This window comes from Niallia sp. FSL W8-1348, assembly GCF_038006745.1.
GTDB lineage: Bacteria > Bacillota > Bacilli > Bacillales > Cytobacillaceae > Niallia > Niallia alba.
This window is the reverse complement of sequence record NZ_JBBOVV010000002.1, coordinates 692,058-749,728: the sequence shown is the minus strand read 5'-3', so window position 1 is coordinate 749,728 and position 57,671 is coordinate 692,058. Positions and strand designations below refer to the sequence as shown.

Annotated in this window: 62 protein-coding genes, 2 pseudogenes and 1 riboswitch (2 of these 65 cut by a window edge); of the genes and pseudogenes, 42 read left to right on the top strand and 22 right to left on the bottom strand. The window is 34.9% G+C overall.

Going from position 1 to position 57,671, the window contains the following annotated elements:
• Positions 1–637, top strand: the final stretch of a protein-coding gene (gene pdxR / locus NST60_RS22165) for a MocR-like pyridoxine biosynthesis transcription factor PdxR (RefSeq protein ID WP_341100160.1). It extends 770 nt beyond the left edge of the window; the window shows 637 of its 1,407 coding nt (coding positions 771–1,407); its start codon lies off the left edge, out of view; the stop codon is at positions 635–637.
• Between the two features lie 593 nt (positions 638–1,230).
• Here pdxR and NST60_RS22160 read toward each other — a convergent pair.
• The 6 genes from NST60_RS22160 to mciZ all read right to left on the bottom strand — a co-directional run bounded on the left by NST60_RS22160 (position 1,231) and on the right by mciZ (position 6,795).
• Positions 1,231–1,809 (bottom strand): nucleotidyltransferase family protein, encoded by a 579-nt coding sequence (locus NST60_RS22160; protein WP_254415370.1) that lies wholly within the window; start codon positions 1,807–1,809, stop codon positions 1,231–1,233.
• A gap of 292 nt (positions 1,810–2,101) precedes the next feature.
• On the bottom strand, positions 2,102–2,659 hold the full coding sequence (locus NST60_RS22155) for a cysteine hydrolase family protein (protein WP_254415369.1): 558 nt from the start codon (positions 2,657–2,659) through the stop codon (positions 2,102–2,104).
• Between the two features lie 146 nt (positions 2,660–2,805).
• Positions 2,806–4,143 (bottom strand): ISLre2 family transposase, encoded by a 1,338-nt coding sequence (locus NST60_RS22150; protein ID WP_100525934.1) that lies wholly within the window; start codon positions 4,141–4,143, stop codon positions 2,806–2,808.
• Between the two features lie 320 nt (positions 4,144–4,463).
• Positions 4,464–4,700 (bottom strand): DUF3977 family protein, encoded by a 237-nt coding sequence (locus NST60_RS22145; RefSeq protein ID WP_016203195.1) that lies wholly within the window; start codon positions 4,698–4,700, stop codon positions 4,464–4,466.
• Between the two features lie 971 nt (positions 4,701–5,671).
• The gene (locus tag NST60_RS22140) at positions 5,672–6,583 is read right to left on the bottom strand and encodes an aldo/keto reductase (RefSeq protein ID WP_101730929.1); all 912 of its coding nucleotides are present in this window, start codon (positions 6,581–6,583) and stop codon (positions 5,672–5,674) included.
• 71 nt (positions 6,584–6,654) lie between these two features.
• Positions 6,655–6,795 carry a Z-ring formation inhibitor MciZ gene (mciZ, locus tag NST60_RS22135; RefSeq protein ID WP_016203194.1) on the bottom strand — a complete coding sequence of 47 codons (141 nt, stop codon included), beginning with the start codon at positions 6,793–6,795 and terminating at the stop codon, positions 6,655–6,657.
• Positions 6,796–6,882: 87 nt separating this feature from the next.
• On the opposite strand from mciZ, the gene NST60_RS22130 reads away from it, so the two are divergent.
• On the top strand, positions 6,883–7,431 hold the full coding sequence (locus NST60_RS22130) for an NUDIX domain-containing protein (RefSeq protein ID WP_016203193.1): 549 nt from the start codon (positions 6,883–6,885) through the stop codon (positions 7,429–7,431).
• A 2-nt stretch (positions 7,432–7,433) separates the two neighbouring features.
• A complete protein-coding gene (locus NST60_RS22125; RefSeq protein WP_016203192.1) occupies positions 7,434–8,600 on the top strand; it encodes an endonuclease Q family protein in 1,167 nt (388 codons plus the stop codon).
• A gap of 152 nt (positions 8,601–8,752) precedes the next feature.
• On the opposite strand, the gene NST60_RS22120 is transcribed toward NST60_RS22125, so the two are convergent.
• A complete protein-coding gene (locus NST60_RS22120; protein ID WP_016203191.1) occupies positions 8,753–9,310 on the bottom strand; it encodes a GNAT family N-acetyltransferase in 558 nt (185 codons plus the stop codon).
• Between the two features lie 153 nt (positions 9,311–9,463).
• Between NST60_RS22120 and spoIIM the strand changes: the two genes are divergently transcribed.
• The 7 genes from spoIIM (at position 9,464) to NST60_RS22085 (ending at position 16,953) form a co-directional block, all read left to right on the top strand.
• The gene (gene spoIIM, locus NST60_RS22115) at positions 9,464–10,132 is read left to right on the top strand and encodes a stage II sporulation protein M (protein ID WP_016203190.1); all 669 of its coding nucleotides are present in this window, start codon (positions 9,464–9,466) and stop codon (positions 10,130–10,132) included.
• A gap of 162 nt (positions 10,133–10,294) precedes the next feature.
• A complete protein-coding gene (fur, locus tag NST60_RS22110) occupies positions 10,295–10,759 on the top strand; it encodes a ferric iron uptake transcriptional regulator (protein ID WP_016203189.1) in 465 nt (154 codons plus the stop codon).
• 748 nt (positions 10,760–11,507) lie between these two features.
• Complete coding sequence (locus NST60_RS22105; RefSeq protein WP_016203188.1) at positions 11,508–11,741, top strand: YqzK family protein; 234 nt, start codon at positions 11,508–11,510, stop codon at positions 11,739–11,741.
• A 4-nt stretch (positions 11,742–11,745) separates the two neighbouring features.
• Entirely contained in the window at positions 11,746–12,639 is an 894-nt protein-coding gene (gene xerD, locus NST60_RS22100; protein ID WP_016203187.1) for a site-specific tyrosine recombinase XerD, read from the top strand.
• An 803-nt stretch (positions 12,640–13,442) separates the two neighbouring features.
• Positions 13,443–14,627 (top strand): phosphopentomutase, encoded by a 1,185-nt coding sequence (gene deoB / locus NST60_RS22095; protein WP_169188797.1) that lies wholly within the window; start codon positions 13,443–13,445, stop codon positions 14,625–14,627.
• An 11-nt stretch (positions 14,628–14,638) separates the two neighbouring features.
• Positions 14,639–15,460 carry a purine-nucleoside phosphorylase gene (locus NST60_RS22090; protein ID WP_224428508.1) on the top strand — a complete coding sequence of 274 codons (822 nt, stop codon included), beginning with the start codon at positions 14,639–14,641 and terminating at the stop codon, positions 15,458–15,460.
• Between the two features lie 182 nt (positions 15,461–15,642).
• The gene (locus NST60_RS22085; protein ID WP_169188795.1) at positions 15,643–16,953 is read left to right on the top strand and encodes a pyrimidine-nucleoside phosphorylase; all 1,311 of its coding nucleotides are present in this window, start codon (positions 15,643–15,645) and stop codon (positions 16,951–16,953) included.
• A gap of 77 nt (positions 16,954–17,030) precedes the next feature.
• Here the strand turns inward: NST60_RS22085 and NST60_RS22080 are convergent, their stop codons facing one another.
• The 3 genes from NST60_RS22080 to map all read right to left on the bottom strand — a co-directional run bounded on the left by NST60_RS22080 (position 17,031) and on the right by map (position 19,736).
• Complete coding sequence (locus NST60_RS22080; protein WP_016203183.1) at positions 17,031–18,326, bottom strand: DUF4179 domain-containing protein; 1,296 nt, start codon at positions 18,324–18,326, stop codon at positions 17,031–17,033.
• Positions 18,323–18,853 carry an RNA polymerase sigma factor gene (locus NST60_RS22075; RefSeq protein WP_341100144.1) on the bottom strand — a complete coding sequence of 177 codons (531 nt, stop codon included), beginning with the start codon at positions 18,851–18,853 and terminating at the stop codon, positions 18,323–18,325. Before NST60_RS22075 ends, NST60_RS22080 begins: the two co-directional genes overlap by 4 nt.
• 136 nt (positions 18,854–18,989) lie before the next feature.
• Complete coding sequence (gene map, locus NST60_RS22070) at positions 18,990–19,736, bottom strand: type I methionyl aminopeptidase (RefSeq protein WP_101730934.1); 747 nt, start codon at positions 19,734–19,736, stop codon at positions 18,990–18,992.
• Positions 19,737–20,018: 282 nt separating this feature from the next.
• On the opposite strand from map, the gene NST60_RS22065 reads away from it, so the two are divergent.
• The 9 genes from NST60_RS22065 (at position 20,019) to lysA (ending at position 27,770) form a co-directional block, all read left to right on the top strand.
• Entirely contained in the window at positions 20,019–21,182 is a 1,164-nt protein-coding gene (locus NST60_RS22065) for a D-alanyl-D-alanine carboxypeptidase family protein (RefSeq protein ID WP_101730935.1), read from the top strand.
• Positions 21,183–21,315: 133 nt separating this feature from the next.
• Entirely contained in the window at positions 21,316–21,666 is a 351-nt protein-coding gene (gene spoIIAA / locus NST60_RS22060; protein ID WP_016203181.1) for an anti-sigma F factor antagonist, read from the top strand.
• A 1-nt stretch (position 21,667) separates the two neighbouring features.
• Positions 21,668–22,108, top strand: a complete 441-nt coding sequence (gene spoIIAB / locus NST60_RS22055; RefSeq protein ID WP_016203180.1) for an anti-sigma F factor — start codon at positions 21,668–21,670, stop codon at positions 22,106–22,108.
• A 12-nt stretch (positions 22,109–22,120) separates the two neighbouring features.
• On the top strand, positions 22,121–22,879 hold the full coding sequence (gene sigF, locus NST60_RS22050) for an RNA polymerase sporulation sigma factor SigF (protein ID WP_016203179.1): 759 nt from the start codon (positions 22,121–22,123) through the stop codon (positions 22,877–22,879).
• Positions 22,880–23,052: 173 nt separating this feature from the next.
• Entirely contained in the window at positions 23,053–23,673 is a 621-nt protein-coding gene (locus NST60_RS22045; RefSeq protein WP_101730936.1) for a stage V sporulation protein AA, read from the top strand.
• The gene (locus NST60_RS22040; protein WP_016203177.1) at positions 23,663–24,082 is read left to right on the top strand and encodes a stage V sporulation protein AB; all 420 of its coding nucleotides are present in this window, start codon (positions 23,663–23,665) and stop codon (positions 24,080–24,082) included. The genes NST60_RS22045 and NST60_RS22040 overlap by 11 nt, the downstream gene beginning before the upstream one ends.
• Positions 24,083–24,118: 36 nt before the next feature.
• Positions 24,119–24,697, top strand: a complete 579-nt coding sequence (locus tag NST60_RS22035; protein WP_016203176.1) for a stage V sporulation protein AE — start codon at positions 24,119–24,121, stop codon at positions 24,695–24,697.
• Entirely contained in the window at positions 24,681–26,159 is a 1,479-nt protein-coding gene (locus tag NST60_RS22030; protein WP_169188793.1) for a spore germination protein, read from the top strand. Before NST60_RS22035 ends, NST60_RS22030 begins: the two co-directional genes overlap by 17 nt.
• A gap of 285 nt (positions 26,160–26,444) precedes the next feature.
• On the top strand, positions 26,445–27,770 hold the full coding sequence (gene lysA, locus NST60_RS22025) for a diaminopimelate decarboxylase (protein ID WP_016203174.1): 1,326 nt from the start codon (positions 26,445–26,447) through the stop codon (positions 27,768–27,770).
• 57 nt (positions 27,771–27,827) lie between these two features.
• Here lysA and NST60_RS22020 read toward each other — a convergent pair whose 3' ends face one another.
• Positions 27,828–28,694 carry a DUF1002 domain-containing protein gene (locus NST60_RS22020; RefSeq protein WP_169188791.1) on the bottom strand — a complete coding sequence of 289 codons (867 nt, stop codon included), beginning with the start codon at positions 28,692–28,694 and terminating at the stop codon, positions 27,828–27,830.
• Complete coding sequence (locus NST60_RS22015) at positions 28,695–28,868, bottom strand: hypothetical protein (protein WP_156827790.1); 174 nt, start codon at positions 28,866–28,868, stop codon at positions 28,695–28,697.
• Between the two features lie 554 nt (positions 28,869–29,422).
• Here NST60_RS22015 and NST60_RS22010 point away from each other — a divergent pair.
• Entirely contained in the window at positions 29,423–29,788 is a 366-nt protein-coding gene (locus tag NST60_RS22010) for a GNAT family N-acetyltransferase (protein WP_016203172.1), read from the top strand.
• A gap of 91 nt (positions 29,789–29,879) precedes the next feature.
• On the opposite strand, the gene NST60_RS22005 is transcribed toward NST60_RS22010, so the two are convergent.
• A complete protein-coding gene (locus NST60_RS22005) occupies positions 29,880–30,398 on the bottom strand; it encodes a DUF309 domain-containing protein (RefSeq protein WP_169189697.1) in 519 nt (172 codons plus the stop codon).
• Between the two features lie 203 nt (positions 30,399–30,601).
• Here NST60_RS22005 and NST60_RS22000 point away from each other — a divergent pair, with 203 nt between their 5' ends.
• The 13 genes from NST60_RS22000 (at position 30,602) to NST60_RS21940 (ending at position 44,176) form a co-directional block, all read left to right on the top strand.
• Positions 30,602–31,354 (top strand): segregation/condensation protein A, encoded by a 753-nt coding sequence (locus NST60_RS22000; RefSeq protein WP_169189696.1) that lies wholly within the window; start codon positions 30,602–30,604, stop codon positions 31,352–31,354.
• 4 nt (positions 31,355–31,358) lie between these two features.
• Positions 31,359–31,940 (top strand): SMC-Scp complex subunit ScpB, encoded by a 582-nt coding sequence (gene scpB, locus NST60_RS21995; protein ID WP_101730939.1) that lies wholly within the window; start codon positions 31,359–31,361, stop codon positions 31,938–31,940.
• A gap of 167 nt (positions 31,941–32,107) precedes the next feature.
• Positions 32,108–33,001, top strand: coding sequence for a superoxide dismutase (locus NST60_RS21990; RefSeq protein WP_016203169.1), 894 nt, complete (start codon positions 32,108–32,110; stop codon positions 32,999–33,001).
• 289 nt (positions 33,002–33,290) lie between these two features.
• The gene (locus NST60_RS21985; RefSeq protein ID WP_016203168.1) at positions 33,291–34,442 is read left to right on the top strand and encodes a D-alanyl-D-alanine carboxypeptidase family protein; all 1,152 of its coding nucleotides are present in this window, start codon (positions 33,291–33,293) and stop codon (positions 34,440–34,442) included.
• On the top strand, positions 34,435–35,022 hold the full coding sequence (locus NST60_RS21980) for a nucleoside recognition domain-containing protein (RefSeq protein ID WP_016203167.1): 588 nt from the start codon (positions 34,435–34,437) through the stop codon (positions 35,020–35,022). Before NST60_RS21985 ends, NST60_RS21980 begins: the two co-directional genes overlap by 8 nt.
• A gap of 6 nt (positions 35,023–35,028) precedes the next feature.
• Entirely contained in the window at positions 35,029–35,562 is a 534-nt protein-coding gene (locus NST60_RS21975; RefSeq protein ID WP_016203166.1) for a spore maturation protein, read from the top strand.
• A gap of 468 nt (positions 35,563–36,030) precedes the next feature.
• On the top strand, positions 36,031–36,759 hold the full coding sequence (gene rluB / locus NST60_RS21970; RefSeq protein WP_016203165.1) for a 23S rRNA pseudouridine(2605) synthase RluB: 729 nt from the start codon (positions 36,031–36,033) through the stop codon (positions 36,757–36,759).
• A gap of 294 nt (positions 36,760–37,053) precedes the next feature.
• Positions 37,054–37,770: a response regulator transcription factor gene (locus NST60_RS21965; protein WP_016203164.1), complete on the top strand. Its 717-nt coding sequence runs from the start codon at positions 37,054–37,056 to the stop codon at positions 37,768–37,770.
• Positions 37,767–39,539 carry an ATP-binding protein gene (locus tag NST60_RS21960; RefSeq protein ID WP_101730941.1) on the top strand — a complete coding sequence of 591 codons (1,773 nt, stop codon included), beginning with the start codon at positions 37,767–37,769 and terminating at the stop codon, positions 39,537–39,539. The genes NST60_RS21965 and NST60_RS21960 overlap by 4 nt, the downstream gene beginning before the upstream one ends.
• Before the next feature lie 253 nt (positions 39,540–39,792).
• On the top strand, positions 39,793–40,356 hold the full coding sequence (sigX, locus tag NST60_RS21955) for an RNA polymerase sigma factor SigX (protein ID WP_145999713.1): 564 nt from the start codon (positions 39,793–39,795) through the stop codon (positions 40,354–40,356).
• Entirely contained in the window at positions 40,334–41,512 is a 1,179-nt protein-coding gene (locus NST60_RS21950) for a GerMN domain-containing protein (protein WP_328019982.1), read from the top strand. Before sigX ends, NST60_RS21950 begins: the two co-directional genes overlap by 23 nt.
• A 537-nt stretch (positions 41,513–42,049) precedes the next feature.
• Positions 42,050–42,829: a M23 family metallopeptidase gene (locus tag NST60_RS21945; RefSeq protein ID WP_169188789.1), complete on the top strand. Its 780-nt coding sequence runs from the start codon at positions 42,050–42,052 to the stop codon at positions 42,827–42,829.
• A gap of 460 nt (positions 42,830–43,289) precedes the next feature.
• Positions 43,290–43,425: riboswitch (FMN riboswitch) on the top strand.
• Positions 43,426–43,594: 169 nt separating this feature from the next.
• Entirely contained in the window at positions 43,595–44,176 is a 582-nt protein-coding gene (locus NST60_RS21940; protein WP_101730944.1) for an ECF transporter S component, read from the top strand.
• Between the two features lie 121 nt (positions 44,177–44,297).
• On the opposite strand, the gene NST60_RS21935 is transcribed toward NST60_RS21940, so the two are convergent.
• Complete coding sequence (locus NST60_RS21935) at positions 44,298–44,546, bottom strand: ferredoxin (protein ID WP_016203156.1); 249 nt, start codon at positions 44,544–44,546, stop codon at positions 44,298–44,300.
• Positions 44,547–44,842: 296 nt separating this feature from the next.
• On the opposite strand from NST60_RS21935, the gene NST60_RS21930 reads away from it, so the two are divergent.
• From NST60_RS21930 to NST60_RS21910, 5 genes are all read left to right on the top strand, one after another.
• Positions 44,843–45,892 carry a helix-turn-helix domain-containing protein gene (locus NST60_RS21930; protein ID WP_341100139.1) on the top strand — a complete coding sequence of 350 codons (1,050 nt, stop codon included), beginning with the start codon at positions 44,843–44,845 and terminating at the stop codon, positions 45,890–45,892.
• Complete coding sequence (locus NST60_RS21925) at positions 45,889–47,382, top strand: RecQ family ATP-dependent DNA helicase (protein ID WP_016203154.1); 1,494 nt, start codon at positions 45,889–45,891, stop codon at positions 47,380–47,382. Before NST60_RS21930 ends, NST60_RS21925 begins: the two co-directional genes overlap by 4 nt.
• Before the next feature lie 9 nt (positions 47,383–47,391).
• Complete coding sequence (locus tag NST60_RS21920; RefSeq protein ID WP_016203153.1) at positions 47,392–47,976, top strand: CPBP family intramembrane glutamic endopeptidase; 585 nt, start codon at positions 47,392–47,394, stop codon at positions 47,974–47,976.
• 228 nt (positions 47,977–48,204) lie between these two features.
• Positions 48,205–48,930, top strand: coding sequence for a LysM peptidoglycan-binding domain-containing protein (locus tag NST60_RS21915; RefSeq protein WP_169188788.1), 726 nt, complete (start codon positions 48,205–48,207; stop codon positions 48,928–48,930).
• 105 nt (positions 48,931–49,035) lie between these two features.
• Positions 49,036–49,494, top strand: a complete 459-nt coding sequence (locus NST60_RS21910; protein ID WP_016203151.1) for a DUF2663 family protein — start codon at positions 49,036–49,038, stop codon at positions 49,492–49,494.
• 124 nt (positions 49,495–49,618) lie between these two features.
• Here the strand turns inward: NST60_RS21910 and NST60_RS21905 are convergent.
• Positions 49,619–49,966, bottom strand: a pseudogene (locus NST60_RS21905) (manganese catalase family protein); the annotation flags it as partial.
• Between the two features lie 76 nt (positions 49,967–50,042).
• Between NST60_RS21905 and NST60_RS21900 the strand changes: the two are divergent.
• The gene (locus tag NST60_RS21900; RefSeq protein ID WP_341100137.1) at positions 50,043–51,605 is read left to right on the top strand and encodes a recombinase family protein; all 1,563 of its coding nucleotides are present in this window, start codon (positions 50,043–50,045) and stop codon (positions 51,603–51,605) included.
• Between the two features lie 1,269 nt (positions 51,606–52,874).
• Here NST60_RS21900 and NST60_RS21895 read toward each other — a convergent pair.
• Positions 52,875–53,471: a recombinase family protein gene (locus tag NST60_RS21895; RefSeq protein WP_341100136.1), complete on the bottom strand. Its 597-nt coding sequence runs from the start codon at positions 53,469–53,471 to the stop codon at positions 52,875–52,877.
• Positions 53,472–54,447: 976 nt separating this feature from the next.
• Here NST60_RS21895 and NST60_RS21890 point away from each other — a divergent pair.
• The 3 genes from NST60_RS21890 to NST60_RS21880 are packed head-to-tail and all read left to right on the top strand — an operon-like array spanning position 54,448 to position 55,021.
• Positions 54,448–54,705: a hypothetical protein gene (locus tag NST60_RS21890; RefSeq protein WP_341100135.1), complete on the top strand. Its 258-nt coding sequence runs from the start codon at positions 54,448–54,450 to the stop codon at positions 54,703–54,705.
• Positions 54,695–54,871, top strand: coding sequence for a hypothetical protein (locus tag NST60_RS21885; RefSeq protein ID WP_341100133.1), 177 nt, complete (start codon positions 54,695–54,697; stop codon positions 54,869–54,871). Before NST60_RS21890 ends, NST60_RS21885 begins: the two co-directional genes overlap by 11 nt.
• Entirely contained in the window at positions 54,872–55,021 is a 150-nt protein-coding gene (locus NST60_RS21880; RefSeq protein WP_341100131.1) for a hypothetical protein, read from the top strand.
• Between the two features lie 27 nt (positions 55,022–55,048).
• Here the strand turns inward: NST60_RS21880 and NST60_RS21875 are convergent, their stop codons facing one another.
• The 6 genes and pseudogenes from NST60_RS21875 to cotJC all read right to left on the bottom strand — a co-directional run.
• Positions 55,049–55,588: a helix-turn-helix domain-containing protein gene (locus tag NST60_RS21875; protein WP_341100129.1), complete on the bottom strand. Its 540-nt coding sequence runs from the start codon at positions 55,586–55,588 to the stop codon at positions 55,049–55,051.
• A 126-nt stretch (positions 55,589–55,714) separates the two neighbouring features.
• Positions 55,715–56,059, bottom strand: coding sequence for a hypothetical protein (locus NST60_RS21870; protein ID WP_341100128.1), 345 nt, complete (start codon positions 56,057–56,059; stop codon positions 55,715–55,717).
• A gap of 70 nt (positions 56,060–56,129) precedes the next feature.
• Positions 56,130–56,486 carry a hypothetical protein gene (locus tag NST60_RS21865; protein WP_341100127.1) on the bottom strand — a complete coding sequence of 119 codons (357 nt, stop codon included), beginning with the start codon at positions 56,484–56,486 and terminating at the stop codon, positions 56,130–56,132.
• A gap of 2 nt (positions 56,487–56,488) precedes the next feature.
• Positions 56,489–56,668: a hypothetical protein gene (locus NST60_RS21860; protein WP_341100126.1), complete on the bottom strand. Its 180-nt coding sequence runs from the start codon at positions 56,666–56,668 to the stop codon at positions 56,489–56,491.
• A 13-nt stretch (positions 56,669–56,681) separates the two neighbouring features.
• Positions 56,682–56,915 (bottom strand): helix-turn-helix domain-containing protein, encoded by a 234-nt coding sequence (locus tag NST60_RS21855; RefSeq protein WP_341100125.1) that lies wholly within the window; start codon positions 56,913–56,915, stop codon positions 56,682–56,684.
• A gap of 540 nt (positions 56,916–57,455) precedes the next feature.
• Positions 57,456–57,671, bottom strand: a pseudogene (cotJC, locus tag NST60_RS21850) (spore coat protein CotJC); its annotated part runs 24 nt beyond the window's last position; the annotation flags it as partial.

The following is a 57,671-nucleotide window of genomic DNA, read 5'->3' as shown; positions in this document are numbered from 1 at the left end:
TACACGCAGATTTGAATTATTAAATTGGGCAGAAAAAAATAATGGCTTTATTATAGAAGATGATTATGACGGAGAATATCGCTATAAAGGAAAGCCAATTCCAGCACTTCAAGGTCTGGATGGAAACAATCGGATTATTTATTTAGGAACCTTCTCAAAATCATTAATGCCTTCCTTGAGAATCAGCTATGCTGTTTTGCCAGAGCCCTTATCTAGTGTATATCAGAATCATTTCACGGTTTATAAGCAAACTGTTTCTCGTATGCATCAAGATACATTGTACCGGTTTATTAAAGAAGGCTATTGGAATAGCCATTTAAACAAAATGAGAACATTATATCGAAAAAAGCGGCAAGTATTACTCCAGGCTATTCATCGATATTTAGATAGAAATGTAGAAGTGATTGGAGAAAATGCTGGACTTCATATTGTTTTAGAAGTGAAGACTGATTGGAGTGAAGCTAGATTAATTGAAAAAGCATTGGATTTTGGAGTGAAAGTATATCCTATGTCTCCGTATTATTTTCAAAATAACTATCCCGGCAATCCTAAAGTAATTATAGGATATGGCGGATTGACAGAATTGGAAATAGAAGCAGGGGTAGAATTGTTAATGAAGGCTTGGGAGTTAGTCTAGAATAAGGAGCAATCTGTGTCTCCCCTAATCAAAGAAGGCTGGGACATAAGTATTTCAGCCCAAGTTAAAACCAAACAATTACACGAAATTTCGTACGATTGTTTGGTTTTTTAATTAACTTGTAAAAGCTGTTTCAGTTGTTATCACCCGCAGCCTGAATACACTCCGCTTTCCGTGGGGCTCGCGCTGAGCCGCTTCGGCCTTTTTTGGCCTGCAGGGTCTCAGGCTTTCTCGCTATTCCTACAGGAGTCTCCGTGTATTCAGGCTGCTCCATATTTCCTACTAATTCATTTTTTTCTTGAAAAAACAATATTTTTTTAGGAAATAGGCTTTAAAAACGGAGTGAAATGGAGCGGAAGACACTCGACTCCTGCGGGAAATAGAGGAAAGGCTGAGCCCCCGCAGCGCAGCGAGGAGGCTCAGCTTCCTCCCCGCGGAAAGCGAGTGACTGCAGCGCAATGGAACGAATTATTTTTTAAAACTTGATTATATTTAAAATCATAAATAACTAGTATCAAAACTTAGCCTTTATTTAAGAGCTACATTAGAGATTGTTCGTCTTTATAGAGTGGCTATTTAGTTTTGTCCCAGCCTTAATTACTATTTTTAATAGGATGAACTTTAAGCTTATTCCAAATAGATTGCCAATTCTTATTTCCTATTCGTGCCTCATAAATAGCAACCCGTTCGTTCGCTTCTGTAAAATAAGGAGTAGGTTTTAACACTAAGTTAATTACATCATCAATTCCACAAGGAGCAGTAAGTACTAAATTGTTATCATTATCTAGCATTACTCCAAGAGCGGTTGCCGTTTCTGGGAATTTGGAAATGGCATCTTCAGAGGATCGATAAGGTGGTAAATTATTAACGATATGCATTCTAGCTTGATTTTTGACAGACCAAGGGATTGCAGGCATTAAATAAAATAGCTTCTTCTCTAATTCCTTTTCGTACTTCTCATCTATTCTAGTAGGATCAAAATAAATCACATCTACATCAGGTATACTAGTCCGTTCATTAAAACCATGTAAGAAATCCCATATTTTTGATCGGACAAAACCAGCACATATCCACCAGTCAGGTAAATTTAAAGTACTAGTAGCTTTTATAATCTCCATCATTATTTTATCCTTTTTAATGATATGAAGGATCGATTCTTCACTCTGTAACATGCTAATTCCTCCTCTATTTATTTGCGAACGTATATTCTTATTTTGACATCCGTTTTTGAGAGGAGTTTTACTTTATCCCACACTTAATGGACAGTAAGACTCCCCCCTCAAGCTTATGAGAATACGAGGAAGATAGGTGGAAATCAACTGTCCGTAAAGGTCTTGGGTATGAAAGAAAACCTCCACTGATGGAAGTTTCATTTATGTTGTTTTTATCAAAGATTTTCCTTCTAGATTATTCTCATCATCCCATTCCGATTGTATGTTATAAAGGAGTATGAGTTAACTCTTTCTATCGATAACTATCATGAATAGGCGCAAACAAATCCTCAGCAGCTTCACGAACGATGGAAAAATGATCGACATTATAATGACCGTGTAATATCTTATTATGATGTTCAATGATTTTTTCTGCAGGAAGAATGGTAGAGTCAGTTGTGGAATGTCCGTTACCAACTAATGTTACATCCATCTTGTTTACTGTTGCTGTCCGGACAGCAGTATCAATACAATAAGGTGTTTCACAGCCCATAATAACAAGATGATTTATACTTTTTGATTGCAAATACTCTAATAATCCTGTCCCATAAAAGGCATTAGTAGCATATTTATCAAAGATTTTTGCTTCAACAGGGACATTCAAATCGGAATGAATTTGAAATCCAGGACCTTCCCCTCCAGCAACATCTTTATCTCTTACGAAAATAACTTCTACTTTTGTTTTATTTGCCTTTTCAATAACTAGATTAATTGTCTCTAATAATCCAGTTTTATTATAAATCTCATTTGTTTGCTCATTGCCATCAACAAGCTCTTGTTGCACATCAATAATTAATAATACTTGATTCAATCGAAAAACCCCTTTTTATATAAAATAAGATTGAGTCAAGTTTTTGTGGGAGTTTTTTTAGCTCCCTTTTTTATAAAGTAAAACCTCTAAGTTTGTATCCGCTTTCCAATTGGTTTTGTTCTTCCAACTGTTGATTCTCTCATTTTTTAAAAACCTTTTAATCCCTGTAAGGCAAAGTGAACGGGTTTTCCAATCGCTTGATTTAAGTATGGCATGTTCTGACGCACGGTTTCTGTTACTAATTTTGTGGGTATTTTTCTTTTCGGTCGATGCTCTTTCTTTGATTTTTCCGTGGCTTTTTCCCATTTTCCATATATCGTTTGGATAGATAGATCATCCTTCAACCCAATCCACAAACGTGCCATGCTCATGACGCCTTTTTTGCTCCATGCTCTTCCATTTTTTAATCGTTTGGCTAATTGATTCATCATTGCTTCTGCACTTCCCATTGGACGATACGCTGTCGTGTCCACGCCTTTCTCCTGTAACCAACTACGGTAATCTTTTATGGTTTCCTGATGATGCGTTAAAAAGCCGAGGAAATGTGCTAGTTTTTCTTCTTCTTCTGGTGTATCCATTGTTCCTACTGCGCTATTCAACTCTAGAAGTAATGTTTCTACCTGGTAGTTTTTTAACGCTCTTTTCATGTAGCGGTATCGAGGATGGCTCTTCATTAGTTGCTTCATCGAACGAGCGACATGAAAACGGTCCATGGTGAAAAAGGCGCGTTCCCGAAAATACTCCCGACATGCCGTTATCCAGCCTGCTCCATCGCCATTAATAATAAGCAAGGTTTGGGTTGGATCATACGCATAATGATTCTGTAAGAATGTTTCAAAAGCTTCCCAAAAGGGTTCTTTTTCTTCATAGAGAAAATGCCTTTTATTTCGGAGCCTGACTCGCTTTCCGTTTTCTTTCCATCCCTCATGTACAGCGGCGAATTTCAACTCCCATCCACGCTTTTTCTTTTCTTGACTCTTCACATATAATCCATCTACTTCGACAAACAACACCTTTTGAAAAGGACGTTTTTCCTTAGCGGGAAGTACGCTTGTATGAAGAAGATGTTGCCGTAATGCTTCGTGGCTCATCGCCGAATAGCCTAAAAATTGTTCGAACGTTTCCACCGCCTTTCGATAGGAGGAACCATTTGTCGCTAATTCTAGCCCCCATTCTTCTAATAGTGGACTAAACCCTTTATTCCCTTGAAACTGTAAATAATGATCTAACAGACAAATATATTTTTTGGTTACACGATCGAAATAATAATTACGCTTCAGCTCCACTGCTCCAAACGCTGTATCTACTCGTATTTCTCGTTTATCTCGTAAAGCAAATCTTCTTTTGTCTCGTTGCTGAGCAATCTCTAGATCCCAATTTTCTAATGTTTGAACAAGGATTTCTTGAAAGGTCATTTGTAGTGTTCGAAATAAAGTTTTTTCCAATTCTTTTAATGATGGCATTTTTGTGTTACATTGATTCATGAGAGCCTCTCCTTTTCGTAGTATTCTAGTCAAACTCTACTTTACAAAAGGAAGCTCTCTTTTTTAATACTTAATTTTTTCCAGCTACCGCGCTTTCGCTTGGTGGCCTTTTTGTCTAGTTGGGGGACTCGTCCCCCAACTAGACAAAAAGGATATTTATTCTCCCACAAACATTTTACTCATACTAAAATAATGGTAGATAATTTGAACCGCAGTTTCATTCTTAGATGTAGTATTCGTTATTGATGAGGGATTTTCCTTTTTTGGAATAGTAGAGATAGAAGAGTGAACGGCGAAATGGTTTTATAACTTCTTAAAGGTTACAAGCTCTTTATTCCTAATATTAATTTAATCGCATTTCGTTCTTTTTTCCCTTTTTTAAACCCTTCTTTTGAATCGATAATAATCACTGTTTTTCCAATCCAAATTCTAGTATAGAGAGAGTGAAGTTTAATAGGTCTCTTAATTCCTTTTTCTTCAAACTCTAATCCATTCTTTAATTCAGTTTCAGTGCGAATAAGCCATTTGTTGCCAATACCAAATTCGATGTATTTCAAAGAAATTCCTCGTTTCTATTATTCTCGTAAAATAAAGGAGCTTGTATAGACATGATTACTATTTTTCTAAAAGGCTAGGTGGAAATCGTTGTTCATAAGCAGAATAGAATGCCACTTTTTCGAAAGAAGAGGGCAAAACCAGTGTTCATAAACAAGATGAACGCCACTTTTCCGATAGAAGAGGGCAAAACCATCGTTCATGATCAAGATGAACGCCACTTTTTCAAAAGAAGAGGGCAAAACCATCGTTCATAAACAAGATGAACGCCACTTTTCCAAAAGAAGAGGGCAAAACTAGCGTTCATAAACAAGATGAACGCCACTTTTCCAAAAGAAGAGGGCAAAACTGGCGTTCATAAACAAGATGAACACCACTTTTTCAAGAGAAGAGAGTAAAACTAGCGTTCATAAACAAGATGAACACCACTTTTTCAAGAGAAGAGAGTAAAACTAGCGTTCATAAACAAGATGAACGCCACTTTTTCAAGAGAAGAGAGCAAAAGTAGCGTTCATAAATAAATAAATAAAAAACAATATAATTTACTCATCTCGATCTTTATACTAATTATACCAATTATAAGAGACATAACTAAATAGATACTTTGTAAAGACAAACAATCTCTCATTTAGCTAGTAAATAGCGGCTGCTTGCGCATACTTTTTACAATAGGAAATATAATTAGTTCGGAAAACGGAGCAGCCGGAATATACGAAGACTCCTGTGGGATTAGCGAGACAGTCTGAGACCTCGGAGGCTCAGCGCGAACCCCGCGGAAAGCGAAGTGTATTCCGGCTGTGGGGAATTGCACCAAACTTCATGGAAACAACCTTTTAAAAATAATTAAAAAAACCAAACAATTATACGGAACTTTCATTAGTATGTTCGTATAATTGTTTGGTTTTATCTTTGGCTGGAATACTTTTGTCCCAGTCTCTTCAAGCAACTTGTTTAGAAATAAACATATATTTTATTAACGATGTGCCTCATAAACCGATGCTTTCGAAACCTTTTGAATAAACGCTAATTCTTCCGCTGTTAATGGGGCACTATTCACGGCATTTGCATTGGCGTGAAGCTGTTCTACAGAGCTTGCACCTGCAATGATACTAGCAACAGCGGGCTGAGCTAAGTTGTATTGAATTGCTGCTTCTGTAAGTGTCCGCTTATCTAAGAATTTTTGTTCTAGTGTTTGCAAAACTTCTTTCAGTTCTTCACCAGAATAATTTAGATAGCCTTTTTCTGTTAGCTTATCACGGTACTTAGGGCTTAAAAGACCTTTTGCAACAGGTCCGCGCGTAACGACACTAATATTGTTTTCAGCGAGTAATGGGAGTACTTCTTCTTCTGGGCGCCTGTCTAAAATGCTAGATTGCATCATAACAGAAACAATAGAAGAACGTTTGACATATTCGCGAATGACATTGGGACGAATCGAAGAAATTCCGTAATAAAGAATAACTCCTTCGTCTTTTAATTCCTCAAATGCTTCAATTGTTTCCTCAATTGGATCTTCCATCATACCGCCGTGTAACTGATATAAATCAATGTAATCTGTGCCTAGTCGTTTTAGGCTTGTTTTAACTTGTTCTTTAATATAGGCTTTGCTTGCATCCCATGACCAGCCATCTTTTCCTTCTTCCCGCTTATTTCCTACCTTTGTTGCAATTATAATATCTTCTCGGTTGTTCTTGAAAAAACGACCTAGTAATTGCTCATTTTTTCCTTGATCATATAAATCGGCTGTGTCAAAATAATTAATTCCTTCTTCAAGTGCTGCTTCTAAAATCGGAAAAGCGGTTTTTTCATCGGTACCAAGACTCATACATCCCAGACCTAGTTTAGAAACAAATAAGTTAGAACTGCCTAATTGTGACTTTTGCAAAATGGAACACCTCTCCACTTAAGATATCTCTTATTGTACGAAAGATGAAGTTTATTCACAAAGAAAATGGCTTATTTTTTCGAACTGTTCGAATTTGCGTTTATCCAATCTTTTACATAGGTAAATTCAGTTTGGTATTTTTTAAGAATATAGCGGATTTCCCAAGGCTTCCCTGTTAAAACAATTCCCTTTTCGCGAATATATACTTTCAAGCTTCCCCAATCCTTTCCATTGAACAGAAATGAAGTATAATAATCTATATGTGAGAGCTTTTGCTTAATAGAACAGGAGTGGGTTAAATGAGTACATTAGAAGAAAAAACGTTAAAAACAGAGCATATTTTTAGTGGGAGAATTATTCAAGTGCAAGTGGATGAGGTAGAATTGCCAAATGGAAAAACATCCACACGAGAATTAGTGAAGCATCCTGGAGCAGTTGCGGTAATAGCCATAACAGAAGATAACAAACTTGTAATGGTAGAACAATATCGCAAGCCCCTAGAAAAAGTAATTGTCGAAATCCCGGCTGGAAAATTAGAAAAAGGAGAAGAACCAGCTCTTTGTGCAAGAAGAGAATTAGAAGAAGAAACGGGATATGATTGCAAATCTTTAGAATTGGTAAGTTCCTTCTATACTTCACCAGGTTTTGCTGATGAAATCATTCATGTATATGTAGCAAAAGGTTTAACGAAAAAAGAAGATGCAGCTGGACTGGATGAAGATGAGTTTGTGAATGTATTGGAAATCACATTGGATGAAGCATTGGAACTAATCAAGGAGCAACGAATTTTTGATGCAAAAACGATTTTTGGGGTACAATATTTACAAATTGCCCAATTAAAGGAGTAAGAATGAAGTCTTTTTACACTGATTTACATATCCATATTGGTAGAACAAAGAGTGGTAAGCCGGTAAAAATTACAGCATCACGTAATCTTACCTTAACCTCTATCATTGAGTATGCAAGCAAACAAAAGGGGCTTGATATGATTGGCATTATTGACTGTCATTCCCCTGAAGTTATTTTGGAAATGGAAGAGTTAATAGAGCATGGGAAGATGATGGAATTGCCTAACGGTGGGGTTAGGATGGAAGAAATTACGATTATTCTTGGGTCAGAGCTCGAAATATACGATTCTTCTTGCAAGGGGCCAATCCATGTATTATGCTATCTCCCGACTTTAGCTAAAATGAAGGAATTCTCGAATTGGATCGCGCGCCATATGAAAAATGTAACATTAAGTTCTCAACGCCTTTATATCAGCGGAAAAGAACTACAGTCTAAAGTAAAAGAACTAAATGGGCTTTTCATCCCAGCGCATGTATTTACGCCATTTAAAAGTTTATATGGAAGCGGTGTTTATCGATCCTTAAAGGAAGTGTTGGATGAGCAAATGATTGATGGGATCGAGCTTGGTTTGAGCTCCGATACGGAGATGGCTGATCAAATTACAGAATTACACGCTTTTTCTTTTATAACAAATTCAGATGCCCATTCCTTAGAAAAAATTGCACGAGAATATCAAGTAATGGAGATGGAGGAAGCTTCTTTTTCGGAATTCGCAAAAGTCCTTCATCAAGTAGAAGGAAGACGAATCGTTGCGAATTTTGGGCTAGATCCGAAATTGGGTAAGTATCATGAAACAGTTTGTATGAAATGTTACGCTCCTTTTTCAGAAACGAAAGGCATATGTAGTGAATGTGGGAGTCATAAATGGGTGAAGGGGGTAGCTGCAAGGATTACTGATTTAAAAGACGCTACTTCTACACCTAATAGACCACCCTATATTCATCAAATACCGTTAGAATATATACCTGGCTTAGGAAAAAAAACGCTACAAAAATTACTGGATTACTTTTCTACAGAAATGCAAATAATCCATGAAGCCCCATATGATAAGTTAGTGGAAATCATCCCAAAGAAAGTAGCAGATTATGTTGTTGCAGCAAGAACGGGAAGGTTAAACTTGCAAGTGGGCGGTGGCGGAAAATACGGCAAAATAAGGGTAGATAAATAGGGCAGATTTATTTTTCAATTAAGTCGTTTTCGTGAATTTAGGCTGCTCCGTATTTCTATATATTAAGTTTGCCTATTGAAAATATAATGTTCTTTTTGAAAACAGCTCTAAATTAAAAATCCCACAATCAAATATTCGTGGGATTTTTGGCATTATGTCAAAGAATATAGACAAATATCTCTTAATTCCTGCGTATCGGCACTAAGTGTTTCATTTTTCAATAGACCATCCAATGAAAAGCCGAGTTTTTCCGGAATAGCTCGGCTTTTTATGTTTGTAGAATCAACGCGAATCTCTATTCGATTAGCCTGAAGTGTTTCTTTTGCAAGCTTAATTAACGCTTTAGTACTTTCTGTAATATAACCATTTCCTGTATGGGCTGAATCGCACCAATAGCCAATTTCAAAAACGCGGACTTTCCAATCAATAGAATGCAGCCCAGTTGAACCGATAAACTCATTGGTTTCCTTTAAATAAATATGTAATCGTAAATCCTCTCTTAAAATATATTTAGCATACGATTCTCGTACACCTGCTTCGACTTCCTCTAATGATTGCTCCTTGTTAGCAAAAACCATCCAAGGTTTAAAGGCATCCTTTGACCGCTGAATACTTTCATAGACGTCCTTGCCATCTCCAGGCATACATGGCCGTAACACTAATCTTTCTGTTTCGATTGTTTCTGGTAAATCTATTAAAATCGGTTTCATTCCTCTCACCTCAGATGTTAATCTATCATATCTTCGTTATAAAAAACATAATAATCGGATAATTTTTTCATTTCTATTAATAATAGATTTGTAGTCATATGCCTACCTTTCGTGCATAAACATAAACTAACAGACTTGGCGGGAGGAAAGGCAATGAAAAAGAAAAAATATCAGAATATCCTAGTGACTCATATCCGTGATCATTCCTCAATTTATTTATTTATCATTGTATTGTTTTTAATGGGGGTTATTTTTGGAGCAATTGTAGTGAATAGTTTGTCTCTCTCCCAAAAGGAAGACCTCTACTATTATTTGACACAGTTTTTTGGACAGGTATCAAATGGACAAGTAGCGGACAGCAAAAATTTATTTTTTCAAAGCTTTTCGCATAATAGTAAATATATTGGCTTTATTTGGCTTTTAGGGATATCTATCATCGGGCTGCCCATTATTTTAATCCTCCTATTTATTAAAGGGATGGTAGTTGGTTTCACCGTTGGCTTTTTGGTCAATCAGATGGGATGGCATGGCTTTTTACTGTCGTTTGTGTCTGTTTTGCCACAAAATCTAATTGTTATTCCAATTTTTATAATTTCTGCTACACTATCAGTAGCGTTCTCTTTTAAAATGATTCGCCAACAATTCATGAAGAAAAAGGGAGAACCAATGTTGCCACTGTTTGCTAGATATACATTTCTCCTTATGATTGCATTTGTGGTAATTGGAATAGCAGCCGCAGTCGAGGCGTATATTTCACCACTTTTAATGAAAGCAGTCATTAATATGGTACAATCGAGTATTATCGTGGTGCCTTTTTTATAGAGAAGCTTGTTCACTCGTTCATTTAGAATGGTTAAAAAAACCGACGAGAGTTATTATAAGTTAATAATTATTATTAATTGTTATTTATAATAATTTTTATTAGGATTCTTTTCCTACTTCTGTTATAATGAGATGGACAGTGGCTAGGGAGGGACTTTCGGAATGGAAAGTAGATTAGATAGAATAAAAAAGCTGTTGCATTCTTCGAGCTATAAATTAACTCCCCAAAGGGAAGCAACAGTTAGAGTGTTATTAGAAAATGAAGAAGACCATCTTAGTGCAGAAGATGTTTACTTACTCGTTAAAGAGAAATCTCCTGAGATTGGATTGGCAACCGTATATCGCACACTAGAACTACTAACGGAATTGAAAATTGTTGATAAAATAAATTTTGGTGACGGCGTTTCTAGATATGACTTGAGACAAGAAGGTGCTGCTCACTTTCATCACCATTTAGTATGTATTGAATGTGGAGCAGTGGATGAAATTCAAGAAGATTTACTAGGAGATGTAGAAAAATTAGTAGAGCGTGACTGGAATTTTAAAATTAAAGATCATCGTTTAACATTTCATGGTATTTGCCATCGTTGTACGGAAAAAAGTGAGGATGTTTCATCCGCAGAATAAACCTTTTCAAATGAGAAGGTTTTTTATTTTGCTCGTATATTCTAATTAATGATTTATCTATTTATGATTCTAAATCATTGGTTCAAAGAACGATGTCTCTTGTAACAGTTCTAAGTGTATTTACAGTAGTAATTACTATTCTAGTATTAATTTTTATCAATAGACGAGTATCTCAAATTTAAGAAAAGTAATCAAAGTGAGCAATTCTGTTGCAAAAGGTAGATTGACTGAGGAGTCCTTGGAAGAAATTCTCAAGCTGAAATTGGGTTGTTATCAAAGTCTATCAATAAAAATAGAAGAAACCGTTATTAAAGACCAATTCATAAAAAAAGAAGAGTTAAAATAAATAATGAACGGAAAGAAAGATTTGTACTAGAGTTAGGAGTAGAATTAGAATTAACTCTGTAAAAAGAGCCACTAAAAAAACCGAACTGCTCCGGTCATGGAGACTGTGAAATAAGATATGGTCTAAGCGATTTTCCCTATATTGTATAGGAAAAGGACGTTTAGACCATTTTGCTTTTTTTGTTCTTAAAATATTTCTATTGGTCATAATCCTTAAGTTAAATTACATCTGATTCAGGATAGCTACCGTTTTACGAGGATAGTGAAAGATTAGCTGGAGATTCAGGACATAACGCTTTAAATTATATTTAATTCCATTATAATAAGAATAATAGGTCCATTAGGTATATTAATTGTCCAACCTGGCATAGCTTGTATTAGAGAAGCTATGGAGGGATTTTGGATGAGACGATGGACAAGAGCAATGCTAAATACATTAAAAGTGTTTCTCCTGTTTACAGGATGTACGATTCTTTTTTATTATGCGATTGTTTGGTTTAATCAAGAATATCAACAGCTGCATCGCTATGATGAGCCATCTGGTTCGGCTGTCAAGGTGAATGCTGATAATAGTCTAGAAACAGAAAAATATTCATGGAGGGATCGAATATTCCTGTTTTACTTAAATGGGGAGTAATCCTATGGAAGATCAATTAAAAGATTTTATGCATTATTTATTAGTTGAAAAGGGTTTGGCGAGCAATACACTTGTATCATATGAAAGAGACCTAAAAAGTTATATGAAGTATATGAAAAATGTGGAACGATGTGGTATACAAGAAATACAACGCTCTCACATCATTCGTTTTTTGGGATTTTTAAAAGACCAAGGGAAATCATCAAAAACGATTGCACGTCATATTGCCTCTATTCGTGCGTTCCATCAATTTCTTTTTCGCGATCGTGTGCTTGATGAGGATCCAACTGTACATATTGAGACACCGCAGGCAGAAAGGACATTGCCCAAAATTTTATCCATGGAGGAAGTGGAAGCACTTCTTGATTTTCCACATAAAAATGACCACTATGGACTAAGAGATAAAGCAATGCTTGAGCTTCTCTATGCAACCGGAATCCGCGTAAGTGAGTTAATAAATTTGAATATGGATGATGTCCATCTCACAATGGGATTTATCCGCTGTATCGGCAAAGGGAATAAAGAAAGAATTATCCCAATTGGAGGAGCAGCGACAAGAGCATTAGATGCATATTTAACTGGGGCGAGACCGGCGTTCTTGCAACAGAAAAAGTCAACGGAAAATTCCTTGTTCTTAAATCATCATGGCAATCGATTAACAAGACAAGGATTTTGGAAAATCCTAAAACGATTAGGTAAGGAAGCACATATTGAAAAAGAAATAACGCCACATACATTAAGACATTCTTTTGCAACCCACTTATTGGAGAATGGTGCAGATTTAAGGGCAGTTCAGGAAATGCTCGGACATGCAGATATATCGACAACCCAAATATATACTCATGTAACAAAAACTAGATTGAAGGATGTATATAGTCAATTTCATCCTCGCGCATAGGAAGTAATAGGCAATCTTGTAGTTGGATGAGATAGAACTTGATAGAGGCTGGGACAAAACTAAATAGCCAATCTGTAAAGACGAACAATCTCTAAATTATCTCTTAAATAAAGGTTTCTTTTATACAATGGTTATTTATGTTTTTAAATATAGTCAAGTGTAAAAACTAATTCGTTCCATTGCGCTACAGAAACTCGCTTTCCGCGGGGAGCAACCTAAGCCTCCTCGGCTAAAGCCTGTGGGGTCTTAGGTTTTGCTCTACTTCCCGCAGGAGTCGAGTGTCTTCCGCTCCATTCCACTCTGTTTTTAAAGGCAATTCCCTAAAAAATATTGTTTTTTTAGAAAAAATGAATTAGTAGGAAATATGGAGCAGCCTGAATACACGTAGACTCCTATGGGAGCTGCGAGAAAGTCCGAGACCCTGCAGGCCAGAGGCCGAAGCGGCTCGGCGCTCGCCCCATGGAAAGCGAAGTGTATTCAGGCTGCGGATATTAACACTAACTGTACTGAAACAACCTTTTATAAAACTAATAAAACCCGAACAACCATTTAGGATTCTTTGATAGTTGTTCGGGTTTATCTATGGCTGGAATACTTATGTCCCAGCCTTTTATTTTTGAATTTAAAAAAGGTATAATAAAGAAGTGAAATAGAAAACGATTTAAATATTTCTTAAATTAATGAAAATCCTTATTGAAAATGATGTCAGACTTCTGACGATTATGCTATAATTTTTTAAGGCTAATAAGAATATATACTGTAGGGTAAAATAGGGTGATTGAAACGGTAAAAGGAGGATATAAATGTCTACATATAAATACAATCGTGTTTTCTTAATTGTAATGGATTCAGTTGGAATTGGCGAAGCGCCAGATGCAAAAAAATTCGATGATGAAGGAGCGCATACATTAGGGCATATTGCAGAACAAATGAACGGCTTGCATATGCCGAATATGGCGAAACTAGGACTAAGTAATATTGATAAAATTAAAGGTGTAGAGCCTAGCACACAGCCACTTGCCTATTATACAAAAATGCAGGAAGCATCAAATGGAAAAGATACAATGACTGGTCATTGGGAGATAATGGGGTTGAACATAGAAACACCATTTCGTGTTTTCCCTAAAGGATTTCCAGATGAACTATTAAATGAAATCGAAGAAAAATCAGGCCGTAAAATTATCGGAAATAAACCAGCGAGTGGGACAGAAATTCTTGATGAACTAGGCGAAGAGCATATGAAAACTGGTGCACTAATTGTTTATACATCTGCAGATTCTGTGCTGCAAATTGCTGCACATGAAGAAATTGTTCCATTAGATGAACTGTATCGCATTTGTGAATTAGCGAGAGAATTAACATTGGACGAGAAATACATGGTTGGACGTATTATTGCAAGACCGTTTGTTGGCGAGCCAGGAAACTTTAAACGTACAGCAAACCGCCATGACTATGCACTAAAACCATTTGATCGTACGGTAATGAATGAGTTGAAAGATAATCAAATAGAAAGTATCGCTATTGGAAAAATCTCTGACATTTATGATGGTGAAGGAGTTACAAAATCATTAAGAACGGTCTCCAATATGGATGGCATGGACAAGCTAGTAGATACATTGAAAATGGATTTTACTGGTTTAAGCTTTTTGAATTTAGTAGATTTTGATGCTTTATATGGACATAGAAGAGATCCAATTGGATACGGAAAAGCTTTAGAAGAGTATGATGCAAGACTGCCAGAAGTGTTTGAATTACTTAAGGAAGATGATTTATTAATCATTACTGCAGACCACGGAAATGATCCAATCCATCATGGAACAGATCATACGAGAGAGTATGTACCATTGTTAGTGTATAGCAAAGCACTAAAAGAACCGAAGGAATTGCCACTTCGCAAAACCTTTGCTGATATTGGTGCAACGGTTGCAGAAAATTTTGCCGTAAAGCTACCGAAGCATGGAACAAGCTTCTTAAATGACTTAAAATAAGGGGAATAAAAATGAATTATAATGTGATAAAGCAATCAGCAGATTTTTTAAAGCAAAAATATGAAAATACACCGAAAATAGGTCTAATTCTTGGATCTGGATTAGGGGTTCTTGCAGAAGAAATTGAAAATCCAGTAAAAATACCATATGAAGATATACCAGAATTCCCTGTATCAACAGTGGAAGGACATGCAGGTCAATTAGTGTTCGGTTCAATTAATGGAATGGAAGTAGTAGCAATGCAAGGTCGTTTTCATTTCTATGAAGGTTATGCTTTTGATAAAGTAACTTTCCCAGTGCGCGTAATGAAGGAGCTAGGAGTAGAAAAATTAATCGTAACAAATGCAGCAGGCGGGGTGAACGAAACCTTTGCACCTGGTGATTTAATGCTAATTTCTGATCATATTAATAATATGGGAACAAATCCGTTAATCGGACCAAATGACAGCAACTTAGGCGTAAGATTCCCTGATATGTCAGAAGCATACTGCAAAAACCTTCGTGAAAAAGCACGTACAGTAGCAAGCAAAATTGGGCTAAAAGTTCAAGAGGGTGTCTATGTTGGCAACACAGGTCCATCTTATGAAACGCCTGCAGAAGTAAGAATGCTTCGTGTATTAGGAGGCGATGCTGTAGGGATGTCAACTGTACCAGAAGTAATCGTTGCTCGTCATGCAGGACTTAAAGTATTAGGAATTTCTTGTATTTCCAATATGGCCGCAGGTATTCTAGATCAACCACTTAATCATGAAGAAGTAATGGAAACAACAGAAAAAGTAAAAGTAAACTTTCTTCAATACGTTAAAGAATTAATTAAAGAAATAGGCGCATAATTAGCTTGACTATAATAGAGAGTTACCATTTGAACCTTACCGTTTTTATTTGGTAACTCTTTAGAATATATATTTTATACATCGCTTACATAAATCAAAGCCCTTGAAAAAGCAGTAATGTGACTTCTATTTTTGCAATTTAAAGAAAAAGATTTCCAATACAAAACGAAGGAGATTCTATTATGGCATTAAGAATGGTTGATTTAATTGAGAAAAAAAGGGACGGATTAGAATTAACGAAAGAAGAAATTTCTTTTATCATTCAAGGTTATACAGATGGCAGTATTCCTGATTATCAAATGAGTGCTTTTGCTATGGCTGTATTTTTTCGAGATATGACAGAATCAGAGCGTGCCGAGCTTACAATGGCAATGGTTCATTCAGGTGATGTCATTGATTTATCTGCAATTGAAGGAATTAAAGTTGATAAACATTCTACTGGAGGAGTTGGCGATACAACTACGTTAGTGTTAGGACCCCTTGTTGCTGCAGTAGGTGTTCCGGTGGCCAAAATGAGTGGAAGAGGGCTTGGACATACTGGTGGAACGATTGATAAATTGGAATCTGTAAAAGGATTTCATGTAGAGATAGAAAAAGAGGAGTTTATTAACTTAGTAAATAAAAATAAAGTAGCGGTAATTGGTCAAAGTGGTAATCTAACCCCTGCGGATAAGAAATTATATGGTTTAAGAGATGTAACAGCTACCGTTAACAGTATTCCTTTAATTGCTAGCAGTATCATGAGTAAAAAAATTGCAGCAGGTGCAGATGCTATTTGTTTAGACGTTAAAACTGGTGCTGGAGCATTTATGAAGACATTAGATGCCTCAAGAGAGCTTGCAGAAGCAATGGTACAAATAGGAAATAATGTTGGCAGGAAAACGATGGCTGTTATTTCTGATATGAGTCAGCCTTTAGGCTACGCAATTGGTAATGCATTAGAAGTAAAAGAGGCAATTGATACTTTAAATGGTAATGGACCAGAGGATTTAACAGAATTATGTTTAACATTAGGCAGCCATATGGTTTACTTAGCTGGTAAAGCGGAATCTACAAATGTAGCGAGAGAAATGCTGCAAGAGGTAATAGATAATGGTAAAGCGCTTGAAACATTTAAACTTTTCTTAAGTTCCCAAGGCGGCGATGTAACGGTTGTTGACAATCCGGATTTATTGCCAACTGCTAAATTTGTAATCGAATTGCCAGCAAAAGAATCTGGCTATGTCGCAGAAATAATTGCTGACAGCATTGGTACTGCTGCCATGCTGTTAGGTGCTGGTCGAGCAACGAAAGAGTCAGAAATTGATCTAGCAGTAGGCTTAGTTTTACGCAAGAAAATTGGCGACAAAGTGGAAGCGGGAGAATCACTTGTTACGATCTACAGCAATACAGAAGATATTGACGATGTGACAAAAAAATTGTATGAAAATATTAAACTTTCCCCAAATGAAGTAAAAGCTCCTACTTTAATTTATGAAGTAATTACAGAATAATAAAAAAGACCCACAAGGTAGGGAAGATAGCTATTTTTAGTTTAATAGCTGATACTTTGTGGGTCTTTTTGTTTTCTTTATTTAATGGGGATATCTATTTTTTTATGATACTCTTTTACATAATGCAATCCACCAATATGAAGTTCTAGCGGTTTGGTTTTGGAATCAAATACCAATGTTCGTTCATTTATTATTGTTTCATCATTGCTTGTTGTTAAGTGGTGATTCGTTGTCGTTTTTAAAGGAATCTTTTTTTTCTCCTCATTTATAATACTTACTTTATCCAATAAAATGGAATCATTTGTTGAGATGCTTATATTTACTGCATTATTTAATTGTATGTTATTTATCATTAAATTTGCATCCTCTAATGTTATCACTTTATTTTTCTCTATTCCTGTAAGAGAAATGGATTTATTTACTTCCTTATATCCTATAAAGTCTTTTATTTGGATTTCGAGTGAATCCACATCTTCTGGTAGGCCACCATATTCGATGGAAAAAGTATTATTTTTTCTAAAGGTTGAAGAACTACCATATCCTTCTAATGGGAGGGGCTGGCCATTTGCGATTAGCTTCACTCCGTCAAATCCGTGACTGAGACGGTCATAATTCTCCACATTAAACACGCCTTCTATTACCGTTTGGGTAGGGGTAGCCGTAATACTTTTGAAAGAAATTGTACCTTTATCTACTTTTATTTTTTTATTAATGGATTGCTTCATTTTTGTTTGTAATGCTTCCTTATGATTATAGGGAAAGATGATATCAGTTGAACCCTCGATTACTTCATAATCATTTTTCCAGTAAACATAGTGTAGCTGAAGTTTTTTGGAAAAAGCATTAATGGGATCAAAATTTAAAATTCCCGTCATTTTTGTTTCATCGTCGCTTATTTCAAAAACAGAGCTATTTATTCTGGCATTCGTAAAAAAACCAGTAATGCTCCGAGGAGTAAAAATACGATCTAAATCATCTGGCAAGCCTTTGTCATTTGCTAATGTAAAATAAACAACCAATCTATTTTCATCGGACATAAGTCCATTGATGGTTAATTCAGTCCCATTTTCTAATAAATAAGATTGCTCTATATTTTGTCCGAATCCTTTTTCGTTTAAATCTTTTAAGGATTGGGTCATAATCGTATCAAATCCTAATAGTTTTTTACCATAATAAGCAAATGTACTTGATTGATAAGTAATAAAAATCAATAAAATAATAGCAGCGGATAATGGGAACCATCGCTTAAAAGGAAAAGGTTTAGTGCGTTTAGTATAAAGTGCTTTCGTTAGTCTTTGTTCTATCTCGGAAGGCGCGGTTATTTCTGCTAACTTCTTTTTTTCTTCAAATAGTTTTTGTTCAATAGGATTCATTCTTCTTTCCTCCCATACACCCTCTTTATTAGGTTTAATCCATTGTGAATTCTTGATTTTACTGTTCCAACAGAGACATTTGTGATTTTAGCAATGGTTGCATAATCTAAATCATGTAAGTACTTTAATTTAATTGCTTCCGCTTGATGCGGATTTAACAATTTTAGCAATTGCTCTATGTCGATCGACTCAGCTGTGTATTTATAGGGATTGGTTGTTTGATTTGTATTGGAGTGGAACTCCATATCATCGACTAGTAACTCTTTTTGCTGTTTTTTCAATTTACCTTTGCAAATATTTACTAAAATTGTCTTGCTCCAGCTATAGAAAGATTCGAGATTTTTTAATTGACCAATTTTCTCATATAAGATGATTATCATTTCTTCCATTACATCCATTGAATCATGTGAATTCTTCATATAGGAATAGGCTAAACGATAGTAATCATCTTTTTGTTGCATTACTAACTGAAGTAAAGCTTTTTTATTTTGTCTTTTCGCCTTTTGTCCGAGTTTTTTCTCATTCATGCGTTCACCTCTTGTTTATAAGAGTATTATAGCGTTTAAAAAGTTCATTTTTTTCTAGAAAAATTAAAAGGGAGGGGCACGTTTGTCTAAAAAGAGACCCAATGGCAAAATGGAAGCCATTGGGTGTGTGTTTAGTTTATTGTTTTGTTAAAATAATTGGTCCATTTTTAGTAATGGCCAAAGTATGCTCGTATTGTGCAGACAGACTTCCATCAACAGTACGTGCTGTCCATCCATCTAAGTCTACTTTTGCATGATACATACCGATATTCAACATCGGTTCAATGGTGATAACCATGCCTTCTTTAAGTTGAGTACCTACGTGAGGAGGGCCGTAGTGAGGAATCTGCGGCAACTCGTGCATTTCTCTCCCAATTGCATGACCTACAAAATCACGGACGACCCCATAGCCTTTTGCTTCCGCATATGTTTGAATAGCATGCGAGATATCCCCAACTCGGTTTCCGATTACTGCTTGTTCTATGCCTATGTATAATGCTTCTTCTGTCGTTTTTAATAGGTTTTTCGCATCTTCTGAGACATTGCCTACTGAGTATGACCAAGCAGAATCAGCGAGCCATCCATCTAAGTTAACTACCATATCTATTGTAACAATATCGCCATCTTTTAAAGGCGTTTTGGAAGGGAAACCGTGACAGATGACATCATTAACAGATGCGCAAGTAGCAAAAGGGTATCCATGATAACCTTTCTGTTCAGGTGTAGCCCCTCTCTGTAACATGAAGTTTTCCACAAATATATCGATTTCTTCAGTAGTAATGCCAGGTTTAATTAATTTTCTAATTTCCTTATGACAATCTGCAAGGATTTCTCCTGCTTTTTTCATTTTTTCAATTTGCTCTGGTGTTTTTAAATGAATCAAAATATAACCTCCTTTTACCTTTATCCCACCCTTACTGTCCGTAAAGGTCCGATTGGTTCAACTAACCATCAGTGGGGGATGAAGGAAAACCCCCACTGATGGAAGTTTCACTTTATTCATTATAACCTACCCGTAAATACAAGCCTAACTATTCATACAGGATATGTTTCTTTTCTTACTCGTATAGAGCTATTCAAATTATTTTATGAATATTCCACATTGGCTGTATAAACTTGTCTTTTTTGGAAAAAATGGAGGCTATATAGAATGGAGGGTCAATAGATGAAACGCATCATATCAATGTTAATCATTACCTGTTTTATAACATCAATTTTGGCGCCAAGCACATTAGCTGCTGAGAAAAAACAAGAATTAGTTGATAATGTAAAATCAGCCATTTTAATTGATCGAGATACAGGAACTATTATGTATGAAAAAAATAGTGAGGAACAGCTTCCACCAGCAAGTATGACAAAAATTATGACTATGCTTCTTATTATGGAAGCTATTGATCAAGGCAAATTAAAGTTAGATGAAAAAATACGTACAAGTGAGCATGCAGCTTCTATGGGAGGCTCACAAATTTTCCTAGAACCTGGAGAGGAAATGACGACAGAGGAAATGTTAAAAGGAATTGCTATCGGTTCAGGAAATGATGCAGCTGTCGCGGTTGCAGAAAGATTAGCAGGTTCTGAAGAAGAATTTGTGAATTTAATGAATAAAAAAGCACAAGAATTAGGTTTGAAAAGTACTAAATTTCAAAATGTAACAGGATTACCAGTAGTCGATCATTACAGTTCAGCAAAAGATATGGCTTTAATGGCAAAGGAACTATTGAAGTATGAAGATATAACGAAATTTACTGGTACGTATGAAGATTATTTAAGAGAAGATACGGATAAAAAGTTTTGGCTTGTAAATACAAACCGTCTAGTTAAGTTTTATCCAGGAGTAGATGGATTAAAAACTGGATTTACAGCAGAAGCGAAATACTGTTTGACAGCAACTGCTATGAAAAATGGAATGAGGGTGATTGCAGTTGTTTTCGGTGCGCCAACATCGAAAGAAAGAAATGCTCAGGTAACGAAATTACTTGATTATGCATTTAGTCAATATGAAACACATCCATTGCATAAGCGAGAAGAAGCAATTGGCAAAGTAAAGGTAAGTAAAGGTTCAGAAAAAGAAGTGACTGCAGTCACAAGCGAACCAATTTCTATCCTCACAAAAAAAGGGGAGCAAATTGATAAATTAGAAAAAGAAATCACCATGAATAAAAATTTAAAAGCTCCAATTGAAAAAGGTCAGGAAATTGGAGAAATTACGTATAAGCAAGATGGAAAAACGCTTGTTACAAGTCCATTAGTTGCACAAAAAGAAGTGAAATCAGCTAAATGGTGGACATTATTTAAACGTTCTGCAGGTATGTTCACAAAAACCGAATAGTATTTTTTCATTTTGTCGAATCCGTTAATATTCCTTCTGTTTTTAGCGAATGAACACTAGTTTTGTCTGTGGAGAAGGAAATGTCATCAAAATCTAGAATAGTTTCTTTAAACCAAATAAGGAGGCTATTCTAGTGAGTCTTAATATTGAGTTGGAAGTAAAAAACAATGTACTTTGTATACGCTTATCTGGGGAACTGGATCATCACTATGCAGAAGAGTTGCGTACAAAAGCAACCACTGCCATAGAGAGCTATAATATTCGTCATATCGTGTTAAATCTTGAACATTTATCCTTTATGGATAGTTCTGGCTTAGGAGTTATTTTGGGAAGATATAAACAAATAAAACAGCTTGGAGGAGAAATGGTTATTTGTGCTATTTCCCCTAGTGTACAGCGTTTATTTGATATGTCTGGCATGTTTAAAATTATGAAGCTGGAAACAAATGAAGAATTTGCCCTACAACGATTGGGGGTAGCTTAAGATGAGAAACGAAATGCATATTCAATTTAGCGCACTTAGCCAGAATGAATCATTTGCACGTGTAACGGTAGCAGCTTTTATTGCACAGCTTGATCCAACAATGGATGAATTAACAGAAATTAAAACAGTAGTATCAGAAGCAGTAACAAATTGTATCATACACGGTTATGAAAATGATCCGAGTGGAATTGTTTATATTTCTGTTATATTAGAAGATTCATTTATTGATTTAACCATCAGGGATGAAGGGAAAGGAATTTTCGATGTAGAAGAAGCAAGACAGCCATTATTTACGACAAAGCCAGAACTTGAACGATCTGGTATGGGATTTACCATCATGGAAAACTTTATGGATGAAATCGAAATTCAGTCAAGTCCAGATAGCGGAACAGAGATTCGTCTGCGTAAGCATTTAATGAATAGCAAAATGCTAAGCAATTAAGGAGAATCGTCTATGGATGTGGAGGTAAAGAAAGACAAGAAGGAAACGTATCTAAAAGACCATGAAGTCAAGGACTTAATAAAACGAAGCCAAGATGGAGATCAATCAGCAAGAGATACTATCGTTCAGAAAAATATGCGTCTTGTTTGGTCAGTAGTGCAAAGATTTCTAAATAGAGGATATGATCCAGATGATTTATTTCAAATTGGATGTATCGGTCTATTAAAATCAGTTGATAAATTTGATTTAAGCTATGATGTGAAATTTTCTACCTATGCTGTTCCTATGATCATTGGAGAGATCCAACGATTTATTCGTGATGACGGAACAGTAAAGGTTAGTAGATCGTTAAAAGAATTAAGTAACAAAATTCGTAAGGCGAAGGACGAGTTATCTAAGCAATTTGGCAGAACACCAACAGTCGGGGAACTTTCCGAGTTTTTAGAGATACCTCCAGAAGATATCGTTCTCGCACAAGAAGCTGCAAGAACACCATCCTCAATTCATGAGACTGTTTATGAAAATGACGGTGATCCGATTACTTTATTGGATCAAATTGATGATGGTAATGAAGGCAAATGGTTTGATAAAATTGCCTTGCAAGAAGCCATTCGCGAATTGGATGAAAGAGAACGTCTGATTGTATATTTACGATACTATAAAGATCAGACTCAATCAGAAGTGGCAACAAGGCTTGGTATATCTCAGGTTCAAGTTTCGAGGCTTGAGAAAAAAATATTATTACAGATGAAAGAACAGATGGATCTTTAAATGAAAAGAGCTGCTAATCCTTTTTAAAAGGATTAGCAGCTCTTTTTTTGATAGCTAATTATTCATTTATTTTTTGGAGAAAAAATTACCATTTAGCAGACTTTCATATTTTTATAAAGATAATCGAATACTACAGTCATGAGGAAAACAACGTGTGTTAGGACGTGAAACTTTTGGCAGAGACTATATATCTTCGCATGAGACATCGCATTCAAAAAAAGTCAAATGATCGGATTTTCCTAAAAGATCTTGCACAAATTATTGCAACAGATGAATTGCTGTCAACACTAAAAAATGTATGTCTATACCATATTTCAGCACAAGATAAAAACATTATCATAATTGATAGTACACAAGTTATTCGTGAGATAAAAAGATTAGATAAGGAAGTAGATATCCAATTAATTGGACCACCCCAAACAATTATTGAGGTTGTTTTTGAGAAGAGAAAAGTGACACTCCCATTTTTTATATTAGTTTGGCTCCTGCTGTTTATTGGTTCAGGATTAACAATAATGAACTTTCATGAAGATGTAAGCATGCAAACAGTTCATCAACGAGTTTATAAAATGATAACAGGGAAAGAAGTAGAAAAACCGTTAATCTTTCAGATTCCATATTCCATTGGATTAGGTCTTGGTATGGTCATATTTTTTAACCATGTGTTTAAAAAACGGCTTAATGAAGAGCCAAGTCCATTGGAAGTGGAAGTATTTAATTATCAGCAGTCCTTGGATCAATATATGATTATGCATGAAAATAAAGAAAGTATAAAAAAATTAGATGATCATTAATATATTATTTGTCATCTTTGTAGGGTTAGCATGGGGGATTACCGTTGGTGCTGGTTATGTTGCTTTTCTAACAGTGTTTGGTATTATTCCAAGGCTAACACAACTAACAAAAACTTTTAGTAAAATTTATGCATATGAATGGGCTGCTGTGTTAGGAGCTGTATTAGGAACACTTGCTTTTTTGAGAGAACCGAGTTTTTCCTTACCTGCTTTTCTGCTTATCCTAATGGGATTAGCAGATGGTATTTATGTTGGAATGATTGCAGCAGCATTAACGGAGGTGCTAGATGTCTTCCCTCTTTTAGCAAAGAGAATTGGAATTGATGACCGACTATTAATATTAATGATGGCTCTTGTTTTTGGTAAGATCTTTGGCTCCTTGTTTCATTGGATATATTTTATTCCGTGATGACAATGTAATGGAAGAAGAAAGGAAGTATGGAAAATGGAAAATAGGAGAAGGGTAATTCTTATAACAGATGGAGATGAGTATGCCAAAAGAGCCGTTGAGATAGTAGCAAAAGAAATAGGAGGGAGATGTATTTCTACTTCCTTTGGCAACCCTAGCCACCATAGTGGAGAAGAAATTCTTTCCCTTATAAAACGAGCAAAAAATGACCCAGTATTAGTTATGTTTGACGACAGTGGTTTTGTCGGAGAAGGTATTGGTGAAAAAGCGCTTAAATACATAGCTACACATCCTGATTTAGAAGTTTTAGGGGTTATTGCTGTGGCAAGCAGAACGAGAAGGGAGGAATGGACGAAAATTGATGTTGCAATAGATCAAGATGGAGAATTAACGCCTTATGGTGTTGATAAATACGGAATTCCAGAAATGGAGTTAGGAAGAGTAAATGGAGATACAGTGTACATCTTAGACGAGCTAAATCTCCCTCTTGTTGTTGGCATCGGAGACATTGGAAAGATGGGAAAAAAGGACTCTTATGAAAAAGGTGCCCCGATTACTCGGAAAGCCGTAGAATATATTTTAGAAAGAAGTGGTTTTTATGAGCAGCAAGACTGAAAAGAAGATCCAAATATACGAGGATTTAGATAAAATAGAAAAGTATATGAAGGATCGGGTTGGACTCGGAACTAGCTTTGATCTAGGTGTTCGTAAAATAAAAGTAATGCGAAAAGAAGTCAATTTATATTATGTGAATGGGCTATGTGATAGTGTATTGATTGCTGAATTATTGGAGCAGCTCTTATTTTTAAATGACATTGATCGAAAATCACAAGCAAACAATATATTTGATATCGTTCAAAATCAATTAGTGCATCAAAGTGTCCAAAAGATTGAAAAAATGGACGAATTGGTTGACCAAGTTCTTTCAGGGTTGATTGCCGTTGTAATTGAAGGGTATGACCATGGTCTTATTGTTGATGTAAGAAGCTATCCAGGAAGAATGCCAGAAGAGCCAGATACAGAAAAGGTAGTCCGGGGTTCACGGGATGGCTTTGTGGAAAATATAATTGTAAACACGGCAATTACTAGAAGAAGAATTAGAGATGAACGCTTGCGCTTTGAAATTATGAGAATAGGAGAGCGTTCGAAAACAGATATTGCCGTTGGATATATTGATGGAGTAGCAGATCCAGATTTAATTAATATAGTCAAAAAGGAAATAAAAAACATAAAAACAGATGGAATGACAATGGCAGACAAAACAATAGAAGAGTATTTATTAAAGCAAGGCTATAATCCATACCCACTCGTAAGATATACAGAACGAGCAGATGTAGCTGCGACTCATTTATTAGAAGGTCATGTTATTATATATGTAGATACATCCCCGAGTGTAATTATTACACCAGCAACCTTTTTTCATCATCTGCAGCATGCAGAAGAATATAGACAAGCTCCAATGGTCGGAACTTTTATAAGATGGGTAAGATTTTTAGGTGTTATCGCTTCGATACTTTTCCTGCCATTGTGGTTTTTAGTGGTATTAGAACCATCTCTATTGCCTGAGAGGATTGCGTTTATCGGCCCAAATGAAACGACCAATATTCCAATTGTGGTCCAAATCTTTATTGCAGACTTAGGACTTGAATTTTTACGGATTGCGGCGATTCATACTCCGACACCATTATCAACTGCAATGGGATTAATAGCAGCTGTACTCATTGGACAAATTGCAATAGATGTTGGTTTATTTGTTCCAGAAGTAATCCTTTATGTGTCAGTTGCTGCCATCGGTAACTTTGCTACCCCAAGTTATGAATTGGGGATTGCCAACAAAATTGTTCGACTGATTTTGTTGATCCTTGTAGCATTCTTCCATACACCTGGATTTGTGATTGGCATGACGCTGTATCTTTTATTCCTAATCCGGACTAGAACACTAAATGTTCCTTATTTATGGCCATTTATTCCGTTTCATCCACTCGCTTTAGGACAAATTCTTGTTCGTCGTGCAGTTCCAGGCAACAAAGTAAGACCAAGCCATTTGCATCCGGGAGATCGTTATAAGCAGCCATAAGCGCTTTAAGACGACCAAGACACGATTACTATTTGACAGGCAGATTACTTTTCTTTTAGGAGAGGAGATAATTCTGCCTTTCTCCCGTATATTAGGTGATCAGCTATTGAGAATTGTCTCCATTTATGATACATTTGGATAATTAAAGTGGAACTTTAACGATTTGAAGAGAACTACAATTATTAATTTGTGGGATAAATAGGTAACGAAAACAGACAAGTTCTTCCACAATAGACTGTCTGTTTTTAATAGGGGACATATTTTATAGAGAATAGAGGGGAATTAATGCACTATTACGGAACTTCAAAAGTGAATGATGCAGGTCATCTTGAAATCGGTGGTGTAGATACGCTGCAATTAGTCGAAAAATTTGGAACACCAGTATATGTATATGATGTGGAATTGATTAGGGAAAGAGCTAGGGGATTTAAGCACACCTTTGATCAACTTGGAGTAAAGGCACAAGTTGCTTATGCAAGTAAAGCTTTTTCAACTATTGCAATGGTTCAATTAGCAGAAGAAGAAGGCTTGTCATTAGATGTTGTTTCTGGTGGTGAGTTATATACAGCAATAGCTGCTGATTTTCCTGTAGATAGAATTCATTTTCATGGGAATAACAAAAGTAAAGAAGAACTGTTGATGGCGATTAACTATCAGATTGGCTGTATTGTTGTCGATAATTTTTATGAACTAGAGATGCTTCAGCAATTATGTGAAGAAAAAAAGACAAAAATGTCTATTCTTTTAAGGGTAACGCCAGGTATTGAAGCTCATACGCATGATTATATTTTAACAGGACAAGAAGATTCAAAGTTTGGATTCGACTTGCAAAATGGTCAAGCAGAGAAAGCTTTGTTAAAGGCTACTAAGTCTCCTTTTGTGGAAGTTTTAGGACTGCATTGCCATATTGGCTCACAAATCTTTGACACAACAGGATTTGTCCTAGCTGCTCAAAAAATAATGGCGCATTTAATAGAATGGAAAGTGAAACATGCATTTGAATCAAAGGTATTAAATTTAGGTGGGGGCTTTGGCATTCGGTACACGTCGGAAGACCATCCAATTCAGCCAGCTGAATATGTGGAAGTGATTATAAAGGAAGTAAAAGAACAAGTAAGCAATCTCGAAATGACGATGCCTGAAATATGGATTGAGCCAGGGAGATCACTCGTAGGAGATGCAGGAACGACTTTATATAAAATTGGATCACGAAAAGAAGTACCTAACGTGCGGAATTATTTAGCTATAGATGGAGGTATGAGTGATAATATTCGTCCAGCTCTATATCAAGCTAAATATGAAGCGGTTCTTGCGAATAAACCTTTACAAGCTCCAGATGAAACAGTTTCGATTGCAGGAAAATGCTGTGAATCAGGAGATATGCTTATTTGGGATTTGCCTTTACCAAAAGCGGGAGAAAACGATGTACTTGCCGTATTCTGTACAGGTGCTTACGGTTATTCTATGGCAAATAATTATAATCGTATCCCAAGGCCACCAGTTGTGTTCGTGGAAAATGGCGAAACAAAATTAGTGGTGAAAAGAGAATCGTTTGAAGATTTATTACGATTAGATTTACCTTTTAAAGAAGCAGCTTCATTAAAAAAATAAGTATTAAAAAAGGGAGTCAATGAGACTCCCTTTTTTAATAGTGGATAGTTAAGCAAATTAAGAAAAGAAAGATTTGATTGCATCCACAATGCTTGCAAACACTTCTTTAATCTTTGCTAAAAATCCTTGTCCTTCTTCGCTATCCAAGTAGCCAGTTAACTTATCTTTCGCTTCGTTTAATTGATTACCCACTTGATTCCAATCGATGTTAAGTTCTTTCAGCTTATTAAAGAAAGAAATAAGACTCTGTAATTGTTCTTCGGTTAGTGTGATATTTAGTTCCTTTGCTGAATCTTGAACAATTGTTTGAACCTCTTCTACTGTTTTTGGTTTTTGCTCTGCTATTTGCTCTTTAATTTTAGCCATTAAAGCAGTGGCTTCTTCTTGTCCAATATCTTCTCCTAAATTTGCTGTTTCTACCATCTCTTCATTAGCAGCTTGCTTTACGTCTTCTGGGATAACTGTATCAGTTGACACTTCATATGCTTTGATAATTCCTGTCAGTGCTGCAGTACCTGAAACTTCAATAGGTGCTGTGATATAAATTTTTGCATCTTTTACCCCTGCAGTAATGAGGGCATTAATATACATCTCATCGGTAACCCAGTTTATATTTTTGGTTGTTACTTGAATACCGGTACCTTTGTCCCCTATTGTAATGGCAGAGGAAGAGATTGCTCTAGTACCAATTAACGATTTTGAAATATAGTTTCCTAAGTATTGATGCTCTTCTTGATTGGAAACAGTAATAATTTCTGCATTTTCTGGAGCTTTCATTTCAGTTAATAAAAGCTGCTTTTGTTCCTCTGTTAGGTTTTCTCCAAGGGTAATAATCATATCTCCAGCGGCGACATCCGCATAAGCTGGAATCGGTATTAATAGTAAGAATGCAAGTACCATAAGTAAAAGTTTATTTTTTTTCATTCAATTCCCTCCTGTTTTTCCAACTGCTGTATTAGTGTAAAAGTAGCGCTTATACATCTTTTTAAAATAGGACAATATTACGTCATGTAAAGTAACTACATCTAATAGACGTATCTTAACGGTAATAGGTTTCCTATTTATCATAATGTTTTCTTTCCCTTTATTATTCACCATAACTCCTAAAAAAATAAAGATTTGTGTAGCTTTTTGTGTTTATATGCATATTTTATATAGTAGTAAATAGATTTTATTTTGAAAAGTATTGATTGGAGCTTGTTTTAGGTAGAATAATATAAGATTCTCTTTGTAAAAATATACTTGCATGAATAATGGCGAGGAGGAACGAACAGAAATCGAAGATAGGTCCTTTAAAACGAATTATTCCCTCCATTTATCCCAAATTAGAGTGATAGGATGCAAAATATTGACCTTTATTATTTGTACCTTTTAGGGTATTTTGACCTAGGAAGCGATGAATCCTAAAGCTGATAAGATTTTCATTGAAGAATATCGCTAATTTATGTATGATAGAACCAATAACATATCTCCTATTTTTTCGGGGCGGTCCTAATAATTCTTACAAAAAAGGGAAGAGGATGATAAAAAATTCGTTTCAGTTTCGTTGCAGATGAATATTTTTTTATTTAACATCAAGAAAGATTGATTGAATCTTATTTTGAATGGGAAAACTGTTAGTGAATATGTTTTAAAAATGATGAGGGATATTAATGATTATTCGATATAAAAAGGCATTTGAAAAGATTGCAATGGGTTTACTATCTTTTATGCCTGCAGAAAAGGATTTAAAAGTATTACAACAAACAATTAAACAATATGAGTCGGAAGAAAATTGGCAGTTATTTTTATGGAAAGATGAAGAAGATATTATTGGTTTAATCGGTGTTATTTTTGAAGATGAATCTTCTATCACCATTCAGCATATATCTGTCAATCCCTCTCATAGGCATCAAGGGGTTGGGAAGGCTATGGTACAGGCGGTAAAAGGGCTTTATCCTAATCGAACGATGAAATCAAATGAGTTAATTGTAAATTTTTTATCTAAGTGTAATGACGGAGTTCAAGTAGATAAATAGAAATAAGAGGCTTTTTCTAGGTGGATTAAACCAATTGCATTGGTTTCCCCAAGGAAAAGCCTCTTTTTACTGTAGAACCAATGAATAAATCTTACCATTGTCTTTTCTTTTTCTCGAGTGCTTGTTCGCGCTCTTTTATAACGATACTTCTATCACGCATAACATGTCGGTGAACGATTTCCAAAGGAATTGGCTCACTTTTTTTCCATTTCATCCCCATGGAATGTGCTAATTGAGCACATTTTCTTTCTAACTGTGGGTCAGAAATAGGTAAATGATATGGAAAGAAGACCTGCTTATTTTTAATACAATCCTCTTGATTCTTTAATAAAAGGATTATTCTTGTATCATCAAGACCTAATTCTCTTATTGCCTCTTTTTTCTTTTCCAATAGTTTTCTGCTCTTTTGTATCGTTTTTTCGGCGCCCATAAAATTTTCTCTGCGGTGATGGTAGCAAGAGACTGCTATAAGAATAAATCCTACCCAAATAGACTCTTTGTTACGACTATCAACCTTTTTCCAAAAATCTTCTAAGATCTCATGACATTCGAAAAAGTCTTGATCACCATGAAAATGAACAAGAAATTGCATATATTCCGTTGGATACATATTCTTCTCCTTTTTCTTTTCCAATAGTTTTTATTAACAACCGATTATATGTTTGTTATTATAGCGATAAATGCTAAAAAAAGTAATGATAACACTTAAATAGTGAATTGGTTGATTTTTCTGTTTGATAACTATTGTTTTTCTTTAATATTAATACTATCATTATTAAGTTAAGGGTATTCTAATAGGATTTGGTGAGAATGATGCATTATAATGTGAAAATTGATAGTTTTGAAGGACCACTAGATTTGCTTCTTCATTTAATCAATAAATTGGAAATTGATATTTATGATATTAACGTGGCAGAAATTACAGAACAATATTTAGATTATGTTCATGCTATGCAAGTGTTACAATTGGATGTAGCAAGTGAATTTTTGGTGATGGCAGCGACTCTTTTAGCCATTAAGAGTAAAATGCTCCTACCAAAGCATGAAGAAGATTTACTTGATGACGATTTAATGTATGAGCCAGAAGAAGATTCACGGGAAGAACTAATTGAAAGATTAGTAGAATATCGTAAATTTAAAGAGGCGGCAGACGATTTAAAAGAGATGGAATTAGAAAGAGGTCTTATTTTTACAAAACCTCCAAGTGATTTATCGGATTTCAGCTTAAATAAGGAAGAAAATGCAAAACAAGAGTTAGATGTTTCTTTATATGACATGTTAGCAGCTTTTCAAAAATTACTGAAACGAAAAAAATTACAGGTGCCATTAGCGACAAAAATCACAAGACAAGAAATACCAATAGAAAATCGCATGGAAGAAATTGTTGGGTTCTTAAGAAATAAAAAAGGGAGAATATCCTTTGATGAACTTTTTCCAATTGCGACAAAATCACATATCGTAGTGACATTTTTGGCAATTTTAGAACTTTTAAAGCGCCGGCAAGTATTTGTGGAACAGGAAGGAAACTTCGCAGATATTTTTGTAATGGGAAAGGAAGTTGAATAAAAGGTTGAAAGTGAATGACTGGAAAGCAATCGTTGAAAGTCTCTTATTTGCTGCAGGAGATGAAGGATTAACAATTAAGCAATTGATGCATGTGTTAGAAATGGAACAATTAGAGGTAGAACAATTAATAGATGAGCTAATTAAAAGTTATCGTAAAGATAAAACAAGAGGAATTTCTATTATTGAAATTGCTGGTACGTATCAATTTGCAACGAAGAAAGAGCATTCTGATTATCTGAAAAAATTAGTGGAATCTCCGCATGCTTCGACTTTATCACAAGCTGCTTTAGAAACGTTGGCAATCATTGCATATAAGCAGCCAATTACACGTGCTGAAATCGAAGAAATTAGAGGCGTTAAAACAGAAAGACCGCTTCATACCCTATCAGCAAAGGCACTAATTAAAGAAGTTGGTAGAGCAGAAGGAGCAGGCAGAGCAATACTTTATGGAACAACAAAAGAGTTTTTGGACCATTTCGGTTTAAAGAATTTAGGGGAACTGCCTCCGTTAGCAGAAAAAGAGGAAGAATTTAATCAAGAAGAGGCTGATTTATTTTTTGAATCTTTTCAGCAAATAGAAGAGTAAGAAGGAGTATCTAGGCAATAGCTTAGATACTTTTTTATTTGTATTGCTATTGTCCAACTAATTTTATTAACGAGTTTAGGGATGCATCCATTTTAAAGACATGATGCTCATCCTTTTGTCATACCTTTTATAAGAACGATTTTGGAAAGAATGGAGTTGACATATAGATGAGTAGTTATAATGAATATGTTAGAAATGTGTTGATTTGGAATCAGGAATTAAAAAGTTTATTAGAAGCGGAAGCAGTTCAAAAGGAAGAAAGTATTTGGAAAAGGCTTGATAAGTTTTCACAGTTAATGGAAGGTGTACAGAGACGACCAATTGAAACAGAAGAATTAATTAGAATACAGCATGAAGCAGAAAATCTTCACGAACAGATGGAAAGCTATTTTGCACAGAGGCAGCAGATTGGAACGATATTTATGAAGGAACCAAACGTTGCAGCAGGGAAGCACCAATTACCTAAGTTACCTTACGCCTATGATGCTCTAGAACCTTATATCTCCAAAGAAATTATGGAGTTACATCATCAAAAGCATCATCAATCCTATGTAACAGGACTAAATAATGCAGAAGAAAAGCTGAAAGCAGCAAGAAAGAATAAGGACTATGCACTTGTAAAACATTGGTCTAGAGAACTTGCTTTCCATGGTTCGGGGCATTATCTTCATACTATCTTTTGGAATAACATGAGTCCAAAAGGTGGTGGCGAACCTAAAGGGATATTGATGGAGGAAATAAACAATTATTTTGGGAGCTTTACAGCATTTAAGGAGCATTTTACAGAGGCTGCTAAAGCAGTAGAGGGCGTTGGTTGGGCACTTCTAGTATGGTCTCCAAGAGCAAGGCATTTAGAAGTTCTTCAATCTGAACGACATATGCTGTTAACCCAGTGGGACACGATTCCCCTATTAGTACTTGATGTTTGGGAACATGCTTACTATTTGCAATACAAAAACAATAGGGGAGAATATGTAGATAATTGGTGGGATATCGTAAACTGGAAAGATGTTGAAAATAGATTTTTAAAAGCAAGTGAACTGAAGTGGAGACCTTATTAAAAGAAACAAATAATCAAAAAAAATAGTTTGATTATCTTCATCTTTCAGATGCAGCCATATTATATGGGCTGCATATTTTGTTTTACAAGTGAAGTGTTAATTTATCCGACTCTTAACGGACAGTAAGACTCCCTCCTCAAACTTAAGTAAAGGTCCGATTAGTTCAACTAACCATGAGTGGGGGAGGAAGGAAAACACCCACTCGTGGAAGTTTCACTTTATTAGTCATATGTCTGTCTTTTTTTTCATAAACTTGTACAAACCATAAAAGGAGACGAGGTTGTGTTAAATGAAATTACGTAAACTTATTATTCTTACGATCATTACCTCCATTCTGTTTCTTGCTGTTCCACAAAAAAGCAGTGCACAAATGTACGTCAATGCGCAAAGTGCTATCTTAATGGAACAAGATTCTGGACGAGTTATTTTTGAGAAGGATGCACATACGGAGCGAAGAATTGCTAGTATTACAAAAATAATGACAGCATTACTTGCAGTCGAGTCGGGGAAATTAGATGAAACCGTGACTGTTAGTAACAATGCAATAAAAACGGAAGGGTCGTCCATCTATTTAGAGGCAGGAGAAAAAATAAAACTAGAAGATCTTGTATATGGATTAATGCTCCGTTCTGGAAATGATGCTGCAGTTGCAATCGCAGAAACAGTGGGTGGAAGCTTAGATGGTTTTGTCTATTTAATGAATCAAAAGGCAGAAGAAATTGGTATGAAGCACACTCATTTTGCTAATCCTCACGGACTTGACGATCATGAAGACCATTATTCCTCAGCGTATGATATGGCTTTGCTTACCCGTTATGCAATGAATAATGATACATATAAAAAAATTGCTGGCACAGAAAGCTATCGTTCGGAAAGTTCAAATAATAAGTGGGATCGTGTTTGGAGAAATAAGAACAAACTATTAACGAGTCTTTATGAATATTCGACTGGGGGCAAAACTGGCTATACAAAGAGAGCGAAAAGAACGTTAGTTAGCACAGCTGAAAAAGATGGAGTTGAATATATAGCAGTAACTTTAAATGATCCAGATGACTGGGATGATCATATAAATATGTTTGAAACAGCCTTTAAAGAGTATAAAAAAGTTCAGGTTCTGGAGGAAGGGAAAATAAAATCGGTTAAAAATAAATTTTATAAGAATAAAGTTTATATCAAATCCGACATAGAATACCCTGTTACAGACAAGGAAGAAGATCTATTTAAAGTAGAATACAGTCTGTTAAAAGTTAAAAAAAATTGGCAAAAGAATCAAGAGTATGTGCCTGAAATTGTTGGAGAAGCAAAAATCTATTTAGATGGTAAGCTTGTTGATCGTACACCGATACATTTTAAGCATGATAAGGCAAAGGAATCAAAAAGCTTTTTAGATTATTTTAAGAACATGTTTTTGGCAATGACTGGGGTTGGCAAGGATGGTTAATTATATTTGGGCAGCCCTAGCTATTATCGGTATTGTGTTCGCAGCAATAAACGGAACGATGGATGAAGTCAACAAAGCAATATTCTCAGGAGCTAAAGAAGCAGTAACCATATGTATTGGGCTGATTAGTGTTCTTGTCTTCTGGCTCGGAATGATGAAAATAGCAGAGCAGGCAGGATTATTGCGAAAGCTTACTAACTTATTTAGACCATTTGTAGCAAGACTTTTTCCAGAGATACCAAAGAATCACCCTGCAATGGGATATATCTTGTCAAATATGATGGCAAATATCTTTGGGTTGGGAAATGCAGCAACACCGTTAGGAATTAAAGCAATGGAGGAATTGAAACGATTGAATGGGGGCAAGAATACTGCAAGCAATAGTATGATTACCTTTCTTGCCCTAAATACTTCAAGTATTACATTAATTCCAACAACAGTAATTGCAATCAGGATGAATTACCATTCTGCGTCTCCGACAGATATAGTAGGACCAACCATTATTGCCACCATTTTCTCTTGTATAAGTGGAATTTTGATTGATCGCTATTTTTATCATAAGAGAATGAGAAAAGGGTGACATGAGATGGAGATTGTATCATTAATTTCATTGTGGATGATTCCTTCCCTCATAGGGTTTATTTTGTTGTACGGAACATTTAAAAAGGTACCCACATATGAAAGTTTTGTAGAAGGTGGGAAAGAAGGAATACAGATTGCTTTCTCTATTATCCCTTATTTAGTAGGAATGCTTGTTTCCATATCTATATTTCGAGCATCTGGAGCATTAGAATATTTTATGAGTTTTCTTAAGCCAGTCTTAGATTTTATCGGTGTTCCGTCGGAAGTAGCACCACTTGCGATCATTAGACCAATATCCGGAAATGCAGCATTGGGGATGACAAGCGATTTAATTGCTACCTATGGACCAGACTCGTTTATAGGAAGGCTCGCCTCTGTTATACAAGGAAGTACCGATACCACCCTTTATGTATTAACCGTCTATTTTGGAGCAGTAGGAATCAAGAAAATGGGAGACGCCTTAAAAGTAGGATTACTAGCAGATCTCGTAGGATTTATTGCAGCAATAATAGTAGTAACTTTAATGTTTGGAAAATAACTAGCCCGTGTCTTAGGATAAAGTTTGTAAGTAAACTTTATCCTAAGACATTTTTTGTTTTTTTCATTGAGCATTTTTTTTCGATTAGCACTAAAAAAAGGTTTGCGACAGAGAAAATACTCAGCAAATTGGATCCATGAAGACTCCTACGGGAATAGCAAAAAAGGCGAGGTTGCCGCAAAAATATTCAGGTTTCAGGTTAGAATGATAAATAAAATGTAAAGAGCCTTTGGAAGGGAAAATCGTTAAATGTAAATCAATTGCCTCTTAAATCAAAGATTTCTTTGAAATTTCATCAATTTATGTCATAATTCATAGGAATGGCAAAAAAAGAACGATCAAGCGTTTTGAATTAGTCTGTTTTCTAATAAATTGTTACTAATAGAAGAGGGTATATAACTTTAGAAATATGTTATAAAAAACGATCAATCATTTTTTACTGTTGAGAAATTGGATGAGGTGATATAGATGGAAAGACTACAAAAAGTAATTGCCCATGCGGGAATTGCATCAAGAAGAAAAGCAGAGGAATTAATTGTTGAAGGAAAAGTAAAAGTAAATGGAAAAACAGTGAAAGAATTAGGGGTGAAAGTAGGTTCTAATGATAAAATTGAAGTAAATGGCATCCCTGTTGAGAGAGAAGAACCGGTTTATTTTATTCTATATAAACCAAGAGGCGTAATCTCAAGTGTTAATGATGATAAAGGACGAAAAGTTGTCACTGATTATTTTTCTGAAATTGAAGCAAGAATTTATCCGATAGGACGCTTAGACTATGATACATCAGGCATTATTCTTTTAACGAATGACGGAGAATTTGCAAATATTATGATGCATCCAAAAGGAGAAATTGAAAAGGTATACGTTGCAAAAGTAAAAGGTATTCCTGCTCGTGAGAAAGTAAAACAACTTGAAAGAGGAATTATGCTAGAGGACGGTAAAACTGCGCCTGCCAAAGCAAAAATTCTTTCTGTCGATAAGAAAAAAGGAACAAGCATTGTGGAATTAAAAATTCATGAAGGAAGAAACCGTCAAGTAAGAAGAATGTTTGAAGCAATTGGAACACCTGTTATGAAATTAAAAAGGGAGAGATACTCTTTCTTAAACTTAAATGGCTTACAGCCTGGTGACGCTCGTGAACTCACTGCACATGAAGTGAAATTGTTAAGAGCAGAAGCTCAAAAGAAAAAGGGCTAAGGTACAATTTTAATATTTGCAATATGATAACAACAGAAATATACGAAAAGTTCATAAAAGTGTCACATTTGCTTATGGATGATAACAATATCTACATGATAATAATGCTATAATAATTGTGTCAGATAAGATAAATTCACTTATATAAATTACTATTTAACTGGAAAAAACGCAGTATAAATATGAGTCCATTTGATGAATAAGCAAAAGAAATTAAGATTTATTTATACATGCACCAAGCGAAACAACAAGTCGATTACAAGTTTCGTGTATTTTTGTTAGGAGGTATGAACGATGGAGAAAGAAATTAAAATCCTTGTGGTAGATGACGAAGAAAGAATTAGACGTCTTCTAAAAATGTACTTAGAAAGAGAAGAGTTTGTGGTGGAAGAAGCGGAAGATGGAATGAGCGCCCTTTCTAAGGCATTAAACACAGATTATGATGTTATCTTACTCGATCTGATGATGCCTGGGAAAGATGGTATGGAGGTATGTAAGGAGTTAAGAGAAAAGAAAACTACTCCTGTAATCATGCTTACTGCTAAAGGAGAAGAAGTAAATAGAGTTCAAGGATTTGAAGTTGGAACGGATGATTATATCGTAAAGCCATTTAGTCCAAGAGAAGTAGTTTTGCGAGTGAAAGCTCTGTTGCGTCGCTCTACAAAAACGACATTTGAACAAAGTGATAGTTCTTCAAAGGATGTTATCATCTTTCCAGCTTTAACAATAGATCATGATGCACATCGCGTATTGGCAAGTGGGAAGGAAGTGGGCCTAACTCCAAAGGAATATGAATTGTTGTATTTCTTAGCTAAATCACCAGATAAAGTATTTGACCGGGAATTATTATTAAAAGAAGTATGGCATTATGAATTTTTCGGTGATTTAAGAACAGTAGATACACATGTGAAACGATTAAGAGAAAAACTCAATCGTGTTTCAGAAGAAGCGGCTAGCATGATTGTAACTGTTTGGGGAGTAGGCTATAAGTTTGAGGTTAACAATGGATGAAATTTTGGCGAAGCGTAGTATTTAAGCTTTGGATCACCTTTTTATTACTAGTTTCCGTAGTACTAACGATTTTAACAATCATGCTTCTTGAGTATTTTGAACAATACTATAAGGAGCAAACAGAAACGGAATTAACCAATACAGCCACAAAAATATCCGAAATTATGAAAGAGCATAATAATCAAACTGGATTGGAAATTGTGCGGGAACTTTTGGATCCTTCAACAGGAGCAATTATTGTTTCCGCTCCAGATCAAGTCTATTATTACCCAGAGAGTCGCATGCAGGAACTTTCCTATTCTTTCATTAAGGGAAATGAAGCTTTAAATAACGTGATAACAAGTAATAAGACAGCGGTCGTTATGACAAAATTAAACAATAAAGACAATATACCTGAACAGGTAGCAATTGTGGGGTCTCCTCTTCATGTGAATGGGGAGGACGGAGCTGTTTTTATCTATCAGTCCTTACAATCGATGAATGAATCTAAACAATCCACAGCAAAATTCATTGTTTTAGCTGCCGTAATTGCCATTATTTTAACGACGATATTTGCCTTTTTCTTATTAACAAGAATCACTGCCCCGTTAAGAAAGATGCGAGAAGCGGCATTTGAAGTAGCTCAAGGTAATTTTGCGGCAAAAGTTCCTATCATGGCTCAGGATGAAATTGGTGAACTTTCGATTGCATTCAATGAAATGGCTAGAAAATTAAATTTTAATATGAATGCCTTAAGCCAAGAAAAGGAACAGCTAGACAATATTTTAAGTGGAATGGCAGATGGTGTGCTAACACTTAATCGAAATGGCGGTTTATTGCTTACCAATCCGCCTGCTGAAAAATTTCTACAGCATTGGTATTATGAAAAAGGCGAATTGAGCGATATGCAAGCTCAAATACCGGATGAATTGCGGAAATTATTTCAGCTTGCAGTTCATACAGGTAATGAACAAATAGATGAAGTAACTTTACAAGGTAGGAACTGGGTCATGATTGTTAGTCCTCTTTATAACAAAAAGGATATTAGAGGAGCAATTGTTGTTATTCGCGATATGACAGAAGAGCGTAAGCTAGATAAACTTCGAATTGATTTTATTGCAAATATATCTCATGAACTCAGAACGCCGATAAGTATGTTACAAGGGTATAGTGAGGCAATTGTGGATGATATTGCTGAATCAGAGGAAGAAAAAAGAGAAATGGCTCGGGTAATCTATGATGAGTCCTTACGAATGGGGCGTCTAGTTAACGAATTTTTAGATTTAGCCCGAATGGAAACTGGCTATATTGAGCTGAGAAAGGAACCAATTGATCTATATCCATTTATCAACCGAGTAGCTAGAAAGTTTAATGCAGTCGCTAAAGAGAAAGAAATAACGCTTACTGTCTCTGTTACCGAAGATATTGGCGAATATGACCTTGATCCAGATCGTGTCGAGCAAGTTTTAACCAATATAATGGATAATAGTATGCGACATACGCCAAGTGATGGAACTGTCTTTTTACGAGGTAGATCGGATGATTATGGAGTATATATAGAGATTGAAGATACGGGTTCTGGTATTCCTGAGGAGGATTTACCATATGTGTTTGAGCGTTTTTATAAAGCGGATAAAGCAAGAACAAGAGGGAATGCTGGGACAGGCTTAGGATTAGCTATTGTCAAAAATATTATTGATGCACATGGTGGCGATATTTCTGTTTATAGTAAATATGGTCGAGGAACGACATTTTTTATCTTTTTACCTCGAAATAGAGAAGAAAATTAGAGAAAGTGCCGATTCTTCTTGATTCACGCGAAACAATTTAACATAATAGAACGTATGGGGTGTCTTAAAAAGATTTTGACCCTACAAGCTATTTTTCCATTTTGTATGTATAATGTTTTTGCATACAGGTATAACTTGTGAGGTCAAACTTTTCTGGACTCCTTTTTTATTGTGTTTTTACGAAGGGATAAAAGAAAAGTAGAATATACATACGAATGAATGAAACTAATTAAATTAAAATACGACTAATATATTGAACGGGGGAGGGAATAAGATGAACTCCGTTTTTGATGAAATCTATAATAAGTATCATCATGACGTTTTTCAATTTTTATTTTACATGGTAAATCATAAAGAAACGGCGGAAGATCTAGTGCAAGAAGTATATATTCGTGTCCTGAAATCTTATCATCGCTTTGAGGGGAAAAGTACCGAGAAAACATGGTTGTTTAGTATTGCCAGAAATGTTGCAATAGACCATTTTCGTAAACAAAAAAATTGGAAAGAACGTATCATGGATAAGTTTGACTGGTCCAAACAGGAAATCAAAGCGGATGGGTTTCTTCCTGAAGAAATCGCACTGCAGGCTGAAGAAGTGAAAGGTGTTTATCATGCATTACAATATTGTACAGTAGACCAGCGCATGGTTATTGTATTTAGGTATATTCAAGAACTATCCATTTCTGAAACTGCCAAAGCATTAGGGTGGACTGAAAGTAAAGTGAAAACTACACAGCATCGAGCATTAAAGGCACTACGTACCATTTTAGAAGACGATGGAAAGGAGGATCCTTATGCAGAAACAAAAATGGAATGATGAAAAAATCATACATGTACTTAAGCATATGCCATCTATAAAAGATGAGCGAAGCGCGGAGTTTATCTATCGTACTATTCAAACAAAAAAGAAATTTGAGCGAAAATCGAGAAGACTCATGCCTATATTGGCTACAATAGGTACGATTATGCTTCTATTTATAATTAGTCAAAGTTTCTTTGATAGCAATAGTATCAATTCATTTAATAGTGAAAAGAAATCTGCAGAAAACTCTGTGATGATGAAAACAGAAAGCGCAGAGGAGGCAGAAAAGAAGGCAGATCAAAATTTTGATATAGCAGATCAACAAGCAGAAATGGTAACATCACCCACCTCAACGGCTATTTATAAGGAAGATGTAGGCGATCTGGAATTGTTAACTTATCCGATTCCTGATGTAAATGTCCAAGTAGTTGTTCCAATTAGTATTTTAGTGGCCAATCCAAACCATTTATCTAGGTTTGACCTATATGTACAAAATGTGAAGAAAGTGATAGGCGTAAATAAACAGTTAAGTGGTTCTTTACCTATTAGTCCAGAGCTATTATCCTACGATTTTAGTGAAAATAATATTGAAGTTAATGTAAAACAAGAATTTTCAAACTTTGGTTCTCACTCTGAAGACTTTTTTAATACAATGGTTCAGCAACAATTGCAAACAATTGGTGCGAAGAAAATGGAGTTTTATACAAATGGAAAGCGCGGGGCAGTACTAGGAAACAGGGAAGAAACAACGATAGAATATCAACCTTTAGAAAATAGAGCTTACTTTCTGTTAAATGGTGAATCAGACAACCAACCATTATATGTCCCTTGGGAAAAACCTTATGATTCAATTGAAAATGCTTTTGAGGCAATGGAAGATGATATTGAAACACATGGTTTAACGGCATCAATTCCTGATACTATTGATATTGATAAGGTTTCAAAAGATGAGAATAAGGGACAATTAATTGTCCATCTCTCAAATGAAAGTAATATGCAAGAAGATCAAAAAACGTTACATGCTATTGAATCGATACTTTTAACAGCAAAGGAATTTAAATATTCTTCGGTTAAGTTTGAGAATACCAAGGTTAAAGAAGTAGGTGGACTATCACTAACAAACGAATTAGCTGTTCCACTTGCTGCTAATAAAGTAGACATAGAGCAATAATAAAAAGGAGTATCCAATATATAACGGATGCTCCTTTTTGATATTTTTTAAAGATAAAAAAATAGAATAAAAAGAGTATAAATACATAAAATAAATTTTGTTATTTTTGTTGATAAATCTTCTTAGCTTTATTTGAATAAATGGAAATTACATTTTATCACGCTCTTAACGGACAGTAAGACTCTCCCCTCAAGCATAGGTGGGAGATGAACTGTCCGTAAAGGTCCGATTGGTTCAACTAACCATCAGTGGGGAAGGAAAGCCTCCACTGATGGAAGTTTCACTTTATTCCTGAATATTCTATAGTTCTAACAATTAACATGTACTCATAAGTTGAAAGAGAAGATGGGAGTGGGGACAGTTTTTTTAGAAGTACGCATTTTACATACTAAAATCATGGAGCGAATCTGTATTCCTGTAAGGAAGAAGGAGATTTTTCTATTTTTAAGGAGCAGTGAAGGAGGAATTCACTTCAATTCCTGCTCTTAAAGGCAAGAAATGATCTTTTTAATACAAGCGGAATAGGAGGATAACTAAATGGGAGACTATATTAGGAGAATACTTATAGCAGCTATAATGTTATTGTTTATTAGTTTATTATTTATAGGGGGGAAACATTCACAAGCACAATCGATCTCCCTATCAGAACGAACAAAGGCCTGGACTTGGCCAAGTGAAGGGATCATAACGGATACCTTTAATACAAGGAACGGTACACATAAAGGAATAGATATTGCTGGAGAACTAGGTTCTGAAGTGTATGCTGTAGATGAAGGGATTGTAACAAGGTCTTATTACTCTCAATCGTATGGAAATGTTATTTTTGTGAAGCACGAAAATGATTTGGAAACAGTCTATGCACATTTAAACAAACGATTTGTAGAAGAAAAGCAATTGGTGAAAAAGGGTGAGTTAATAGGTGAAATGGGCAATACAGGATATTCATCGGGAGTCCATTTACATTTTGAAATACATAATAAAGAATGGACTGTTGCAAAAGAAAATGCAATCAATCCAATTTTGGTGTTAGGAGATGTTGAGGTAGGACAGACTGTAAAAATAGCAGAGCAGGAAGAAGAAATAGAGGAAGTAGTATCAGAACCAATAGAAGAGCCTATTCATTCTCCTATGGCGGACTTGGTGCAAGAGGAAGAAAAAAAATGGGAAGAGGAATACATAAGGAGAAGTATGAAAGAAATGGAAATAAACTTGGAAGAGGATGAGTCTGAATTTACAACCATCCCATATAAAAAAGCAAGTATTTATTTAAAAAGTAGTAAGCATCTTATAGAGGAAAAAAGTGAGGATTATACATAGAAGCCGATAAGGGAAGAAACGTATATTATGTAGGTAAATAGGTTAAGTGTTGGAAGAATTTTCTGCGAAAAGAGTTCACAAGATACTATCGAGTAATGCAAGTGTAATAGTATTTTGTGAACTCTTTTTGAAAGACTGTTTTCTAAAGGATTGTTGTTTTTCAATAGGAAAAAAGAATTAGTTGGGAAAATGGAGCAGCCGGAATACACGAAGATGCCACGGGGATTAGCGAGACAGTCTGATACCCCGGAGGCGAAGTGAGGAGGCTCAAGCTTAGCCCCACGGAAAGCGAAGTGTATTCCGGCTGTGGGTAATCGCAACAAACTTTACGAAAACAGCCTTTTGAAATGAATGTAAATTATAATGTGAAAATGTGAACAATGTATGAAGTTATAAGCAAACTTCTTCACAAATCGTTATTGTTTAATGTATAATAACTAATGTAAACAAATTAATATTGGTCTATCTTCGGGGCAGGGTGAAATTCCCGACCGACGGTGATGAGTTATATACTCAAAGTCCGTGACCCTACTACGGTAGGTTGATTTGGTGAAATTCCAAAACCGACAGTAAAGTCTGGATGGGAGAAGATGGAGGTTCTGCAATCGTTCAAAATATTCTATAAGAACGTTTATTAAGTGTGCGTACCTTTAAACTACTCCCTCAAGTATAATATGGCTTGAGGTTTTTTATTTGCCGCATCTTAATAAATTGCTGAATCTTTCTTCTTAGGTAGATGGATCCTAAAAAGAAGGAGAGAAGAAAATGAAGAAAAAAATGAATGTAAGAAAGTATGTTTTAATAGGAATGATGAGTAGCTTAGCTTATGTGCTGATGATGCTTAAATTTCCAATTCCACCGTTTCCAAGCTATTTAAAAGTTGATTTTAGTGATATTCCTGCCTTAGTTGCTGCGCTTATCTTAGGTCCAGCAGCGGGAATCTTAGTAGAGTTGATAAAAAATATATTAGATTATTTAATTACAGGAAGTGATACTGGAGTTCCAGTAGGTCATTTCGCAAACTTTATAGCAGGGATTTCATTTATTTTACCGACTTACTTTATTTATAATAAAATTAAATCCAAAAAAGGTATGGTAATTGGTTTAGGGTTAAGTGTTTTAATAATGACCGCGTTGTTAAGTCTGTTTAATTACTTTATCATGTTGCCATTTTATAATGCATTAATGAATATACCGACTGACACTACAATATTGAAAAAAACAATTCTTTCTGCCATTATTCCATTTAATTTGTTAAAGGGAATAATCATTTCTTTAATTTTTGCACTAGTATTCTCAAAAATGGGTGTCTGGATTAATAAACAAATCCCATCTAGAAATGTATAACATAATAGGAGAAAGGCAGTTCAGTAATTTCTGAACTGCCTTTCTTGTTTTGTTAGTTGTAAAAGTTGAATTGAAAAGAGCAGAAAGGAATCCTTTCTGCTCTGTTTATGATAAAGAGGGATTATTCGTATTTTAGTGCATCACCATCAAAGGACTCGTCTGCAACTTTAATCGAATCTGTTGGACAACCTTCAAAAGCATCTAACATATCATCGAGTAATACTTCAGGAACTTCAACAGTTCCTTGATTATCATCTAACATAACGAAAGCAATACCTTCGTCATCGTAGTCGTAAATATCAGGTGCTGCTGCTCCACAAGCTCCACATGCAATACATGTGTCTTTATCAACAATTGTATATTTTGCCATGAGTAAAAAAACCTCCAGTGTTATTCATACGGAGTATATACATGACTAGCATACTCCTTACTATTATCTTATTGTAAGACTGAATCTTTAACTTTTCAATATAAAAGACAGATAAAAAGTAGAAAGTCGGAGTTACTTTTCTTAAAATAGTCAAAAACTCAACCGTTTTCTATCTTGAAAATCAACATATTATATGATTACAAAGTTCACTAAACAATAAAATTCATGGTAAAATAAAAGAAATGTTACAAACAAATTTCAACAAAATTTGTCAAACGACAGAGGAAGATGAAAATATGTCCTTTATAAAAATATTAATTCTAAATTGTTTATATAAAATGAATGGAGAAAGGACACTATACTCTATTCTTCATATATTGAATGGAAAAAAATCATCCCAAACTATCCAAGATATTCATATTTTTCAGTTGACCTCCTTATTTCAGGCATTTCCTGTATTAACAAGAGAAAAACTGGATCAAGTTGTGTATGAATTGATTCAAGAGGATTGGCTTGAAAAAACAGGAGAAAATCACTATTTAATTAAAGAATGTAGAAAACTAGAATTAGATAAGTTATTAAAAGCGAATCCTTTATCACTTCATTTAAAAGGCTGGAGGTATCATTCGTTTACACTCCCCTTTTGGGAAAGATTATCTTTATTCGTCCAAGTTTCTTCCCACTTGTCGGAAAAAAGTATACGTTATATGCCAGTCCAGAGAAATCTTGTTACACAACTGTGGCTAAAAGATACATTACATACTGTTTCTTTGGAAAGAAGTGAAATCAATCACTATCTGTATCAAGAATTAGTTAAATGTCTAGAAGAGGAAGAATTGAATCCTTCCATTCTCATAAACCGATTAACAGGGATTCATAGAATAGGACTTACTGGAGAACAAGTTGCTTTAGAATTGAATATGGATCCAGATTATTATCAGCTATCCTTCCTTGCTATTCTTCATTTTATGATAGAAAAAATCCTATCAAATAAGGAGGAATATCCACTGTTAAGCCAATTGATTAAGGAAAGTAAGAAACCATTTACACTAACAGAGTCAACAGCAAAGACGTTTGATTTTATACAAAAAGGCTATAGTATTGATGATATTGTTGTGGTAAGAAATTTAAAGCAAAGTACAATAGAAGATCATATAATTGAAATTTTATTAAATGTCCCTGACTATCCCATTCGTAATTTAGTAAGTAACGAAAACATAATAAAAATAAAAGCTTGTATTCAACAATCATCTTCTAAATCTTTAAAGGTAATAAAACAACAATTATCAGATGTTTCTTATTTTGAAATACGTGCTGTGATGGCAGGGTACGGTGATTTTTCATGAATTTAGAAGCAGCATTAAGAAAGTATTATCAACTAAGTCATTTTCGAAGTGGACAAAAAGAAACAATCCAATCCATTTTGAAGCAAAAGCATACTTTAGCTATGTTACCTACGGGAACTGGAAAGTCATTATGTTATCAGTTGCCAGGGAGAATTCTGGAGGGAGCAGTGATTATTATCTCTCCTTTGTTATCTTTGATGCAGGATCAAGTAGAACAAATGAAGATGAAAGGGGAAAAAAGAGTTGTTGCTTTAAATTCTTTCCTTACCTCGGTAGAGAAGAGTAGAGTACTACGACAAATTAGTCAATATAAGTATATTTTTATTTCCCCAGAAATGATTTCCTTACCATATATTCTTGATAAGCTTCAAAGAATGGAAATTAGTCTTTTTGTTATCGATGAAGCACATTGCATTTCACAATGGGGGTATGATTTTCGACCGGATTATCAAAAATTAGGGTATATTCGACAAAAATTGAATAATCCATTGACGTTAGCCTTAACTGCAACCGCAACGGAAGAGATTCGTAAAGATATAATTAACTCCTTACACTTAGATGAGGTAGAGGAGATTATTTATTCCGTTGATCGCCCCAATATTGCGATTAATATTGAAGAGTTAGTACACGGTCAAGAAAAAATGGAAAAGCTTCTTGACTATATTCAAAAACTAGATGGACAAGGGATTGTGTATTTCTCCAGTAAAAAGCTGGCTGAACAAACGGCAGCTTTTTTGAAGGAAAGATCTTCAAAACGCATGATGGCTTATCATGGCGGGATGTCACAGGAAGATCGAATCCTAGTACAGCAGCAATTTCAAACAGGACAGTTAGACGTAATCTGTGCTACTAGTGCATTTGGTATGGGGATTAATAAGGAAGATATTCGCTTCATTATTCATTTTCATCTGCCAACACAATTGGAGTCTTATTTACAGGAAATTGGTAGAGCGGGAAGAGATGGGCGTCAGAGTGTTTCATTCATTCTCTACACTCCTGGGGATGAGTGGATTGCTTATCAGTTAATCGAGTCAGAGTTAGCAGATGAATTACAAATAAATAAATGGAAATTATCTCTGAAAAAATATCCAACTTTTGAAGCTTGGCAGAAAAAAGAAGGTTTCCAATTAGAAATGTTATTTACAGAAACACAGTGGCGTGTGTTGGAGTCTTATTTGGAACCGAATAATAAAACAGTACCAGAATTATTGAGTTCGCTTGAAATGTATAATAATTTTAGGAATGAGCGCGTAACGGAAAAAAAACAAAAAGTCCAAGAGCTTATTGGCTGGTTACATTCTGCATCTTGTCGAAGAATGTATATAATGGATTATTTCGGAGAAAAGTACGAAAGCAAAGACAAAGAAAATTGCTGTGATAGATGTGGATTGGATTTATCTGCTTTCTTTAACAGCAGAAACACCAATCAACATAAAGTACAGGTGGATTGGCAGGAACAGTTAGCTTTTATTTTAAATATTAAAAAGTAGGCAATGTCGATGAATAAAGCAAAATATACAGCATTAATTAACCAATTGACAGACCGTGAACTATTAAAAAATGTTTATATGACACAGGTTATACTCATAATTGTAGCTTTTATTCTGCATATTATCGTTTTTCATTCGAACCCCCCCATTACTAAAGTTTTTAAGTATGAACGAACAGATTTTATCATTGGTATTATAGCTGGGTTAGTAGTAGTAGGGATAGATATTTTATTAATGCGTCGTTTTACTGAACAGTACCATGATGATGGCGGTGTGAATAAGCGGGTTTTTCAAAATAGACATCCATTACATATTGCGTTCATAGCATTAATTGTAGCGTTTAGCGAAGAATTACTTTTTAGAGGGGTAATACAGTCAAATATAGGTTTGTTATTAAGCTGTCTCCTTTTTGCCATTCTGCATTATCGCTATTTATTTAATCCGTTTTTATTTACCAATGTAGTATTAGTAAGTATTGGAATTGGTGTGCTATTTGAAGTGACAGAAAATCTTTGGGTTACAGTCATCATGCATTTTCTTATCGATTTCCTGCTTGGCTGTATTATTCGGTTCAATTTATTTCAAAAGGGTTAAAGATAAAAAGAGTACGCTTTGTGAAGCAGCTGCTTTATCCCACTCTTAATGGACAGTAAGACTTCCGCCTCAAGCTTATGAGGATACGAGGAATAGGTGGGAGATCAACTGTCCGTAAAGTCCGATTGGCTTAACTAACCATCAGTGGGGGGAGGAAGGAAAACCCCACTGATGGAAGTTTCACTTTATGTTTAGGAAATTATGGGGAATTGTAAGGATGGGATGTTTATGAAAAAAGAAGATCCATACAGGGTTCAAGCAGAAACACAGAAACAACGATTAAAGAAAGTGACAAATGAAGAAGAAGCAACAGAAAAACTCCAAGAGAAGGAATCGTCTTTACCTTCAAGAAGTACTGTTCATAAGAATAAAAAGAAAAAAATAAAAATACCGGTAATAAGCTTATTAGCATTTTTATTTATTTTATTACCAGTAACCTTATTATTAATAAATAGTTTGTTAAATGGGAAAGATTTTTCCAATCTTTTATCAACAGAAAGTACGACTGGGTTATTTGAAAATGTTAATATTCAAAAAGAAAATCGAATGAATAATAATGATGAAACACCCAGTGACGATAAGGGGGATGAACAAGAGGATATAGTGATAGAAAGTAATTCAACAGTTGAAGAAGAAGAGATAGCAACAGATAATATAAAAGAAAATGATATAGAACAAGAAGAGGATAAATCCAAAGAAAATAAGACTGATTCTGAGGAACCGGTAAATAATGTACCGAAGGAAGAAGAAAAGAAAACGGAAGAAGACACTCAGCAAACTAATTCTAAAGAAAAGATTGTCTATCATACAGTAGCAAAAGGAGAAAATTTATATCGAATTGCATTAAAATATTATCCTAGTGGAAATGGGATGGAAAAAATCAAAGCAGCCAATAATATGACATCAGATCAGGTTCAACTCGGGCAAACGTTAAAAATTGTAATCGAACCATAATAATTCTATTCTAACTTGTCCTTTATCTACATATAGTTAAATAAAGCATGATTTAAGTGTTAGATTTATAAATTTAACATGTGCTATTTAAAGGAGGGAGTGACTATGGAACGCTCGATCTTCCCTGAAAGCTATGAGTTAGATGGAACAACAAAAAAAGTTTTGCTGAAAATTATAGAGAAAAAAGAAAAATATGATAAGTTAAAAAACAGGCATTTACTGGTTATGTGGTTTACAATCTTTGCTGCTTTTTGTTATTTCATTTGGTTGTATAAGCACATTGCTATCCCGTATTCCCATTCATTCGCAGTCATGTTTTCTGTGTATGTTCAAGAAACGTTGAATTTATATATTCTCCTATTAATTATAGGTGCTTTTGGATATATGAATGTCGTTAGGCAAAAAAGGGATAAAGCGGAAAAGGAGTTCCATGATCTTCGTTGTGAATTTATCGATAAAAGCAAAGATCTATTCGGAAATAGTGAGACTTGGAATGTCCGTCATGAAATATATAATACAATCAAAAATACCTATGATATTAATTTATTTCATCAAGCTAAGTAAAAAATAGGTTGTTGCAGAAAAATATACTAATTAGTCAAAAATTAAAGCTGTTTAAAAGAATAAATAGACAAAAAGATACCTAAATAAAGGAGGTATCTTTTTGTCTATATAAGAAAAAACATAATTAAAAAATCTTTCGTTGCTGGCGATCTTCTTTAATAATTTCAACTGCTTCTCTAAAACGTTGAGAGTGTACGATTTCGCGTTCTCTTAGAAAACGGAGACTATCATTTAAATCAGGATCATCACTCATATTGATGATCCATTGGTATGTCGCTCTTGCTTTCTCCTCGGCTGCTATATCTTCATAAAGATCAGCAATTGGATCACCTTTTGCTTGAATATAAGCGGCAGTCCAAGGGTTGCCGGAAGCATCATGATAGAATAGCGCATGGTCATGATTAACATAGTGGTCACCTATACCGGCTGCCTTTAGTTGTTCGGGTGTAGCATCTTTTGTTAATTTATAAACAGAAACTATATTGCAACCTTTTTAGAAACGTGCTAAGATACTGATATATCAACAATATTTAGTAATTAGGCGGTGTATGACACTGAATACATTTGAAATGAACTCAGCCGTTACAAAGGCTAAACATCAAATTAAAAAGGTCGCAATTTATAGCAGAAAATCAAGGGATGATGAGACAGAGGAAGCCTTAAAGAAACAATTACATCATCTAATAGAAATATGTAATCAAAATAATTGGGAATATGATGTATATAAAGAAGTTGGTTCTTCTCAAGATAATAAAAGACCTGAATATAATAAAATGGTCAGTAGATTACAAAAGTATGACTATGACGCTGTACTTGTGACTGATCAGGATAGATTAACAAGGTCACAAGGGGGCTTTGAAGAAATTCAAGCTATCCTACAAGAGTATAACGTATTATTGATAACAGAAAAAAAGATTTTTGATTTTAACAATGATGGTGACGCTTTTGAAGGTACAATATATGCCTTTGTTGCTAAAATGGAATATGAACAAACTAAGAAAAGACTAGTAAGAGGTAAAAGAGACTCAGCAAGAAAGGGTAATTGGGCTGGCGGTAAAACTCCCTTTGGGTATAGTTATGATCAAGAAACAAAAAAGCTAGTACCTGATGAAAATGCTTCACTAATTCAAAGGATTTATTCTTTATACTTGTCAGGACAATCCTCTACAGACATAGAAAGACAATTTGAACTAGAAGGAATTTTAACCCCATCAAGTACAAAATGGAATAAGGCAAGAATCTCTACTATACTTTCTAATCCTGTTTACAAAGGTACGGCAATATATGGCAAGACAAGAGTCTCTAAGATAGAGAAAAAGCCGTCAGGTACACCAAAACAGCTAAAGAGTAATGAAGAAGATCAGATTATAATAGAAAACGCCCATGAACCTATTATACATCATGATGACTGGGAAAGGGTTAGACTTATTAGAGAGAGTAGATTGTCTAAGCCCCCAGCCGCTAGAATAGGTAAGGTTATATTTACGGGCTTAATAAAGTGTTCTATTTGTGGAAGGACTCACAGTTTTCAAAGAAGAAAAGGGAAAGAAGTAAGAATCACCTCTTGTCAAACTAGGAATTATGGTGAGGACGGCATTAAATACACTGTTTGTCAAAATAAAGGTGTTAGACTAGATTTGTTTGAACAAGTATTCTTTGCTAAGTTTGGTCAGTTCGTTAATCAGCTAGAACAGTATCTTGAAGATATAAAGCAGAATATCAAGAAAGATGAAGCTGTTAATCCTGTAGATCAGAAAGCTTTATTAGTTGCTAGTATTAAAAAAATTGAGGCTAGTATTAAAAAGGTACAAAAGGGCTTTATAGCTGAGATTTACACAGAAGAAGAGGCACAGAAAGAGATTAAGCAACTAAAGGCACAAAAAGAGTCCCTAGAGGCACAAATAGAAAGCTTAGATACTAAATCGCAAGGTGAGAAGTTAGACGAGTTACAGGCGGTTGTAAACAGGCTGAGACAGTTGTTAGAAGGGACATCTGACCTAGAGACAAAAGAAATAAACCAACTATTAACTTCCCTTATTGATCATATTGAGTATAAGAGAGTGGGGGATCACAAAGCAGAAATTGAAATGAAGATACACTATAAAGGATAGTCTGAGAAGTAGGGAAAAGCTTACTTCTCTTTTTTTATCGCTAAAAATAGACAAAAAAAGAACCCCTGACAAAAAGTCAGAGGGAAAAAATGAATCTTATTCAGTTATCTATATTATGTATCTATTCAAGTACAGCTATTAGTATGGACTTTGTTTTAGTTAAGGTTATTATTGCTTACGCCAATTCATTCACTACGTTCATTCATTGCAAATCTTTATACTCTATTACTATTATTTGATAGCTATCATTTATAGATTAGTTATTCTTTTAGTAGTATTAGTGAGGAACTTTAGTTCCGAACCCGTTAGGTAATTCTTTTAATCTTTTATTACTGTCTATCTTAGTTATCTTATTTAATATACTTATATAGGGGTGAAACACCCTCACTTTACAGGTTTTTTTAATGTTACAGTTGTATTACAATTATGAAAACACCAATGAAAGCTTGATATATAAGTGTTTGTTAGAGGTTGTTGAATTGTCTGAATATTACCTTTGAACCTGAGGGATTTGTCAGCAAAAGCTTAATCCCTGAATGAAGGATTATTAAAGGGGCTTAATCCCTGTTTTAGGGACTATTAAAGTAATAAGTAACACCCTATATGACTTTACTCTACGCTATCACTACATTCTCATAGCCCAACAAGTAACACCATATGTGATTGTAAGCTTATTTAAAGGAATTAAAAGAGGTCTGCACTTATGTACTTGCATTTTAGTATTGATTTAGGACCGCTACATATTTATCTTATTAAATGATTATTATTATAGTGATTCTTATTACATCACAGATGGTTGTGACTTTCATTTGTGATTAACAAAGTATCAAATTTGTGATTAACGCTGGAAGGAGGAACTTAACGTAGACGGAATAGTAAGTATTAGTGGCAAGGAGATACGGAATTTAGTAAGTTGTGAAACACAACGTGCTAACTTTATAAATAAACGAGGTTATTTTCTTGTAGAAACTAAAAGAGATCAATAAAGTAGTAAAGTCGGATAAATCGACTTTATTCACATATGGAGTGTCTTTAAGAGGGACGTATATTTTTCCAAAAAGGGCTATCTTACGTGTAGGAATGGTATTACGAGATTCAGAAAGGGACCTTGCACAATAGGTGTAATATTACACTTTGTTGACACGTCTACATTTCTGAGGTTTAGTAGTTGGTCAGGATTGGTCAAATAACACTTGTACGCTTGTTTTACACAGCGTCCCCCAAAATATTTTTTAGCACAACAAAAGGACTGATCACTCAGCCCCCTTATTAGTTACTCTCTTTTGTAATTCCATGCCTCTTTAATAGTCGATAGAACTTCATTCGATTTATTTTGTGCTGTTCACAAATCATAGTAACAGGTATTTTCCCTTCTTTATACTTTCTAATTGCCTCTTTAACAGCTAGATCATCTAGTGTTAGATCAGCTTTTCTTCCTATATGCTTTCCATTCTCTTTAGCAAGTTGCATACCCATTTTACGCTTTTCATCTAGTGTATTTATTTCAAGTTCGGCAACAGCACCTAGCACAGTAATCATAAATTTCCCCATTGGAGTAGATGTATTAACCCTATCGCCTTTTAAATCCAGTATAACGAAGGTGACATCTTTAGATTCTAATTCCTCAGCTATTAGAAGTAAATCCTTTACATTACGGGCTATGCGGTCTATACGGGTAATAACAAGAGTGTCACCAGCTTGTAGCCTCTCCATTAGTTTATTTAATCCTTCTCGTTCTTTATTCCTTCCTGTTGCCTTGTCCTCAATCAATTTAATATTTTCATCATGCTGTCTTAATAGTTGTCGCTGTGTATCTAAGTTTTGACCAGCTGTACTTACTCGGCAATAGCCCCAAACTGTACTCATGGATAGTATCTCCTTATTTGTAACGGAATGTTATGTATTAGTCTTGTTACACACTATATCACTAAATTTATTTCGTTACAACCTTTTGTTACAACTTTGATTAGGAAAATTCCTTGGTAACAGTGAACTTGTAATTGTCAGAAAACGGTGTGCTAGAAGTATACCTTCTGTTACATCATGAATTTTTAACTTTTTTATATGGACATTTTTTTTATATAGAAGTATCCCAAAAAAAAAGAAGCCCTATACAGGCTTAAAAACCCCTACCCCTATATTACCCCTACCTATGCATACCCCGCATTAAATAACCACTATACAGGGCCTCATATATACCCTACTATATACACCACTATATACACCACTACACATACACATACCCCCACATACAGCACAACACCACAGTAGCGGGCACACCACAGCACCCCACCAATCATACTGTCAAAAGTCAACACAAATGACAGTGAACAACAAGAAGCACAGCAACAAGGCATGAAAGCCAATCAAAAGTGACAATCAAAAGTGAATGAGAAGAAACAATGAATCAATGCATGATAGAACGGTCATTGCCTCATGTCCTGAATAGCCAATCATCGCCACACAAGGGCAAGGGGTACACAGGGGGGGAGGGGGTGTCTCAGGGGGTGTGTCTAGTGGTTGCAAAATATACACACTATTTTTAAAACCTTTTAGTGGAAGTAACTGGAAGGGTGGTTAAGGAAATCGCCACAATCTAAACTATATCACCTGAATAAAAAATTTCCACCAGTTTTTTGGAATCTTTTTCTTGCACAAGTGTTGCTGAGGGGGGATTAGTATGTTAGTTAATATTAACTTAACTTAACTGATTATAACTTAAATTGAGTTAATTTGATTTATGTTAAACTAATAAATATACCATACTTTGTGTTAGTTTGTAAATATTTTTGTTGCAATTTATTATAAAAACTGCTATATTTTTATGGGGGAGGCGTTCTATATGAAAAAAGAGTTTGTTATAAGTGGATTTAGATGTGATAAAGAGTTTCTAATGGAATTTGAGGAATTAAAAAGAAAACTAAGTTCACAAAGCCCAATCAAGAAACTTTTACATAACTCAGAGGTTATTGAATATGTATTAAGGGATTACATGCGTAATTATGATAATAGATACTCTGCTGAAAGAAAATTAGAATTGATAATGGAAATAGCAAGTAAAAAACAACACAATAAAGGAGACTGTAACAATGAGAAGTAAACAATACACTAATTTAGAACATGACATCAAAAAAGAAGTTATGGACCTAATAGAACAACTGAATGAAGAAAAGAAAATAGAATTACTAGAATTGATTGAAAGTAAGTATTCTAGTATGCTATTAAAGAGACAATGGCAAATGTTTATTAACACTGAGGTGGTTTAAATGAAAGCTGTTGAGATTATGAAAGCCATTGAAGAAATGGAAAACGGTGAAAGAATCAAGTTACTTGAACTATTAGCCGAGAAACATTTTGGCGGTTCTCCTTCTAAGCAAGAAATAGAAAAGCTACATTATAAGTTTTGGGAGGAATAAAAGGACATAAAAAAAAGGGCGAGGCTATTAGTTTAGCCCCGCCTTTCTTAAATGACTGATAACTGTAGGACGACTAATTCCAAAGTGATTAGCAATCTTTGTCTTAGATATTCCTTGTTCAGCCATTTTATACATTTGTAGTTTGTCATCAGTAGTAAGTTTCTTTCTAATATTCTTAGGATTAACTCTTGAAGTATCGACGCCGCATATATGTTCTTGATTAGCACTTGTAAGTAACCATAAAGGTTTAGAATACCATTCCTTCTTACAGTCACTACAATAGTGAAGAATACTTGCATTGAAATTGACAAAGCGTTCAATAGGTTTCACTGTTCCTTTATAGCGATTATCTAAAAGGACTTGATACTCTTTGTTTTCCTTGTCATACTTACCTAGATAAAGGTCTGCACTAGGAATTTCTTTTTCAGGAAATGAAATGATAGTGCTTTGTAGTTCCTCAGTAGGTAACACTTCATTTATTGCATGAACTTTATTCCTTTGATCCTCTTTAATCCTTTTAAGTAATTGTCGTTTAATTCTCTTTTTCCGCTTCTTATTGTTTGCCATTTCATAACCCCCTATATAGATAAAACAACAGTTAGAAGTCGGCAAGGTACAAATACCTTACCCCGTAAATTCTAACGCCTGAAACCCTTGATACTACTAGCTTCATTTAGTCCTAACTGTTGTTATTTAAGTGCGTTTTTGATTAGCCTTAATAAAAGTCTTTTTCCTTGCTGATCCTCTACAAATATCCGAACAGTACATAGCCCTGTTAGATATGGAATTAAAGCCCTTGCCACAACCTTTACACGACTTGTTTAACACCGTTTCCTTGCCATAATATACAGCCTCTACAGTCTTATCTATAGGCAATATAGCCTTTTCAAAGTAAGTACATGAACAGTCACTAGCAGGTATCTTTTTGCCTCTATATTCACCGCCCGAAATAAGTGGACATTCTCTTTCTAGTAGCGTGCATTTACCGTCTACTAAATTGGAACAGCTGGAATTTACTAATTGTTTGATTGTTGTCATTGTCTTGATCTCCTTTAAATAGAAAAACCACCAGCCATGAATAAGCTAGTGGTAGTAAGTAGTATTTTTTTTATCGTGTTAACTTATCATTTCGTGGTAAGCCAGCCCTTGCACGATCTACAGCAAGTCTAGTTTGTTCCGCGATAAACTCTTCTCTAAACTTTTCTTGACGTTCTCTATTCTCACGTTCAATGTCCATTCGTCGTTGCATTGCTTCTCTAACTCCATTCTCGTCAATTTTACTGTCCGTATGTTCATATACAGATAGACCGCTATTAGAAGGAATGATGTTTTCCTTATCTCTTAATTCATTCACAGCCAGCCCTATAGACATTCTTTCACTTGTTGGTAGAGTGCTAATTTGTTTAAATGCCTCAGGATCGCCCATTGCTAATCGTCTTACTAATTCAGGATTAAATTTACTCATTATTAAAACCACCTTAATTTTGTATTTTGTTTTAGTTCCCAATATTTCGAGATAAATTCTCGTTGTTCTTCTGCTGTAGTTAAACGACTTGCCATAACTAACAGCCCTTGCTTTTCAACTTCTTCTGACAATAGTTTAAATAGTTTCCTATTCTCACGAAATTCTTTAATAGCTTTTAGCATTAAAACCACCTTGTTAAATGTTTTGATTTTTCACTAGTTCTTTAATGTCATTCAATTCTTTATCGTCAATTTTTAATTTTCCAATCGCTAGGAATAGTCTACTTGAATAGTAATCAGAAATAGGGATCTTTTTAGTCTCAATGTCAGATAGCCTTGCCTGTGGTATGCCTACATAATCAGCAAACTCAATTTGATTCATGCCCTTACATTGACGTATAACTGGAATCATTTCCGCTGTTAGTTTCACTTACTTCACCTCACAAGTTAATAGCATAAATTATGCTTTTTAATTTAAAACAAAAGGGCATGACTAGAAGCCACGCCATTACTACAAAGGAGACCAAATTTAAATGTCAATTCACAGCCGTAGAAAGTCTTAAAGACTTCCCTATTAGATAGTTCATGAAATGCTATCTTGAAACAGGGTGAAATTAAAATAATTGCTTTTCTATGTCCTAAAATGCCTTTGAATTGCAAGTACCTAAGTGTAGAGAGTTTTAGCCCTTAGACGGTTATTAGACAATCTATTAAACTCATAGACTACACTAAGGACGGTGTGACATCATGACTAAACTCAAAGAGGCTAATGTAACTGTTGTAGATGAAAAGACAGTCATTGTTGAGGGTGTCGGTAAAGCTACAGATATAGGGGAATTGGACGTTAAAAAATTTATAGAAATTGCAATGGGATTGCCTTCATTTTGGAGGTAGTCCTTTTTTGTTTAAAGGGATATATTATAAGGAAGAGAAAAGGGAGTAGGGGTATTTTAAATGATAGCATTTTAGATTTCGTTAATTTATATATCATGGTAGCGATCATTTCTAAATGAGCAAATTCTTCTGTACCTATGTCTGTTAATAATCCAATAACGCGATCAGGTATAGAGTACCGCTGATTTAAGTATCTTAATGCTGCTGCAAGTTCTCCATCAGCACCTCCATATTGTTCAATTAAAAATTTGGCAAGCATTGGATTGCAAGTACTTACTTTTACGGGGTATTG

Bases quoted from the DNA above. Each gene is read 5' to 3' on its own strand.
- NST60_RS22160 (WP_254415370.1), bottom strand. From the start codon at position 1,809: ATGTTACAGAGTGAAGAATCGATCCTTCATATCATTAAAAAGGATAAA.
- NST60_RS22150 (WP_100525934.1), bottom strand. From the start codon at position 4,143: ATGAATCAATGTAACACAAAAATGCCATCATTAAAAGAATTGGAAAAA.
- NST60_RS22130 (WP_016203193.1), top strand. From the start codon at position 6,883: ATGAGTACATTAGAAGAAAAAACGTTAAAAACAGAGCATATTTTTAGT.
- NST60_RS22125 (WP_016203192.1), top strand. From the start codon at position 7,434: ATGAAGTCTTTTTACACTGATTTACATATCCATATTGGTAGAACAAAG.
- NST60_RS22120 (WP_016203191.1), bottom strand. From the start codon at position 9,310: ATGAAACCGATTTTAATAGATTTACCAGAAACAATCGAAACAGAAAGA.
- spoIIM (WP_016203190.1), top strand. From the start codon at position 9,464: ATGAAAAAGAAAAAATATCAGAATATCCTAGTGACTCATATCCGTGAT.
- fur (WP_016203189.1), top strand. From the start codon at position 10,295: ATGGAAAGTAGATTAGATAGAATAAAAAAGCTGTTGCATTCTTCGAGC.
- NST60_RS22105 (WP_016203188.1), top strand. From the start codon at position 11,508: ATGAGACGATGGACAAGAGCAATGCTAAATACATTAAAAGTGTTTCTC.
- xerD (WP_016203187.1), top strand. From the start codon at position 11,746: ATGGAAGATCAATTAAAAGATTTTATGCATTATTTATTAGTTGAAAAG.
- deoB (WP_169188797.1), top strand. From the start codon at position 13,443: ATGTCTACATATAAATACAATCGTGTTTTCTTAATTGTAATGGATTCA.
- NST60_RS22090 (WP_224428508.1), top strand. From the start codon at position 14,639: ATGAATTATAATGTGATAAAGCAATCAGCAGATTTTTTAAAGCAAAAA.
- NST60_RS22085 (WP_169188795.1), top strand. From the start codon at position 15,643: ATGGCATTAAGAATGGTTGATTTAATTGAGAAAAAAAGGGACGGATTA.
- NST60_RS22080 (WP_016203183.1), bottom strand. From the start codon at position 18,326: ATGAATCCTATTGAACAAAAACTATTTGAAGAAAAAAAGAAGTTAGCA.
- NST60_RS22075 (WP_341100144.1), bottom strand. From the start codon at position 18,853: ATGAATGAGAAAAAACTCGGACAAAAGGCGAAAAGACAAAATAAAAAA.
- NST60_RS22065 (WP_101730935.1), top strand. From the start codon at position 20,019: ATGAAACGCATCATATCAATGTTAATCATTACCTGTTTTATAACATCA.
- spoIIAB (WP_016203180.1), top strand. From the start codon at position 21,668: ATGAGAAACGAAATGCATATTCAATTTAGCGCACTTAGCCAGAATGAA.
- sigF (WP_016203179.1), top strand. From the start codon at position 22,121: ATGGATGTGGAGGTAAAGAAAGACAAGAAGGAAACGTATCTAAAAGAC.
- NST60_RS22040 (WP_016203177.1), top strand. From the start codon at position 23,663: ATGATCATTAATATATTATTTGTCATCTTTGTAGGGTTAGCATGGGGG.
- NST60_RS22035 (WP_016203176.1), top strand. From the start codon at position 24,119: ATGGAAAATAGGAGAAGGGTAATTCTTATAACAGATGGAGATGAGTAT.
- NST60_RS22030 (WP_169188793.1), top strand. From the start codon at position 24,681: ATGAGCAGCAAGACTGAAAAGAAGATCCAAATATACGAGGATTTAGAT.
- lysA (WP_016203174.1), top strand. From the start codon at position 26,445: ATGCACTATTACGGAACTTCAAAAGTGAATGATGCAGGTCATCTTGAA.
- NST60_RS22020 (WP_169188791.1), bottom strand. From the start codon at position 28,694: ATGAAAAAAAATAAACTTTTACTTATGGTACTTGCATTCTTACTATTA.
- NST60_RS22015 (WP_156827790.1), bottom strand. From the start codon at position 28,868: ATGGTGAATAATAAAGGGAAAGAAAACATTATGATAAATAGGAAACCT.
- NST60_RS22010 (WP_016203172.1), top strand. From the start codon at position 29,423: ATGATTATTCGATATAAAAAGGCATTTGAAAAGATTGCAATGGGTTTA.
- NST60_RS22005 (WP_169189697.1), bottom strand. From the start codon at position 30,398: ATGTATCCAACGGAATATATGCAATTTCTTGTTCATTTTCATGGTGAT.
- NST60_RS22000 (WP_169189696.1), top strand. From the start codon at position 30,602: ATGCATTATAATGTGAAAATTGATAGTTTTGAAGGACCACTAGATTTG.
- NST60_RS21990 (WP_016203169.1), top strand. From the start codon at position 32,108: ATGAGTAGTTATAATGAATATGTTAGAAATGTGTTGATTTGGAATCAG.
- NST60_RS21985 (WP_016203168.1), top strand. From the start codon at position 33,291: ATGAAATTACGTAAACTTATTATTCTTACGATCATTACCTCCATTCTG.
- NST60_RS21980 (WP_016203167.1), top strand. From the start codon at position 34,435: ATGGTTAATTATATTTGGGCAGCCCTAGCTATTATCGGTATTGTGTTC.
- NST60_RS21975 (WP_016203166.1), top strand. From the start codon at position 35,029: ATGGAGATTGTATCATTAATTTCATTGTGGATGATTCCTTCCCTCATA.
- rluB (WP_016203165.1), top strand. From the start codon at position 36,031: ATGGAAAGACTACAAAAAGTAATTGCCCATGCGGGAATTGCATCAAGA.
- NST60_RS21965 (WP_016203164.1), top strand. From the start codon at position 37,054: ATGGAGAAAGAAATTAAAATCCTTGTGGTAGATGACGAAGAAAGAATT.
- NST60_RS21960 (WP_101730941.1), top strand. From the start codon at position 37,767: ATGAAATTTTGGCGAAGCGTAGTATTTAAGCTTTGGATCACCTTTTTA.
- NST60_RS21950 (WP_328019982.1), top strand. From the start codon at position 40,334: ATGCAGAAACAAAAATGGAATGATGAAAAAATCATACATGTACTTAAG.
- NST60_RS21945 (WP_169188789.1), top strand. From the start codon at position 42,050: ATGGGAGACTATATTAGGAGAATACTTATAGCAGCTATAATGTTATTG.
- NST60_RS21940 (WP_101730944.1), top strand. From the start codon at position 43,595: ATGAAGAAAAAAATGAATGTAAGAAAGTATGTTTTAATAGGAATGATG.
- NST60_RS21935 (WP_016203156.1), bottom strand. From the start codon at position 44,546: ATGGCAAAATATACAATTGTTGATAAAGACACATGTATTGCATGTGGA.
- NST60_RS21930 (WP_341100139.1), top strand. From the start codon at position 44,843: ATGTCCTTTATAAAAATATTAATTCTAAATTGTTTATATAAAATGAAT.
- NST60_RS21925 (WP_016203154.1), top strand. From the start codon at position 45,889: ATGAATTTAGAAGCAGCATTAAGAAAGTATTATCAACTAAGTCATTTT.
- NST60_RS21920 (WP_016203153.1), top strand. From the start codon at position 47,392: ATGAATAAAGCAAAATATACAGCATTAATTAACCAATTGACAGACCGT.
- NST60_RS21915 (WP_169188788.1), top strand. From the start codon at position 48,205: ATGAAAAAAGAAGATCCATACAGGGTTCAAGCAGAAACACAGAAACAA.
- NST60_RS21910 (WP_016203151.1), top strand. From the start codon at position 49,036: ATGGAACGCTCGATCTTCCCTGAAAGCTATGAGTTAGATGGAACAACA.
- NST60_RS21900 (WP_341100137.1), top strand. From the start codon at position 50,043: ATGACACTGAATACATTTGAAATGAACTCAGCCGTTACAAAGGCTAAA.
- NST60_RS21895 (WP_341100136.1), bottom strand. From the start codon at position 53,471: ATGAGTACAGTTTGGGGCTATTGCCGAGTAAGTACAGCTGGTCAAAAC.
- NST60_RS21890 (WP_341100135.1), top strand. From the start codon at position 54,448: ATGAAAAAAGAGTTTGTTATAAGTGGATTTAGATGTGATAAAGAGTTT.
- NST60_RS21885 (WP_341100133.1), top strand. From the start codon at position 54,695: ATGAGAAGTAAACAATACACTAATTTAGAACATGACATCAAAAAAGAA.
- NST60_RS21880 (WP_341100131.1), top strand. From the start codon at position 54,872: ATGAAAGCTGTTGAGATTATGAAAGCCATTGAAGAAATGGAAAACGGT.
- NST60_RS21875 (WP_341100129.1), bottom strand. From the start codon at position 55,588: ATGGCAAACAATAAGAAGCGGAAAAAGAGAATTAAACGACAATTACTT.
- NST60_RS21870 (WP_341100128.1), bottom strand. From the start codon at position 56,059: ATGACAACAATCAAACAATTAGTAAATTCCAGCTGTTCCAATTTAGTA.
- NST60_RS21865 (WP_341100127.1), bottom strand. From the start codon at position 56,486: ATGAGTAAATTTAATCCTGAATTAGTAAGACGATTAGCAATGGGCGAT.
- NST60_RS21860 (WP_341100126.1), bottom strand. From the start codon at position 56,668: ATGCTAAAAGCTATTAAAGAATTTCGTGAGAATAGGAAACTATTTAAA.